At 62.9% G+C, this 56923-nt stretch carries 51 protein-coding genes and 3 pseudogenes (2 of these 54 only partly in view); 27 read left to right on the top strand and 27 right to left on the bottom strand.

Features of this window, described 5'->3' with window-relative positions; translation table 11 throughout:
- The 4 genes from B9A15_RS04265 to B9A15_RS04250 form a co-directional block, all read left to right on the top strand.
- Positions 1–11, top strand: partial view of a TRAP transporter small permease gene (locus tag B9A15_RS04265; protein WP_084408776.1) — the 3' portion only. Its footprint begins 505 nt before the window's first position; the window shows 11 of its 516 coding nt (coding positions 506–516); its start codon lies beyond the left edge, outside the window; its stop codon occupies positions 9–11.
- Positions 8–1300 (top strand): TRAP transporter large permease, encoded by a 1293-nt coding sequence (locus tag B9A15_RS04260; protein ID WP_084408775.1) that lies wholly within the window; start codon positions 8–10, stop codon positions 1298–1300. Before B9A15_RS04265 ends, B9A15_RS04260 begins: the two co-directional genes overlap by 4 nt.
- Positions 1301–1383: 83 nt before the next feature.
- The gene (gene araD / locus B9A15_RS04255) at positions 1384–3114 is read left to right on the top strand and encodes an L-arabinonate dehydratase (RefSeq protein ID WP_084408774.1); all 1731 of its coding nucleotides are present in this window, start codon (positions 1384–1386) and stop codon (positions 3112–3114) included.
- Positions 3115–3125: 11 nt separating this feature from the next.
- Entirely contained in the window at positions 3126–3938 is an 813-nt protein-coding gene (locus B9A15_RS04250) for an HpcH/HpaI aldolase family protein (protein WP_084408773.1), read from the top strand.
- Positions 3939–3992: 54 nt separating this feature from the next.
- Here B9A15_RS04250 and B9A15_RS04245 read toward each other — a convergent pair whose 3' ends face one another.
- From B9A15_RS04245 to B9A15_RS04235, 3 genes are all read right to left on the bottom strand, one after another.
- On the bottom strand, positions 3993–4976 hold the full coding sequence (locus tag B9A15_RS04245; RefSeq protein WP_084408840.1) for a LacI family DNA-binding transcriptional regulator: 984 nt from the start codon (positions 4974–4976) through the stop codon (positions 3993–3995).
- Between the two features lie 149 nt (positions 4977–5125).
- Positions 5126–6271, bottom strand: coding sequence for a mandelate racemase/muconate lactonizing enzyme family protein (locus B9A15_RS04240; protein WP_084408772.1), 1146 nt, complete (start codon positions 6269–6271; stop codon positions 5126–5128).
- A gap of 50 nt (positions 6272–6321) precedes the next feature.
- Positions 6322–7392, bottom strand: a complete 1071-nt coding sequence (locus B9A15_RS04235) for a LacI family DNA-binding transcriptional regulator (protein ID WP_084408771.1) — start codon at positions 7390–7392, stop codon at positions 6322–6324.
- A 229-nt stretch (positions 7393–7621) separates the two neighbouring features.
- Between B9A15_RS04235 and B9A15_RS04230 the strand changes: the two genes are divergently transcribed.
- The 10 genes and pseudogenes from B9A15_RS04230 to B9A15_RS23945 all read left to right on the top strand — a co-directional run bounded on the left by B9A15_RS04230 (position 7622) and on the right by B9A15_RS23945 (position 18502).
- A complete protein-coding gene (locus B9A15_RS04230; RefSeq protein WP_084408770.1) occupies positions 7622–8929 on the top strand; it encodes an ABC transporter substrate-binding protein in 1308 nt (435 codons plus the stop codon).
- Between the two features lie 124 nt (positions 8930–9053).
- Positions 9054–9791: an SDR family NAD(P)-dependent oxidoreductase gene (locus tag B9A15_RS04225; RefSeq protein WP_084408769.1), complete on the top strand. Its 738-nt coding sequence runs from the start codon at positions 9054–9056 to the stop codon at positions 9789–9791.
- 12 nt (positions 9792–9803) lie between these two features.
- A complete protein-coding gene (locus tag B9A15_RS04220) occupies positions 9804–10700 on the top strand; it encodes a carbohydrate ABC transporter permease (RefSeq protein ID WP_084408839.1) in 897 nt (298 codons plus the stop codon).
- Positions 10701–10720: 20 nt separating this feature from the next.
- Positions 10721–11548 (top strand): carbohydrate ABC transporter permease, encoded by an 828-nt coding sequence (locus tag B9A15_RS04215; RefSeq protein ID WP_084408768.1) that lies wholly within the window; start codon positions 10721–10723, stop codon positions 11546–11548.
- Between the two features lie 5 nt (positions 11549–11553).
- Positions 11554–12558 (top strand): alcohol dehydrogenase catalytic domain-containing protein, encoded by a 1005-nt coding sequence (locus B9A15_RS04210; RefSeq protein WP_244556783.1) that lies wholly within the window; start codon positions 11554–11556, stop codon positions 12556–12558.
- Positions 12558–13637: an ABC transporter ATP-binding protein gene (locus tag B9A15_RS04205; RefSeq protein WP_084408767.1), complete on the top strand. Its 1080-nt coding sequence runs from the start codon at positions 12558–12560 to the stop codon at positions 13635–13637. The genes B9A15_RS04210 and B9A15_RS04205 overlap by 1 nt, the downstream gene beginning before the upstream one ends.
- A gap of 153 nt (positions 13638–13790) precedes the next feature.
- A complete protein-coding gene (locus B9A15_RS04200; RefSeq protein ID WP_084408766.1) occupies positions 13791–15251 on the top strand; it encodes an NAD-dependent succinate-semialdehyde dehydrogenase in 1461 nt (486 codons plus the stop codon).
- Entirely contained in the window at positions 15248–16180 is a 933-nt protein-coding gene (locus B9A15_RS04195) for a PfkB family carbohydrate kinase (RefSeq protein ID WP_084408765.1), read from the top strand. The genes B9A15_RS04200 and B9A15_RS04195 overlap by 4 nt, the downstream gene beginning before the upstream one ends.
- On the top strand, positions 16177–17214 hold the full coding sequence (locus B9A15_RS04190; RefSeq protein WP_084408764.1) for a tagatose 1,6-diphosphate aldolase: 1038 nt from the start codon (positions 16177–16179) through the stop codon (positions 17212–17214). The genes B9A15_RS04195 and B9A15_RS04190 overlap by 4 nt, the downstream gene beginning before the upstream one ends.
- Positions 17215–17398: 184 nt before the next feature.
- Positions 17399–18502, top strand: a pseudogene (locus B9A15_RS23945) (IS3 family transposase).
- A 199-nt stretch (positions 18503–18701) separates the two neighbouring features.
- On the opposite strand, the gene B9A15_RS22430 reads toward B9A15_RS23945, so the two are convergent.
- Entirely contained in the window at positions 18702–18902 is a 201-nt protein-coding gene (locus tag B9A15_RS22430; RefSeq protein WP_139798191.1) for a hypothetical protein, read from the bottom strand.
- A 260-nt stretch (positions 18903–19162) separates the two neighbouring features.
- On the opposite strand from B9A15_RS22430, the gene B9A15_RS04165 reads away from it, so the two are divergent.
- Positions 19163–19345 carry a CsbD family protein gene (locus tag B9A15_RS04165; RefSeq protein ID WP_084408760.1) on the top strand — a complete coding sequence of 61 codons (183 nt, stop codon included), beginning with the start codon at positions 19163–19165 and terminating at the stop codon, positions 19343–19345.
- Positions 19346–19487: 142 nt separating this feature from the next.
- Here the strand turns inward: B9A15_RS04165 and B9A15_RS04160 are convergent.
- The 3 genes and pseudogenes from B9A15_RS04160 to B9A15_RS04150 all read right to left on the bottom strand — a co-directional run.
- Positions 19488–20347, bottom strand: a pseudogene (locus B9A15_RS04160) (molybdopterin cofactor-binding domain-containing protein); the annotation flags it as partial.
- Between the two features lie 22 nt (positions 20348–20369).
- Positions 20370–21367: pseudogene (locus B9A15_RS04155) on the bottom strand (FAD binding domain-containing protein).
- A 341-nt stretch (positions 21368–21708) separates the two neighbouring features.
- On the bottom strand, positions 21709–23622 hold the full coding sequence (locus B9A15_RS04150; protein ID WP_170923162.1) for a methyl-accepting chemotaxis protein: 1914 nt from the start codon (positions 23620–23622) through the stop codon (positions 21709–21711).
- 665 nt (positions 23623–24287) lie between these two features.
- On the opposite strand from B9A15_RS04150, the gene B9A15_RS04145 reads away from it, so the two are divergent.
- The 3 genes from B9A15_RS04145 to ilvD all read left to right on the top strand — a co-directional run bounded on the left by B9A15_RS04145 (position 24288) and on the right by ilvD (position 27900).
- Positions 24288–24941: an NUDIX domain-containing protein gene (locus tag B9A15_RS04145; protein ID WP_084408837.1), complete on the top strand. Its 654-nt coding sequence runs from the start codon at positions 24288–24290 to the stop codon at positions 24939–24941.
- Between the two features lie 62 nt (positions 24942–25003).
- Entirely contained in the window at positions 25004–25942 is a 939-nt protein-coding gene (locus B9A15_RS04140) for a 2-hydroxyacid dehydrogenase (protein ID WP_084408758.1), read from the top strand.
- A 122-nt stretch (positions 25943–26064) separates the two neighbouring features.
- Positions 26065–27900 carry a dihydroxy-acid dehydratase gene (gene ilvD / locus B9A15_RS04135; RefSeq protein ID WP_084408757.1) on the top strand — a complete coding sequence of 612 codons (1836 nt, stop codon included), beginning with the start codon at positions 26065–26067 and terminating at the stop codon, positions 27898–27900.
- A 601-nt stretch (positions 27901–28501) separates the two neighbouring features.
- Here the strand turns inward: ilvD and B9A15_RS04130 are convergent.
- A complete protein-coding gene (locus B9A15_RS04130; protein ID WP_084408756.1) occupies positions 28502–29392 on the bottom strand; it encodes a C40 family peptidase in 891 nt (296 codons plus the stop codon).
- A gap of 22 nt (positions 29393–29414) precedes the next feature.
- A complete protein-coding gene (locus tag B9A15_RS04125; RefSeq protein ID WP_084408755.1) occupies positions 29415–30824 on the bottom strand; it encodes a leucyl aminopeptidase family protein in 1410 nt (469 codons plus the stop codon).
- Between the two features lie 178 nt (positions 30825–31002).
- On the opposite strand from B9A15_RS04125, the gene B9A15_RS04120 reads away from it, so the two are divergent.
- Positions 31003–31809, top strand: a complete 807-nt coding sequence (locus B9A15_RS04120) for a tetratricopeptide repeat protein (protein ID WP_244556782.1) — start codon at positions 31003–31005, stop codon at positions 31807–31809.
- A gap of 26 nt (positions 31810–31835) precedes the next feature.
- Here the strand turns inward: B9A15_RS04120 and B9A15_RS04115 are convergent, their stop codons facing one another.
- Positions 31836–32741 (bottom strand): LysR substrate-binding domain-containing protein, encoded by a 906-nt coding sequence (locus B9A15_RS04115; RefSeq protein WP_084408753.1) that lies wholly within the window; start codon positions 32739–32741, stop codon positions 31836–31838.
- 130 nt (positions 32742–32871) lie between these two features.
- Between B9A15_RS04115 and B9A15_RS04110 the strand changes: the two genes are divergently transcribed.
- Positions 32872–33795: a DMT family transporter gene (locus B9A15_RS04110; RefSeq protein ID WP_170923161.1), complete on the top strand. Its 924-nt coding sequence runs from the start codon at positions 32872–32874 to the stop codon at positions 33793–33795.
- Here the strand turns inward: B9A15_RS04110 and B9A15_RS04105 are convergent.
- The 9 genes from B9A15_RS04105 to B9A15_RS04065 all read right to left on the bottom strand — a co-directional run bounded on the left by B9A15_RS04105 (position 33788) and on the right by B9A15_RS04065 (position 42968).
- Positions 33788–34777: a type II secretion system F family protein gene (locus B9A15_RS04105; protein ID WP_084408751.1), complete on the bottom strand. Its 990-nt coding sequence runs from the start codon at positions 34775–34777 to the stop codon at positions 33788–33790. The two genes, B9A15_RS04110 and B9A15_RS04105, sit on opposite strands and share 8 nt — an antisense overlap.
- A gap of 52 nt (positions 34778–34829) precedes the next feature.
- A complete protein-coding gene (locus tag B9A15_RS04100) occupies positions 34830–35837 on the bottom strand; it encodes a type II secretion system F family protein (protein WP_084408750.1) in 1008 nt (335 codons plus the stop codon).
- On the bottom strand, positions 35837–37330 hold the full coding sequence (locus B9A15_RS04095; RefSeq protein ID WP_084408749.1) for a TadA family conjugal transfer-associated ATPase: 1494 nt from the start codon (positions 37328–37330) through the stop codon (positions 35837–35839). Before B9A15_RS04095 ends, B9A15_RS04100 begins: the two co-directional genes overlap by 1 nt.
- A 204-nt stretch (positions 37331–37534) precedes the next feature.
- The gene (locus tag B9A15_RS04090; protein ID WP_084408748.1) at positions 37535–38809 is read right to left on the bottom strand and encodes an AAA family ATPase; all 1275 of its coding nucleotides are present in this window, start codon (positions 38807–38809) and stop codon (positions 37535–37537) included.
- On the bottom strand, positions 38803–39525 hold the full coding sequence (locus B9A15_RS04085; RefSeq protein ID WP_084408747.1) for a CpaD family pilus assembly protein: 723 nt from the start codon (positions 39523–39525) through the stop codon (positions 38803–38805). The genes B9A15_RS04090 and B9A15_RS04085 overlap by 7 nt, the downstream gene beginning before the upstream one ends.
- Positions 39526–39542: 17 nt before the next feature.
- The gene (locus B9A15_RS04080) at positions 39543–41114 is read right to left on the bottom strand and encodes a type II and III secretion system protein family protein (RefSeq protein ID WP_084408746.1); all 1572 of its coding nucleotides are present in this window, start codon (positions 41112–41114) and stop codon (positions 39543–39545) included.
- A gap of 41 nt (positions 41115–41155) precedes the next feature.
- Complete coding sequence (gene cpaB, locus B9A15_RS04075) at positions 41156–41974, bottom strand: Flp pilus assembly protein CpaB (protein ID WP_084408836.1); 819 nt, start codon at positions 41972–41974, stop codon at positions 41156–41158.
- A 147-nt stretch (positions 41975–42121) separates the two neighbouring features.
- Positions 42122–42640: an A24 family peptidase gene (locus B9A15_RS04070; protein WP_139798190.1), complete on the bottom strand. Its 519-nt coding sequence runs from the start codon at positions 42638–42640 to the stop codon at positions 42122–42124.
- A gap of 148 nt (positions 42641–42788) precedes the next feature.
- On the bottom strand, positions 42789–42968 hold the full coding sequence (locus B9A15_RS04065) for a Flp family type IVb pilin (protein WP_084408744.1): 180 nt from the start codon (positions 42966–42968) through the stop codon (positions 42789–42791).
- A 346-nt stretch (positions 42969–43314) separates the two neighbouring features.
- Here B9A15_RS04065 and B9A15_RS04060 point away from each other — a divergent pair, with 346 nt between their 5' ends.
- The 5 genes from B9A15_RS04060 (at position 43315) to B9A15_RS04040 (ending at position 47592) form a co-directional block, all read left to right on the top strand.
- The gene (locus B9A15_RS04060; RefSeq protein WP_084408743.1) at positions 43315–43779 is read left to right on the top strand and encodes a pilus assembly protein N-terminal domain-containing protein; all 465 of its coding nucleotides are present in this window, start codon (positions 43315–43317) and stop codon (positions 43777–43779) included.
- Positions 43780–43906: 127 nt separating this feature from the next.
- Entirely contained in the window at positions 43907–45118 is a 1212-nt protein-coding gene (locus B9A15_RS04055) for a phosphopentomutase (RefSeq protein ID WP_084408835.1), read from the top strand.
- Positions 45115–46164 (top strand): adenosine deaminase, encoded by a 1050-nt coding sequence (locus tag B9A15_RS04050; protein ID WP_084408742.1) that lies wholly within the window; start codon positions 45115–45117, stop codon positions 46162–46164. The genes B9A15_RS04055 and B9A15_RS04050 overlap by 4 nt, the downstream gene beginning before the upstream one ends.
- A gap of 42 nt (positions 46165–46206) precedes the next feature.
- On the top strand, positions 46207–46836 hold the full coding sequence (gene upp / locus B9A15_RS04045) for a uracil phosphoribosyltransferase (RefSeq protein ID WP_084408741.1): 630 nt from the start codon (positions 46207–46209) through the stop codon (positions 46834–46836).
- A 207-nt stretch (positions 46837–47043) separates the two neighbouring features.
- A complete protein-coding gene (locus B9A15_RS04040; protein WP_084408740.1) occupies positions 47044–47592 on the top strand; it encodes a retropepsin-like aspartic protease family protein in 549 nt (182 codons plus the stop codon).
- A 6-nt stretch (positions 47593–47598) separates the two neighbouring features.
- Here the strand turns inward: B9A15_RS04040 and deoA are convergent, their stop codons facing one another.
- The 8 genes from deoA to B9A15_RS04000 are packed head-to-tail and all read right to left on the bottom strand — an operon-like array spanning position 47599 to position 55553.
- On the bottom strand, positions 47599–48936 hold the full coding sequence (gene deoA, locus B9A15_RS04035) for a thymidine phosphorylase (protein ID WP_084408739.1): 1338 nt from the start codon (positions 48934–48936) through the stop codon (positions 47599–47601).
- Complete coding sequence (gene deoC, locus B9A15_RS04030; protein ID WP_084408738.1) at positions 48936–49727, bottom strand: deoxyribose-phosphate aldolase; 792 nt, start codon at positions 49725–49727, stop codon at positions 48936–48938. The genes deoA and deoC overlap by 1 nt, the downstream gene beginning before the upstream one ends.
- A complete protein-coding gene (locus B9A15_RS04025) occupies positions 49720–50526 on the bottom strand; it encodes a purine-nucleoside phosphorylase (RefSeq protein ID WP_084408737.1) in 807 nt (268 codons plus the stop codon). Before B9A15_RS04025 ends, deoC begins: the two co-directional genes overlap by 8 nt.
- Positions 50523–50918, bottom strand: a complete 396-nt coding sequence (locus B9A15_RS04020) for a cytidine deaminase (protein ID WP_084408736.1) — start codon at positions 50916–50918, stop codon at positions 50523–50525. Before B9A15_RS04020 ends, B9A15_RS04025 begins: the two co-directional genes overlap by 4 nt.
- 25 nt (positions 50919–50943) lie before the next feature.
- Positions 50944–51912: an ABC transporter permease gene (locus tag B9A15_RS04015; RefSeq protein WP_084408735.1), complete on the bottom strand. Its 969-nt coding sequence runs from the start codon at positions 51910–51912 to the stop codon at positions 50944–50946.
- A 2-nt stretch (positions 51913–51914) separates the two neighbouring features.
- Positions 51915–53054: an ABC transporter permease gene (locus tag B9A15_RS04010; protein ID WP_084408734.1), complete on the bottom strand. Its 1140-nt coding sequence runs from the start codon at positions 53052–53054 to the stop codon at positions 51915–51917.
- Positions 53051–53965 carry a GIY-YIG nuclease family protein gene (locus B9A15_RS04005; RefSeq protein WP_084408733.1) on the bottom strand — a complete coding sequence of 305 codons (915 nt, stop codon included), beginning with the start codon at positions 53963–53965 and terminating at the stop codon, positions 53051–53053. The genes B9A15_RS04010 and B9A15_RS04005 overlap by 4 nt, the downstream gene beginning before the upstream one ends.
- Before the next feature lie 55 nt (positions 53966–54020).
- Positions 54021–55553, bottom strand: a complete 1533-nt coding sequence (locus B9A15_RS04000) for an ABC transporter ATP-binding protein (protein ID WP_084408732.1) — start codon at positions 55551–55553, stop codon at positions 54021–54023.
- Positions 55554–55861: 308 nt separating this feature from the next.
- On the opposite strand from B9A15_RS04000, the gene B9A15_RS03995 reads away from it, so the two are divergent.
- Together B9A15_RS03995 and B9A15_RS03990 are read left to right on the top strand one after the other, a co-directional pair.
- Entirely contained in the window at positions 55862–56083 is a 222-nt protein-coding gene (locus tag B9A15_RS03995; RefSeq protein ID WP_084408731.1) for a SlyX family protein, read from the top strand.
- A 175-nt stretch (positions 56084–56258) separates the two neighbouring features.
- Positions 56259–56923 (top strand): IS5 family transposase gene (locus B9A15_RS03990; RefSeq protein ID WP_139798189.1). Its coding sequence is split into 2 segments (ribosomal slippage): positions 56259–56604 and positions 56604–56923, totalling 762 coding nucleotides (it continues 96 nt past the right edge of the window); the frame shifts between segments, so codons are not numbered across the junction.

Here is a 56923-nt window from a genome sequence, read left to right as displayed (position 1 = left end):
CGAACCCATGAGCTTCGACGGCTTCCTCCTCTCCCTCATCGCGATCAGTCTCGTCGTCATTCTCCTGGGCATGCCGGTCGCCTTCGCTCTCGGCGCATGTGCCGTGGCCTATCTGCTCTACGAAGGTTTTCCCCTCACCCAGGCGGCACAGGAACTCGCCTTCTCCATCGACAAGTTCTCGATGTTGGCCATTCCGCTCTTCATGCTGGCCGGCCAGTTGATGAACGCGGCAAAGATAACCGATCGCATCTTCGACTTCGCCATGGCTCTGGTCGGACGCATTCCCGGAGGTCTTGGCCATGTGAACGTCGTCTGCAGCCTCGTCTTCGCCGGCATGTCCGGCTCGGCACTCGCCGATGTCGCGAGCCTTGGCTCCATGCAGGTCAACGCCATGAAGAAACATGGCTATGATGAAAAATTCTCCGTCGGCATCACGCTTGCCTCCTCCGCTATCGGTCCGATCCTGCCGCCGAGCATTCCTCTCGTCATGTTCGGTATCATCGCGCAGGTCTCGATCACCCAGCTTTTTCTGGGCGGCGTCGTGCCTGCTTTCGTCATTGCCGTCTGCCTGATGGGCTATGTCTTCTTCGTGGGCTGTCGCCGCGGCTATGTGTCGACGGAGCGCGTCACTTCGAAAGCGCTCGCCATCGCCTTCCTGAAAGCCGCTCCGCCGATGCTCACCCCGGTCATCATCGTCGGCGGCATGACGCTCGGCATCTTCAGCCCGACGGAAGGAGCGACGGTCGCCGTGCTCTACGCCCTCGTCCTCGGCGGTCTCGTCTATCGCGACCTGACGATCCGGGCGATCGGCGAGACATTGGCGAGCGTCACCGCTGCCTCGACGAAGCTTCTCTTCATCATCGCCAACGCCGTCCTGTTCGGCTGGGTTCTGACGATCGGAAACGTCCCGCAGACCACGGCCGAGGCGATCGCGACGACCTTCGACTCGCCGGCGATGTTCATCCTTCTGACGCTGGTCGCGCTGCTCATCCTCGGCGCCATCATCGAGAATGCGATCCTGCTTCTGATCTTGGCGCCGATGCTGGTCCAGGTCGGCGGCGCCCAGTACGGGCTCGATCCGATCCATCTCGGTGTGGTGATGGTCTTCGCCATCATGATCGGCCAGTACACCCCGCCTCTCGGCCTGTCCTTGTTCCTCATGCGGGATCTCACCGGCATGTCGTTCAGGCGCGTCAGCCTCTCTGTCGCGCCTTTTCTCATACCGCTGATCGTGGCGCTGCTGATCATGGCCTATGTGCCAAGCATCGTGACGGCCCTGCCCCACGCGCTCGGCTACTGACCCGACGCGATGGCCCGGCTTTTCCGTCGCGGCGAAGGACGGGCAGGCAAGACCCCAACCGACCAGAAGAAGACGCATCTTCCATGACCCGATCGATATCTGAACTTCGAAGCCAGCGATGGTTCGCCTCCAGCGACATCCGGGGTTTTGCCCACCGCCAGCGTACCCAGCAAATGGGGCTCAGACGCGAGGAATTCATGGGCAAGCCGGTCATCGGCATCATCAACACATGGTCGGAAATGAGCCCCTGCCACGCCCATCTGCGCGATCGGGCGGAGGCGGTGAAACGCGGCGTCTGGCAGGCCGGCGGCTATCCGGTCGAACTGCCGGCGCTCTCCGTCGGCGAAGTGATGGTGAAACCCACCACCATGCTCTACCGCAATTTTCTCGCCATGGAGGTCGAGGAGCTCCTGCGCTGCCATCCGATCGACGGCTGCGTACTTCTTGGAGGATGCGACAAGTCAACGCCCGGCCTTCTGATGGGCGCGATCTCGATGGATTTGCCTGCGATCTTCTGCCCGGCTGGGCCGATGTCGAACGGCCAGTGGCGGGGCGCCAAGACCGGCGCCGGAACCCATACCAAGACCTATTTCGACAAGTTGCGGCGAGGCGAGATCACCGCCACGGACTGGGTTGACCTGGAGAGCCGGATGACCCGCTCGGCCGGAACCTGCAACACGATGGGCACGGCCTCGACGATGACGTCAATCATCGACGCCATGGGGCTCACTCTGACCGGGGCTTCTTCGATCCCTGCGGTCGATTCGGGACACCCGCGAATGGCCTCGCTCTGCGGGGAACGGATCGTCGAGATGGTGTTCGAAGATCTGAGGCCCTCCTCGATGCTGACACGCGAGAGCTTTCTCAACGGGCTTGCCGCCTACATGGCGCTCGGCGGCTCCACCAATGCGGCGATCCATCTCCTGGCGATGGCCGGACGCGCGGGGATTGCCCTCAAGCTGGAGGATATGGCGCAGATGTCGGCCAAGATCCCGGTCCTTGCCAACCTGTTCCCGTCCGGCACCTATCTGATGGAGGATTTCCATTTTGCCGGCGGTCTCCCCGCCCTTCTGAAAAAGCTTAGCGATCATCTCCACTTCGACGCGCGGACCGTCGAGAACCGCACGCTCGGCGAAGCGATCGCCGCTGGCGAATGCTGGAACGACGACGTCATTCGCGATCTCGACACGCCCGTCGTCCCTCTGTCCCAAGGCCGGACCTTGGCATTGTTGAAGGGCAATCTCGCCCCGAACGGCGCCGTGGTGAAATCCTCCGCAGCCGATCCGAAATTTCTCAAGCACGAAGGCCCGGCGCTTGTCTTCGACGATCCCGGAACGATGATGCGCGTTCTGGACGACCCGGATCTCGACATTACGCAGGATACGGTCCTCGTCTTGCGAAATGCCGGCCCAGTCGGCGCGCCAGGCATGCCCGAATGGGGCAATCTGCCAATTCCCAAAGCGCTCTTGAAACGCGGCGTGAAGGACATTGTGCGGATTTGCGACGGACGCATGAGCGGAACCCATTATGGCACCTGCGTCCTTCACGTCTCGCCCGAGGCGGCGGTCGGCGGACCGCTCGCGCTGCTGCGGACAGGCGATATCGTCGCGCTCGATATCGAGGCAGGACGCCTCGACATGCGCGTAGCCGAGGACGAGCTCGAGCGCAGGCGCGCAGAACTCGCTCCCCCGCGCCCACTCTATGAAAGCTCGTTCACCGCGCTCTACCAGCGCCATGTGAGCCAGGCCCATGAGGGCTGCGATTTCGATTTCCTGTCGGGCGTTCGAAACCTACCCGAACCCGCGATCTACTGAAGGCCACCGCAATGACACATGACATGACCAACCGCTTTCGCCGCATGCTCGCCGAGCGCCGGGAGATGCCGCCACTCGGCACATGGCTGATGTCTGCCGCACCCGGCCCGTCGGAGGCGATCGGCCATTGCGGCTTTGACTTCGTGGTCGTCGACATGGAGCATGTGCCGGTCGAGGTCGCCCAGCTCCCGGAGATTCTAAGGGCCGTCGGCTGTACGCCAGCCGAGCCAGTGGTGCGCTTGCCCTGGAACGACAAGGTGACGATCAAGAAGGCGCTCGACGCCGGGGCGCAGACGATCATGATCCCCTTTGTCGAGACCGCAGAAGAAGCCCGGGCGGCCGTGGCGGCGGCGAAATATCCGCCCGTCGGCATTCGCGGCGTCGCAGCTATCCACAGGGCGTCCCGCTATGGCGCGCAGCCCGAATATCTGAAACGTGCCAACGACGAGACGATGGTGATCGTCCAGCTCGAGACACCGGAAGCGGTCTCCCGGCTCAAGGAGATCGCCGCCGTCCCTGGTGTCGATGCAGTCTTCGTTGGACCGGGAGACCTCTCGGCCGCCATGGGCCATCTCGGCGACATCGGCCACGAGGCTGTGCAGGCGGCCCTTCAAGCGGCGGCGAAGGAAGCAAGAGAAGCCGGGACCTTCATCGGTATCGTCGGCCCCAATCCGGCGATGGTCAAACAGTTTCTAGACTACGGCTACAGCTTCTCCGCGATGGCCTCGGACATCGCCATGATGACGGGCCGGGCTCGCGATTGGCTGGGCGAATTGCGCGGAAAACCGGTCGAGGCGTCGAAGACGACCGTCTCCGCCTACTGAAGCTCCAGATCGCTCGCCGGTTACGGAAGGGGCGGTTCATAACCCCCTTCCCCGTTACGCGCTGCCGCGCTCGACGATCACGAAGCCGGTATTGATTGCCGGCCGGGCGGGACGCGCGTCCTCTTCCACCGCCGCGAGCACGAGGCGCGCGATCTCCTCGCCGATGACGTCCCCGAAAGGTCGTATCGTCGTCAGCGACGGATTGCTGAAGGCGCTGAATTCCAGATCGCCGAAGCCAACGACAGAGAGGCGTTCGGGAACGGCGATGCCCCGGCGCATGCACTCGAAGAGAAGGCCGAGGGCGAGCGTATCGTTCGAGGCGGCCACGCCATCGATCCGGGCATTGATGGACAGGGCCTTTGCCAGCAGCGCCGCGGCGGCCTCGGTGCTCGCCGGCTTGATATGCTGGACGATCTCCGCCGCGATGCCGGCCTCCCGAGCCTCTGCGGCGAACCCTTCCGCGCGCTGCATGGCACGCCTGTCATCCTGCATCCGGGCTCCGAGAAAGGCCAAATGGCGCCGTCCCTTCCGGATGAGATGCCGGGCCTGCGCCCGGCCCACCTCGGTATGGGAGAAGCCTACGGCCAGATCCACCGGATCGGCGCCGAGCTCCCACATTTCGACAACGGGGCAGTCGGCGGCATGCAGAAGGTCGCGGGTCGGACGTGCGTGATGAAGGCCGGTCAAAACGAGGGCCGAGGGGGACCAGGACAGATAGGCCCGCACAAGGGCGAGTTCGGTATCGTCATCATAGTCGGTGTTGCCGAACATGACCTGGAACCCATCGTCTGAGAGCACTCCTTGCATTGCCGACACCGTCTGGGCGAAAAAGGCGTTGCGCATGGACGGAACGACGACCCCGACCACACGCGAGCGTGCCGCCGCAAGCCCCCCAGCCATCAGGTTAGGCACGTAACCAAGTCGTTCGATCGCATCATGGATCGCCACGCCCGCGCGCTTGGATACCGCTCCCGGTCTTCGGAGATAAAGCGAGACAGTCGAGGGCGAGACATTCGCCGCCGCTGCGACATCGCTCATCTTGATGGTCTGTCTGGTCCGGCGCGAACGCCGCGTTACCGGCTCGTCCACGTCCGCTCCGCGTCCTTCAAAGGAGCCCCCCTCTTACCCTGGCGGGACGAAAATTCGAACCGGATTCTCGCAATGGGCCGCAGGATGCTCATCCGGCTTCAGTCGCCGACGGCAATTCGATAGCGAGCGAGCGCTTGGAGATCGGGCTCCACCCCGATGCCAGCCGCGGACGGCACCGCCATGTCGCCATTGGCAATGGCCGGGAAGCCGATGATCATGTCCTCGCGCAGCGGGTTCGGGTTGGCATCGACTTCCAACAGCCCGTCTCCGCCCACGGCCGCGAGCAGGTGCAGGGACGCGACGAGACCGATCCCGCCGCCAAGCCAATGGGGGCAATAGGTCACGCCGGCCTCTTCCGCCGCCCGCGCGATCGGCAAGGTCGCCGACAGGCCGCCCCATTTCCCGATATCCGGCTGAAGAAAGCCAAGCGTTCCGCTCTGGATGAACGCGGAGTAAGCGCCTTCCCCTCGCACATTCTCACCGGCCGCGAGCGGGATCGGCGAATCATTTGCCAGACGCCGCCATCCATCCAGCCCTATGTCGGCCCTGATCGGCTCTTCCAGCCATCGCGGTCGATGGACGGAGAGCGCCTTCGCCATCTCGATCGCCGTCTCCACATCCCAGGCTTGATTGGCGTCCACCATGATGTCGGCCTGCGTTCCAAAGGTGTCCCGCATCGCTTCGAGATTGCGCAGATCACGCTCCCGGCCGAAGCCAAGTTTGATCTTGAAGCGTCGATAGCCCGCCTCGTGCTTGACGGCGGCCAAACGCTCTGGCCCATCTGCATTGAGCCCGCTCGCATAGGCTTTGACGAACGCTTTCGGCACACCGCCGAGACACAGATGAAGCGGCTTACCGGCGCGCCGCGCCACCATGTCCCAAAGCGCCAGATCGATGCCAGCGATCGCCTGAGCGATCGGGCCCGGCTCGCCGCTCTGGATCGCAAGGATTTCTGTCGCCCGCGTCAGGTGCAAATAGGCTGCCTCTGCGCTCTCGAAGCGTTGGCCCTCGAGCAGGGGCGACAGCACAGAGTTGACGAGCCGCGCCCGGTGCTCGGCGCCCACAGCGGGGAAATTGCACCAGACTTCGCCCCATCCCTGTGCGCCACTCTTGTCACTCACGCGAATGAACACCGCCGGCCGATCGCGCATCACGCCGAAGGACGTGACGACAGGCGTTTCGATCGGCACACGGAACACGTGGGGTTCGACGCGCTCGATCTCGATACTCGTCTCGATCGTCATGACACTTCTCTTCACTCACTGTGTTGCATCGATAGGCGACCGAGACGGTTTCACCCGGTGCGAGGCGGAGCAGTCGATTCGCGGACGACGAGGGAAAAATCGATCTCACGATGAAGCAAGGCGGGCTCTCCGGCCAACGTATCGACGAGATATTCACCCGCCCGCAGCCAGATCTCGTCGGTGGGCATATGGATCGTCGTCAGGCTTGGGCTGAAATGGCGGCTCCATTCGAGATCGTCGAAGCCGACCACCGACACGTCGTCGGGAACGGCGAGCCCCATCTTCAAGGCCTCCATCATCACGCCATAGGCGATGACGTCATTGCCGCAGACGATCGCGGTGGGTTGATCGCGTTGCGACAGAAGCGTTCGCGCGGCCTGTCGCGCGTCGTCGAGGTTGTAGTTCACCTGAAGCATCCAGGCTTCCGGTGGCGTTGCGTCATGAAGCGCAAGCTCTTCCAACACGCCGCGAAGACGGGCTTGGGCACGATCGTTGTTGCGCTGCATGGCTGCGACGATGCCAACGCGCCGATGACCGAGATCCATCAGATGTCGTGTGATCCGCCGTCCGGCCGCAGCGTTGTCGACCCCGATCGAGGCGTAAGGCTTCGTCGGATCATAGACACCGACGTTCACATAGGGAATCGACTGGCCCTGCAAGAGGCGCCGCAGGTCGGGGTGGCGCTTGTCGCCACGCAGGATGAGCCCATCGATCCCCCGGCTGACCAGATTGCGGGCCTGCTTCAACTCGACATCGAGATCGTATTCGTTGGTCGCGAGAAGGAGGAGATAGTCCTTCGTCGCGAGATGAGATTGGAGCGCCTGGAGCCCCTGCGCGAACATGGCGTTATCGACAGTCGGAACGATGGCGCCGATCGTGCGGGTGCGACGGGAGGATAGCGCTCGTGCGGACGCGTCCGGGATGTAACCGATCTCCTCGATGATCGTGCTGATCTTGGCCCTGAGTTCTGGACTGACCGAGGCCGGATTGTTGAGAGATCTCGAAACGGTCGCCGTCGATACGCCAGCCGCCTTGGCGACTGCTCGTATCCCGACAGCGCGTGCACGACCGCTAGCGCTCTCCGCCCTGCGATCGAGTGGTTTCGAGTGAATCGGTTTCATTCTGCGGTCGACCGGCCTTTCGAATAGTTCCTACTGATGCCAATCGATAGCTCTGCCTCCGGACGCATGCAACGGTTGCATGCGAACAGGAACCTCGGTCGCGATCCAGTTTGGCAAAGCGATGTGATTGACAGGGCATCGATCGAACGCGTATGTAACCGGTTACAAGAACATTCGCGACAAGCGGAGCAGTGACGCTCAAAAACGAGCCGAACAGGGAGGATCAATCATGAAAAGCAAGCTTAGTCACACCAGCGCGCTGACGGCGGCAATCGTCATCGGGGCTGGCGCCATTCCGGCCTCGGCCCAGGACTTCGACTGGAAGGCCCATGAAGGCGACACGGTCACCTTTCTCGCCAACAACAATCCAATCGCGAACGCGATCCTGAAATATACCGACGACTTTGAAGCGAAAACGGGCATCACACTGAAGGTGGATTCCTATCAGGAACAGCAGATGCGTCAGCGCCTGCTGACGGTGCTGAACGCCCGCTCCGACGAGGTCGACGTCTTCATGACCCTGCCCTCCCGCGAAGGACGCCAGTTCGCCGCCGCCGGCTGGTACGCGGACCTTACTCCTTTCACACAGGACTCGGTTGCGCCCAAATACCAGTATGACGATCTCGGCAAGGCGCTGGTCGACGCCGCGACCTTCGACGGTACGTTGACAGGCATCCCCCTCAATATCGAAGGGCCGGTCCTTTATTATCGCACCGATCTCTTCCAATCCTGCGATATCCAACCGCCATCCAGCATCGCGGACATCGAGGCGGCGGCCGAGGCTCTGAAGGGCTGCGAAGCGGCATCCGGCATCACGCCCTTCGCCTCGCGTGGCCTCAAGCCGGCTCTGCCCTATACGTTCAGCAACTTCCTGCACAATATGGGCGGGGAGTACATGGCGGACGGCAAGTCCAACCTCTGCTCGGTAGAGGGCAAGGTGGCGCTCGAATCCTACGCCTCGCTTCTTAGGGACTACGGCCCTCCCGGCGTCGTCAATTACAGCTTCTATCAGCTCACCTCGCTCTATCGCGAAGGTCGCTCGGCGATGTCCTTCCAGTCCTCCAACGAGTTTCCCTCCGTCATGGAGGGGGGCGCACGGCTGAAGGACACGGCTATCATTCCGCTGCCGGCCGGCGATGGCGGATCACATCCGACCGCCATCGGCTGGGCCCTCGCCGTTTCACAGTTCAGCGAAAATCCTGACGCAGCGTGGTATTTCATCCAGTGGGCGACAAGCCCGCAGATGCAGGCCAAACTGGCATTGGAAGGCATTGCACCGCCCCGCGCTTCGGCCTCAGACGACGAAGCCTATAAGGCGTGGCTCGCCGAGGAGCCGCTTCGCCAGGAATGGCAGAAGGCACTCGACGATCTGGCCAAGAACGGCACCTCCGAGGTTGGATATCCGATCGTGCAGAACCCGGAGTCGCGCGAATATATCGGCCAGGCCGTCGACGATATTCTCCTCGGCACAGCCACGGTCGAAGAGGCCTGCGCAACGGCCGACGAGCAACTGAACGCCCTGATCGAGCGCGAATAAGGCCGGCAGAAGCGGATCACGGCGCCCATCGCCGCGCGGCCGCTCCTTTACGTGCCATCCCGCTCAATGCCGTCCGCCACGCCTCCCGGCGGGCGGCTCCCCTCACGCTGTCCCGGCGAACCCCATGTCACATCCGCAATTCGCGTTGCCCCAAGGCTTTCAGGCCGTCATCATCGGCGGCCTCGGAGGCATCGGCGGGGCCATATCGACGCTCCTCCTCGATCTCGGCGCCCGCGTAACTGCCACAGGCGTCATGTCGGCCGAACTCGAGACGTCACCGCTCGCCGGACGTGACGGTTTCGAGGCGAGCGTCCTCGACGTCACCGACGATATCGCCATGGCTTCCCTGGCCGACCGGTTCGGGACGCTCGATCTGCTGGTCAATTGCGCCGGCATATTGAGGCGCGACGCCGAGCACGAGATGTCAGTCTTCCGGCAAGTCGTCGAGGTCAATCTGACCGGCACCTTCAGCGCCTGCTGCGCCTTCCGCAAAGCGTTGGCAGCCGCCAAAGGCTCGATCGTGAACATCGCATCGATGAACGCCTATTCCGGTCTTCCTCGCCTTCCTGCCTATTGCGCCAGCAAGGGCGGCGTCGTGATGCTGACCAAGAGCCTCGCTCTCGCCTATGCCGACGACGGTATCCGGGTGAACGCGGTCGCCCCCGGTTTCATCGAAACCGCGATCAATGCCGATGGCCGCAAGGACGCGGCCCACTACCAGAGGATCGCGGCACGCACCGCCTTCGGACGCTGGGGCCAGCCGGACGAGGTGGCCGGCGCGGTGGCTTTCCTCGCCATGCCCGCCGCCGGCTATGTGACCGGCAGCGTCTATGCCGTCGATGGCGGCTTTCTCGCAGGCTGAGGCTCCATGATCATGACCACTGCTTCCAATCCACGCTCGGCTTCCGGCGCGATCTCGCCGCGCCTGCAACTCGCCAGCCTTTCGGCGCCCTCGGTGATCTTTACCGTGGCGATGATCGCTTTTCCGTTCGGCTACACGATCTGGCTGAGCCTGCAGACCTTCACCGCCACCGGCATGACCCGATTTGCGGGGGCCGACAACTACGTGCGCATGATCAGTGACGAGCAGTTCTGGAATGGGCTGACCATCACCTTCTATCTCTATTTCCTCTCCCTTGTGCTCCAACTCGTCTTCGGCACGGTTCTCGCCCTCCTGATGTTCCGGGCCAAGAAGCTGCCGGGCATCGTGCGCTCGCTCTTCATTTCGCCTTTCATGATGCCGCCAGTCGTCGCCGGCATGATGTGGCTTGTGATCCTGGATCCCTCGCTCGGAGCGGCGAACTATATTCTGACGTCTTTCGGTCTTCCGCCGTCGAACTGGCTGGCATCGCCTGCCTTCGTCGTACCGACGCTGGCGCTCATCGACACCTGGCAGTGGAGCCCCTATGTCGCGCTGATCGTTCTCGGCGGTCTTCAGGCCCTGCCACCTAGTGTCTACGAGGCCGCGGAAATCGACGGCGCTTCGGGTTGGCAGGTGCTGTGGCGGATCACCCTGCCGCTTCTTCTGCCGACGCTCGCCACGGCGACGATCCTGAGAAGCGTCGATCTCCTGAGGTTCTTCGACCTTATCTACATCACCACCCAGGGCGGCCCCGCCAACGCATCGACCACCCTCAACATCTACGGCTTCCGCATGGGCTTCGAGTTCTTCCAACTCGGCTATGCGAGCTCGCTGATGGTGACGCTGTCGATCATTGTTCTGGGTGCCGTCATCGTCCTCAACCGCGTTCGCAACGCCGTTGCCTGGTAGGAAAAGGGAGGACCGAGACCTTGTCCGATGCCGCACCGAGCGACCGCTCGCTCCAGATTCTCAACACCGTGCTTCTCGTTCTCGCCGGTTGTGTGGTGATGGTACCGACCCTGTGGATGGTCGCCTCCTCCTTCAAGCAGTCCTTCGAGGTGACGGCTTACCCGCCGACGATCATCTTCACGCCGACGCTCGACAACTACGTCGCGCTCTCCGAGACGACGCCCTTCCTGCACTACGCTTTCAACTCCATGATCGTCACGATGGCCTCGACCGCCCTCGGGCTGATCCTCGGAGCGCCGGCCGCTTTCGTAGCGTCCTGGACCCGCATCACCTGGCCGGCGATCGTCACGCTCGTCGCCCGGATGGCGCCGGGCACGCTTTTCCTCCTGCCCTGGTATGTGATGTTCAGGCAGGTCGACATGATCGGCAGCTACTGGTCTCTCATCCTGACCCATGCGGTGATCACCATGCCGATCGTCATTTGGGTCCTGATCCCATTCTTCGACAACATTCCCCGAAGCGTCTACGAGGCCGCCCAGGTCGATGGCTGCTCCCCGGCCCGCGTTTTCTGGCGGATCGCCCTCCCCCTCGTCACCGCCGGACTGGCGGTCTCCGCCATCCTCGCTTTCGTCTTTTCCTGGAACTACTTCCTCTTCGCGCTCGTCCTGTCGAATTCCGACACCAAGACGCTGATCGCCGCCTCCTTCAACTTCATCGGCGAAGGCTCGACCAATTGGGGCGCCCTCATGGCCGCCGCAACGCTGATCGCCCTCCCGCCGCTCATCCTCGCCGTCATCGTCCAGCGCTGGCTCATTTCCGGCCTGACGCTCGGCGCCGTGAAAGGCTGACACCGATGTCCAACACCCATCCACCGATGCGCGCCGCCTGTTTTCACGGCTCCGACCGCATCACCATCGAAACGGCACCGCGTCCCGAGCCCAAGGCAGGCGAGGCCGTTCTGCGCGTCATGAGGACGGCGCTCTGCGGCTCGGACTTCAAGCTCTGGCACCAGGGGTCGGACCATATCGCAGGGCATGAGATCTTCGGCCGTGTCGACGAGCCGGGCCATGCGATGCAAGGAACGCGCTGCGCGGTCTACATTCCCGAGCATTGCGGCCATTGCGACGCCTGCGAGGCGGGCGACACCCAGATGTGCCTGACCGTCTCCTCGCTCATCGGATGGAACCGCGACGGTGGATATGCCGAATTCGTCCGCGTCCCCGACAACTGCCTTCTACCGGTGCCGGACGACATCGAGGACGATCTCGCTCCACTCCTTCTCGACACGATAGGGACATCCGCCCATGCGGTTCGCGAGGCCGGGCGCTTCGTCCCCGCCGAGGCGAAGAGGCCCGTTCTCGTGACGGGTGCGGGACCCGTCGGCCTGGGCGTCGTCATCGCCCTCAAGGCGCTCGGCTATGGCGAGGTCTTCGTTTCGGATCCGAATGGCGAGCGCGTCGCGATCGCTCGTTCCTTCGGCGCAAAAGACCATCCGGTCGGCAGTCGCGAGACGCGCTTTGCAGCCATTTTCGAATGTTCCGGGGCTCACGCCGCCCGCAACCTCGCCATCGAGCTCGTCCTGCCCAAGGGGGTCATCATCCTCGTCGGCGAAAACGCGGCCCCCTGGACGATCACCGAAGACAAGATTTTCCGGCGCAAGGATTTCGCCATGCTGCGGACCTTCTATTTCCCGAAGGGCGACCTCCAGCCCAATATCGAACTGCTGCGCGCCCACCGCGACGCCTATCGACGCCTTGTCGATGAGAGATTCCCGCTGGATACCTTGCCGGAGCGCTTCTCGCATTTTGCCCAAGGGCGATCGATCAAACCTGTCCTCGCTTTCGCAGGAGACGTCTGATGGCCTCGATCTCCATGCGCTCCCTGGTCAAGACCTATGGCGACTTCACCGTCATTCCGGGCCTCGACCTCGAAATCGCGGATCATGAATTCGTCGTCCTGGTCGGCCCCTCCGGCTGTGGCAAATCGACCCTCCTGCGGGTCCTTGCCGGTCTCGAGCGGATCAATGGCGGCGATCTGTATATCGGAGACGACCGGGTGAACGACGTACCGGCGGCCCGGCGCGACATCGCCATGGTCTTCCAGGACTATGCTCTCTACCCCCACATGACCGTGCGACAGAACATGGCCTTCGCGTTGGAAATGCGCGGCATGGACAAGGCGGAGATCGAGACCCGGGTGAAGCGCGCCGCAGGTCTGCTCCACATCGAAGATTTTCTCGACCGTCGTCCAAAGGCGTTGTCCGGCGGCCAGCGCCAGCGCGTGGCCATGGGTCGCGCCATCGTGCGCGATCCGAGGGTCTTCCTCTTCGACGAACCGCTTTCCAATCTCGATGCCAAGCTGCGCGCCCAGGTGCGCGCGGAGATCAAGGCGCTCTCCCAGCAGCTCCGCACCACGATGGTCTTCGTGACCCACGATCAGGTCGAAGCGATGACCATGGCGGATCGGATCGTCATCATGAAGTCCGGCATCATCCAGCAGGTCGGTAGTCCCGAAGACGTCTACGAGCGACCCGCCAATCTCTTCGTCGCCGGCTTCATCGGCTCTCCGGCCATGAACGTCCTGCCGGTCACCGTGGCTGGTGACAGGCTCGTGCTGAGCAACGCTCGCTCCGTCCAGATCGCAAGTCTCGGCAGTAAACGTCCGGCCGCGCTCATTGAGGGGGCAACAGTTGATCTCGGCATTCGGCCGGAGCATTTCGAGGTGGCGCCGGACGATCCGAATGCCATCGCCGTGACGGTCGATCTCGTCGAGCCGCTCGGCTCCGATACGCTAATTCACTTCAAGCTTGCCGAGATCAATGCGATCGCGAGGGTTTCGCCGGATCTGCGGCCGAAACCGGGCGACAGCCTATCTCTCTCGCCGGTCCCCGGCAAGATCCATCTCTTCGAGCGGGAGACCGGCGAAGTCATCCGCTAGCCGGCCGTACCACAGAAACGAACAGGCTATCGACCCGCCATCCGGCTTGATGCCGGTGAGTCGGCAGCCGCAGGGCGCGCAAGACGCCGTCAGGCCGCAGACGACGCTCGCGAGGCGCCACGGCCGCCCTATGCAAGACCCAAGGAGCTTCCCATGACGATTTCCGGCCTCAAGGATCAGAGCCTCTTCACCGCACGCTGCCTCGTCGGTGACACATGGATCGCGGCGGAGAAGGGAACCGGTATCGCGGTCACGGATCCGGCCGACGGCTCGCTCGTCGCCGAAGTGCCGAGCCTTTCCGTCGAGACCATTCGCGCGGCCATCGACAAGGCCGAGGTGGCCCAGGTCGAATGGGCCAGACGCACCGCGAAGGAACGCGCGTCGCTCATCCGGCGCTGGTACGAACTCATTCTCGAAAATGCCGACGACCTTGCCCGTATCCTCACCGCCGAACAGGGCAAGCCACTGGCGGAGGCCAAGGGCGAGATTGTCGCCAACGCGGCCTATCTCGAATGGTTCGCCGAAGAAGCCAAGCGCGTCTACGGCGACATCGTTCCGCCGCCGGGCGCCGACCGCCGCGTCCTCGTCATGAAGCAGCCGGTAGGGGTCTGCGCCGCGATCACGCCTTGGAATTTTCCAAACGGCATGATCACGAGAAAGGCCGGCCCCGCTCTCGCCGCCGGATGCACCATCATCGTCAAGCCGGCCTCGCAGACGCCGCTTTCGGCCCTGTCTCTCGGTGTGCTTGCAGAGCGCGCCGGAATTCCGGCCGGCGTCTTTCAGGTGGTGACCGGCAAGGCCAAGGACATCGGCACCGAATTCAGCCACAATCCGAAAGTCGCCAAGATCAGCTTTACCGGATCGACGGAAGTCGGACGCTGGCTGATGCGCGAGGGCGCTTCGACCATCAAGCGCCTGTCACTCGAACTCGGCGGCAATGCGCCCTTCATCGTTTTCGAGGATGCCGATCTCGATGCGGCCGTGGCCGGTACGATGATCGCGAAGTTCCGCAATTCCGGCCAGACCTGCGTCTGCGCCAATCGAATCTATGTCCATGAAAGCTTGGCAGACGCCTTCGCCGAAAAACTGGCGGAAGCGGCTCAAGCCCTCAAGGTGGGACGTGGCACCGAGGACGGCGTCACCCAGGGTCCGCTGATCGACGCGGCGGCCGTCGAAAAGATGGAGGAGCATCTCAAGGACGCGCTCGATCGCGGTGCGCGACTTGTCTCCGGCGGCTCGCGCCACGAACTCGGCGGCACCTTCTTCGAGCCGACCGTCATCACCGACGTCACCCAGGACATGCAACTCGCTCACGAAGAGACATTCGCCCCGCTCGCCCCGATCATCCCCTTCAGCGACGAGACGGACGTGATCGCCAAGGCGAACGACACCGAATTCGGTCTCGCCGCCTATTTCTACACGCGCGACCTCGCCCGCATGTTCCGCGTCGCAGAAGCGCTCGAAAGCGGCATCGTCGGCGTCAATTCCGGTCTTATCGCCAATGAGATGGCGCCATTCGGCGGTTTCAAGCAGTCCGGGCTCGGACGCGAAGGCTCGAAATACGGCATCGAGGAGTATCTCGAGACCAAATATATCTGCGTCGCGGGCCTATGAGCGAGGAAGCAACCTGCTTCGACCCACAAGGTCGGCGTGTCGTCTGTCTCGGTCTCGCGGCTTTCGACTATCTCTGGCAGGTGGTCGAATTGCCCGAAGGCACGAGCGCCAAGGTGCGGGCGCACGACTTCCTGACCCGGGGCGGCGGCATGGCAGCGACAGCGGCCGTGGCGGTCGCCCGGCTTGGCGGCGAGGCCGCCTTCTGGGGCCGGGCCGGCCAGGACCGCGAAGGCGAAGAGATGAAGGCAGAACTCGCCACAGAGCGCGTCGATGTCGACGCGTTTCGGCTTTTTGCCTGTGGCCGTTCATCGATTTCCGGTGTCTTCGTCGACCCGGCAGGCGAGCGACATATCGCCAATTTCCGCGGCGAGGCCCTGCCGGTCGAAGCCGATTGGTTGCCCCTCGCGGACCTGAAGAGAGCTGGCGCCCTCCTCGCCGATCCGCGTTGGCCGGAAGGGGCCGAAGCCGCCTTCAGAAGTGCGCGAGACAAAGGCGTTCCGACGGTCCTTGACGCCGACGTCGCCGATCGCGAGGTGTTCGAACGACTTCTCCCATTGACCGACCACGCGATCTTCTCCGAGCCCGCCCTCGCCGCCTTTGCCGGGCGGAACGAGGCCGATGCCCTGGCGGCCGTTGCCCGACATGGCTGCCGGATCGCGGCCGTCACCAAGGGCAGCGCTGGCGTCTCCTTTCTGGAGGCCGGCAATTTTTCCCATCTGCCGGCCTTTGACCTCGAGGTCGTCGACACGACCGGGGCGGGTGACGTCTTCCATGGCGCCTATGCGCTCGCCATCGCCGCCGGCCTTTCGATCCACTGCGCCATGGGCTTCGCGGCGGCCGCCGCCGCGCTCAAATGCACCCAGCCCGGCGGCCGGCAAGGCATTCCGACATTCGATGAAACGATGCATTTCTGGAGTTCGAACCAATGACCACGATCGGCAAGATCCGAGGACTGACGCGCCTGTGCGACGACGACGGACACTTCACCATGGTCGCGCTCGACCAGCGCCCCCCGCTGATTGCCGCGATCGCGAAGGCGAAAGGCATCGATGCCGCGAAGGTCGGCTTTGACGACATGCTTGCCGCAAAGCGCCTCCTGGTGAAGGGCCTCGCCCGTGACGCGAGTTCCATGCTGCTCGATCCCAATTTCGCCCTGCCCGCCGCCATAGACATCTTGCCGGCCAAGACCGGGCTGATCGTGACCCTGGAAGAGCACCGCTTCGAGGAGACGTCCGACGGCAGAAAATCCCGCTCGATCGACAACTGGACGGTGGAGAAGATCCGGCGCCTCGGCGGCGACGCGGTCAAAGTCCTCGCATGGTACCGCCCCGACGCCTCGCCGGAGGTGCTGGCTCATCAGAAGGCCTATGTGCGGACGGTCGGCGCCGAATGCCGCCGCCACGACATTCCCTATGTGCTGGAACTCCTGGTCTATCCCTTCCCGGAAAGCGCCAATCATACGACCGACTACGTGGAATCGGCCGACAAGCGGGCCGAACTCGTCATCGACAGCGTGAAGGAATTCGCCAAACCCGAATATGGCGTCGATCTCTTCAAACTGGAAACGCCGGTCCCCGGCGCGACCTTGCCAGAATTGGGCGACGACACCGCCTCGCGCGATGCAGCTTCGGCCTTTGCTGCGGTGGGCTCCATCTGCCGCGACGCCGGCATTCCGTGGGTCATGCTATCCGGTGGTGTTGCGCCAAGCCAGTTCGAACGGGTGCTCCGCTATTCCTATGCGGCCGGAGCGCAAGGCTTTCTCGCCGGTCGCACGATCTGGCTCGATGCTGTGGAGTCAAGCTTCCCAGACGAAGACGCAGTTCTGGCGTCGCTGGAGAGCGACGGGAAGCAGCGTCTTGCCTCTCTGACCGCGCTGACCCGAGAATCGGCAACGCCCTGGCGACCAGACTATGATTTCTCGGATATCGCCAGGGAAGGCGATCTCGCGACCATCTACGCCTGACATGCCTCGCATCAAAAAGCCGGCGGCGTCGCATGGGTGCCGTCGGGCAGCATTGACGTGCTACTGAATTTTCATCCAGCGGCGAGGAGAGCCTCTTCCGCTTCTGATCTGCACCCAAGAAACTGGACCGTTCTGAATTGGAGTTTTCCGCGATAGCATCCCTGGTCGGGAGGAGCGGAGAGCGATGAATGCATCGAAGTTTTCGGACGCGCAGAAGGCGTTCATTTTGAAGCAGGGAGCTGACGGCATGCCGGTGGCGGAGATCTGTCGGCGAGCTGGGACCAGTCAGGCGACCTACTTCAACTGCAAAAAAGAAGTACGATGGTCTGCTGCCGACGGAGATGAAGCGGCTGAAGCAGCTCGAGGATGAGAACGGCAAGCTGCGCAAGTTGGTCGCGGACCTGTCGCTGGACAAGGAGATGCTTCAGGACGTCATCCGCGGAACTCTTTAAGGCCTGGTCGCAAACGCGAGCTGGTGACGGAGACGTGCAGGTAATGGGGTGTATCGATCAGGCACGCCTGCCGGGTTCTGGAACTCGACACCTCGACCTGCCACTACAGATCTCGTTGCCCGACCAGGCCGGCTTGGCAGCTCGGATCAAAGACATCTGTATGACCCGCGTCCGGTATGGCTGCCGACGGGTCCATGTACTGCTCCAGCGAGAGGGCTGGACCGGCAACATCAAGCGAACCTACCGGATCTACAGGGATCTCGGTCTGCAACTGAGGAACAAGACACCGAAACGGCGGGTGAAGGCGAAGCTGCGTGGGTGACCGGCGGCAAGCGATCGCTCCGAACGAGGTCTGGGCCATGAACTTCGTCCACGATCAGCTTGCGACGGGCAGGAAGATCAGGGTGCTGACAATCGTCGACACGTTCTCCCGTTAGGTGCCGGCCCTTGACCCGCAGTTTAGCTACCGCGCCGAGGACGTTGTAAAAACGCTTGAGCAGATCTGTCCCGTCGTCGGTTATCCCAAGACGATCCGCGTCGATCAGGGTACCGAGTTCGTGTCCCGGGACCTCGAACTGTGGGCCTACACGAAGGGCGTGACGCTCGACTTCTCACGGCGGGGCAAGCCGACGGACAATGCCTTCATCGAAGCCTTCAACGGCCGTTTCCGGGCGGAATGCCTCAACCAGCACTGGTTGCTGACACTTGCCGACGCTACGGAAAAGTTGGAGGATTGGCGCAGATACTACAACGAGGAGCGTCCACATGGGGCGATCGGGAACAAGGTCCCGATCTCGTTCATCAATCCCGACGGTGCCACCGGCCCGCCGTCGTGACGAAGCTGGGAAACTCCAGCTTCCAGCGATCCAGAGAATGGGTGCGGATCACGATCATTGGCACTTGGCATCAATGAGCGATTTCGACAAAATCCATTTAGGTAGATTGCCATGGGCTGAGCGGGTGTTACATTCGTCGTAGAGAGTCGCAGTCGACGACAAATTATTTCAATAGCTTAGCGCCAACTGAGCTTGCAGGTCAGAATCCTGCCGCCCCAGCCAATCTGACACATTCAGAGCTCATCTTGAAAATCAGCGCGTAGCTAGAACGGTCTCCTTCTGAGCCCTCTTGATGTTCGTCGGTTTCTTTTGGCGAAGCGATCGAATGATACTGACCGGACGATTGAACCGGCCCTGCTTGTCGCTTCTCATTGGCTCTGGCGCTCGTCTCGTCTGTCATGGCTCCTCCTCAACGGAGCCACTCAAGCCCATACTCTTGTGTCAGGAAACTCTGCTCTGGGAAAAGCGCCGCCAAAAGATTAGTGCGGTCGTTGCATTCGAAACCCTCTTCGTAAGAGGCATCTTTTCCATAACCGTCTATGCGCAAACGAGTTTTGAGCACGAATTTCGGGTTCGAGACCGCCAGCCGAAGGAACGTCGTCCGGTTCGCATCGTTGTCCTTCACAACGCCTGATGAACGGGCAGGAAGGAGATTTCATCATGGTCGACAAGCACGAAGCCAAAGGCGCGGTGAAAGAAGCCGCCGGCAATGCTCGCGAGGCTGCAGGCGACGCCATCGACAACCGCGAGATGGAAGCCAAGGGCAAGGCTCAGGCGAGCGAAGGCAAGACCGAGAAGAATGCCGGCAAAGTGAAGGATGCCGTCAAGGATCAGACCTCCTGACGTGAAGGACCGCACAAATGGACGGATACGTATAGCGAAAGGCCCGTCGGCTTCGGCGGGCTTTTTTTGTTTTCGGCCCTTACTTCTATGATTGACGACTGCCTGGAGCGAACGGTCTTTCTCGGCTGAAATGAGCTACTCCGGTCATGTCCTGATCGCGGTCGGGGCGGATCTTGACCGCCCGACCGGTCTTCCTCGCCGCCAGCGCGGCGACAGCGCAGAAGAGGTTCATCTGGCTTTCCTTGCCGCCGAACCCGCCGCCCATGCGCCTGACATTCACCGTCACGGCATTGGAGGGAACGCCCAGCACATGGGCCACCATATGCTGGGCCTCGGACGGATGCTGGGTCGAGCAGTGGACGACCACGTCGTCATCCTCGCCGGGGATCGCGAAGGCGATCTGGCCCTCGAGATACATGTGGTCCTGCCCGCCGATGGTGATGGTGCCATCGATGAGGCGCGGCGCGGCGCGGCGGCAAAGGCGGGGTCCACATCGCCGCGTTCGAGCTTCAGCGGCGGCGCCACATAGGGATAGCCGGCCTCGCGCGCCGCGCGCGGATCGAGGGCGAAGGGCAGCTCCTCGCAATCGACCTTGGCCAGAACAGCCGCCCAGCGCGCTGCGTCCCGGGTTTCGGCGATCACCGCAAAGAGCGGCTGGCCGTGAAACTGGATTTCTTCAGTCGGAAAGACCGGCTCGTCATGCTTGCCTGTCGGGCTGATGTCGTTGGTTCCGGGAATGTCGTCGACGGTCAGGACGTCGACGACGCCGGGCGCGGCCCTCACGGCGGACAGGTCGAGACCGCGAATACGGGCATGGGCGACCTGCGACAGGCCGAGATAGGCGTGGAGCGTACCCTCCGGCTGGGCGATGTCGTCGGTGTAGTCCGCCCGGCCGGTGACATGCTTGGCGGCGCTGTCATGGATGCGGTCGCGATAGACGGTGCCGGAAATCGTCGCGTGGTCTCCGTCCAGGATGGCCGATAGGGTTGCGCTGTCTTTCATGAGCTTCTCCTCCCTTGCTCGCTCAGGCCACGGCCAGTCGAACCGGCTCGCCGCCGGCATCGTCCTGTTCGAGGAAAAAGCGAAGCAGAAGATTTTGGGCGGTCAGCATCCGGTAGTCGACCGAGGCGCGCCAATCGCTGAGCGGCGTGAAATTCTGCGGCAAGAGCGCTGCGGCAGCGGTGAAGGCCCCTTCACACCAGGGCTGGCCGATCAGCGCCTCTTCTGCCGCCAAGGCCGCTTCGGCGTGCCGGCCATGCCGCCAAAGGCGATGCAGCAGGCCGAAATGACGCCGTTCGCGACCGTGCCGCTAATCCCGGCCGGAAGGGACGAAATATCCTCGTCGCGGCGTTTGGAGATCTTGTAGGCGGCATCGCGCTGGCCTTGGCTGGGAAGCGAAACCGCGATCTCCTCCACGAATTCGCCGGGCGTGCGATCCTGCCGGCCATAGGCGATGAAGAAGTCTTCGAGCGGAATAGCCCGGCGCGTCGCGCCGTGGCGCAAGGTGATCTCGGCGCCAAGCGCTATCAGAACTGGCGGCGTGTCGCCGATCGGAGAGCCATTGGCGATGTTGCCGCCGATCGTGCCCATATTACGCACCTGCCAGCCGGCGATCCGGTTCCAATAGGCTCTCAGATGGGGAAAGTGCTTGGCGAGATGGCCGGTGAAGATGGCAGGCGCGATCGGCCGCAGGGATTTCGTGACCCAAAATCCCACATCGGTCGCGCCGGCGACGATGGTGGCATTCCAATTTTCGGCGAGGCAGGCGGCGAAATCGTCGAGATCGGCAGGCAGGATGCTCTGATTGCCGGCCGGCCCGGTGACGATGCGATCCGTGCTCTCGAGAGCCTTGAGGCGCGCGGTGATCGCCTCGCGCTCGCGATGGATCGGATCGGCGGCGGGCGAGCCATAGCGGCTGACGGCGACCGCCGCGCGGATGATCGGCGCATATCCGGTGCAGCGGCAGAGATTGCCCTGGAGCGCGGTCTCGACCTCGACCTCCGTCGGCTCCGGAACCGCCATCCACAAGGCATAGAGCGACATCACGATGCCCGGCGTGCAGAAGCCGCATTGGGAGCCGGGCGGTTCTGAGACCCGCGGGCCTTCGAACCTATCGCTTGCAAAGGGCCGCGTCTCGCCCGAGGGCGTCTGCGCAAATGACTGGTCGAGACGCCCGCCGTTTATTTTCAACGCGTTTCGAACGCCCGCCCAATGGCTGGCGCATTCTGAACGACTCGCGGCCTCTGATCACCCTTGTCATCGACACCCGACATCGCGGATCTTGAGGAGGCAAGAGCGAATGGCGACCAATCGGAATCGGCATTCGCTCTCAACCCGATGATCGCAGTTCGCGAGAGACTCGCTCAGAACTCTTCCCAGCTGTCCTGCAGCATTTTCAGTGCAGCGTTGCCCTGAGTCTGTGGCGTCGCCTTTGGCCTCGACTCGTCCCGCGCTCCGATTTGGACCGGGGCGAACGCCGGTTTGGCGCGTGCGGTGGGTCTTGCAGCCGTCGCCGAATTAGAATGGCTTATGGCGCGTGAGGTTCGGGCGCCGCCCTTGGACGCGGAGCTGCGCGTCGAGAAGGATGCGACCAGTTGGCCGAGCGACTCGGTCTCGCTTGTCAGAGTGCCCGTGGCGGCCGTCGCCTGCTCGACCATCGCGGCGTTCTGCTGGGTCGACTTATCCATCTGGTCTGCGGCGCTCGACACTTCGCGCAGGCTCGTCGACTGCTCTTGGGCGCTGTCCGCGATCTCGGAGATTACCTTGGCCATATCGCCCACTTCGGCGACGATCGCCTCGAGCGATCTGCCCGAGGTGGTGACGAGATCGACGCCGACAGTCACCTGTTCGCGCGAGGTGGAGATCAATTCCTTGATCTCCTTGGCCGCGGTGGCGGAACGTTGAGCGAGTTCGCGCACCTCCTGGGCAACCACTGCGAAACCCTTGCCGGCCTCGCCGGCGCGGGCCGCCTCGACACCCGCATTGAGAGCCAAGAGATTGGTCTGGAAGGCGATCTCATCGATGACACCGATAATGTCGTTGATCCTCTGCGAGGAGCCTTCGATCTCTTCCATCGCGGAGATGGCGTTTCCGACGATGGTGCCGCCGTCCTCGGCCTTTTTGAGGGCAGAGAGCGCCTTGCGCCGGGCATCGGACGAGCCTTCGGCGGTTCTTGCGATCGCCTGGCTGACATCATTGAGAGCGGCGACGGTCTCTTCGACGCTCGCGGCCTGTTGTTCGGTTCGCTGGGAGAGGTCACGCGCGGCGGCATCGATTTCGCTGAGGCCGGAGCGGATCGATCCGACCGCACCGACCACGCCGTCGATCGCATCTTCCAGGTGGCTGACGCTGTCGTTGAACTTGGCTCGGATCGCGACGAATTCCGGCGCGACTTGCCGATCGATGCGCACCGTCAGATCGCCGGCCGCCAGCCTTTCGAAGCCGGCGTCGACGGCGGTAACGAATGCCCGAAGGTCCTCCGCTTTGGCATTCTCAAGATCGGCATGGCGCTGACGGATCTCATCGCTCTCGCGCCGGGTCTTTTCTTCGGCGCTTGCCAGTTCGTTGCGCTCGATCAACGACTTCTTGAACGTCTCGACGGCACCCGCCATGGCGCCGATCTCGTCCTTGCGCTCGAGACCCACGGTCTCCACGCTCGTGTCGCCGGCCGCCAGCTGGCGCATGAGGGCGGTCATCGTCGAAACGGGGCGGCCGATCATCCTATGCAGCCCATAGCCGAAGGCGATCGCGGCTGCGACGAGAAGAACCATGCCAATGCCGACAGTCCAGCGAGACGTCGCGATGGCTTGCGTTTCATCGCGTGATGCCGCTTCGACATTGGCGAAGGCGGAATCGCGAGCGCCGTCGAGCGTCTCCTCGATCGGTTCGATAAACGTGTCGGCTTTTCCCGATTTGAAGATTTGGAGCGCCTCCGGATAGGTCGCGTCCGAACGGGCGAAAGCGATGACAGGATCGGCGATCTCGCTCTGCCAGGCGTTCATGTCGAGGGCGGCCTTGTCGAGCGCCGTCAAAAGGTCCGGCCTGCCGGCCACCAAGCCGCGAAGCTCGCCCAGAGCCTTTTCAAAGCTCTGGTAATGTTCCTTGACGCGCTGCGCGAAATACGGATCGCGCGTAATCATGAAACCGCGAAGGGAATTTTCCTGGCGCGCGAGCGTGAAACGCGCGGTCACCGCGGCCTCAGAGACGGCGATCTGCTCGTCCTTGAAATGGGCCCGGTTGGCGATATCAGACACTGTCCATGTGAGGATTCCTCCCATGCATACGGCCATGAGCGTCACGATCGAGAAAGCGACTCCAATCTTCTTCCCGACAGATAGATCCCGGATCCTTGGCAAGATTCATCCTCCAAAACGTATGCCCTATTTATTCTCTCATGGCACGATTATGTTGCCCCGACATTAATTCCGCTTGTGCTTCCAAGAGCTTGCATGTTCGGCGAAAGGCTTCGACCAGAGCGTGCTGATTGTATTGAAATGAGATAGAACGGGCGCCGAATTAAAGGTCTTGCGCATAGCGATCATAATCGGAGATTGGCCCCTGACCGCTAATGGACGGAGAGACGAGCGGACGCTCCTCTGTCTCCGTCGCGGCTGTCTCTATCGGTGCTTTGGACGGGGGTTCGGCGCATGTCCCCTCGCAGGGATAGCCGCGGCGCGGCTCCCTTCTCCAAAACAACGCATGCTGCGGCCTCAAAGCCGCGATGTCGTTCCAACGATCAGAAGAACCGACTAGATTGTTTAAGCCTCCCGCCGCTTCGCGCACCTATCCCTGCCGAAACCGCCATTGATCTCGCTGCATGTTTGCGTAAGCATCGCATCGCCGAAAACTGCCAATGGCGAATGTCCACCCCAGCCGCGAACGCATTCCATTAAGGCGTCGAACGTCACGCCCCCGCAAGTCGCGTCGCAGAATGAATGAAACCATGACCCGCCATTCCTATCGCGATCAGCTTGCAGACCAGCCCCTCGATTGTGCGATCGAGGCCGATGAGGTTCTGTTCGACGGCTTCCGCGCGCTGCGCAAGGTGACGCTCAGCCATGGGCGGCTGGACGAGGGCGGGACGATCGGCCCCGTTTCGCGCGAGTTTCTCGCCACGGGCGAGGTGGCGATCATCATCCCCTATGACCCGGACCTCGATGCGATCGTCACCATTCGCCAGTTTCGGATCGGCTCGGCACTGGTCCTCGACAAGGCGGCGGCGTTGGAGCTCCCCGCAGGCCTCGTCGATCCCGGCGAGGAAGTGGAGACCGCGGCAGCCCGCGAACTCGAAGAGGAAACCGGTCTCAAGGCGCGAGCGATCGAGCGCTGCTATGCCTTTCTCACCTCACCCGGCCTGACCACGGAACATGCGACCGTCTATTTGGCGATCGTCGATGCTTCGCAGCTGGGTGAAAAGGCCGGCAAGGAAGAGGAGGACGAGGATATTCGACCGGTCCTCGCCCCCGTTGACGAGCTCGTCACGGCCGTCGACGAAGGCTGGGTGGAGAACGGCTTTCTCATCGGCTGCACCCACTGGTTCGCCCGCAAGGGCCGCGCCAAGGCCCATGCGCTTCTCAACACATTGAGTGTCGACTGACGGCGAAATGGCGCCATGCCCAAGGCTTGGCAGGCGTCGCGGCGAGGGTTAAGCACGAGACCATGACAGTTCTTCTCTCCGTCACCGGCTTCGACCCCGATCGCTGGCTCGAAGCGCTTCGCAAGGCCGATCCCGCGCGCAATTTCGTGCGAGATGCCAGCCCAGGGGACGAGGATGTGCGCTATGCTGTCGTGTGGAAGCATCCGCACGGGCTGCTCGACACCTATCCGAACTTGCAAGCGATCCTATCGCTCGGCGCCGGTGTCGACCATATTCTCACCGATCAGCGTCTGCCGGACGTGCCGATCGCGCGGATCGTCGCCGACGATCTGACGGCGCGCATGAGCGAATATGTGCTCTGGCGGGTTCTCGATCATCATCGCCGGGGTTTTGCCTATCGCGCGCAACAAGCACGCTCCCAATGGAACGAGCGGCTGCAGCCGGCAGCGGGCGAGATCACCGTCGGCATCATGGGTCTTGGCGAGCTTGGCCGAGATGCCGCGTCGAAGCTCCGCAATCTCGGCTTCAAGGTCACCGGCTGGAGCCGCGCACCAAAATCCGTCGAAGGTGTCGAGAGCTTTGCCGGAGAGAATGGGCTCGGCCCGTTCCTTCAAAGCGCGGACATTCTGGTCGTGCTCTTGCCCCTGACCCGGGACACGCGCGGCATCGTCAACGGTAAGCTCCTATCCCAATTGAAGCGGGAGACGCCGCTCGGCGGCCCGGTTCTCATCAATGCGGGGCGCGGCGGACTGCAGGTCGAGGTGGATATTCTCGCCGCCCTCGACGATGGAACGCTGATGGAAGCCTCGCTCGATGTCTTCGAGATCGAGCCCCTGCCCGCTGCCTCGAAGCTCTGGTCCCATCCCCGTGTCTTCGTCACGCCCCACGCCGCAGCATCATCGGAGCCGACGGCCCTCGCCCCAGTCATAACAAGGCAGATCGCCGCCCATGAACGCGGCGAGGCACTGGAGAACGTGGTCGATCGAGCCGCGGGTTATTGAGCCGCCCTGCTTAGGCTCGACTCGGCCCCAAAGAGCGCCTATAGCGAACCGTACCGTTCGGTACGGCCCATTTGCGAAGCGGCAGATGAAGGCCGCCACGAGACGCCATCAGGAGGACTGACATGCCCGCTTATCGTTCCCGCACCTCGACCCATGGCCGCAACATGGCCGGCGCGCGTGGTCTTTGGCGCGCGACGGGCATGAAGGACGGCGATTTCGGCAAGCCGATCATCGCGGTCGTCAACTCCTTTACCCAGTTCGTGCCCGGCCATGTGCATCTGAAGGATCTCGGCCAACTGGTCGCCCGCGAGATCGAGGCGGCGGGCGGCGTCGCCAAGGAATTCAATACGATCGCGGTCGATGATGGCATCGCCATGGGCCATGACGGGATGCTCTATTCGCTCCCCTCGCGCGAGCTGATCGCCGACTCCGTCGAATATATGGTCAATGCCCATTGCGCCGATGCAATGGTCTGCATCTCCAATTGCGACAAGATCACGCCGGGCATGCTGATGGCCTCGATGCGCCTCAACATTCCCGTCGTCTTCGTCTCGGGCGGGCCGATGGAGGCCGGCAAGGTCGTTCTGTCCAACGGCGAGAAGAAGGCGCTCGACCTCGTCGACGCCATGGTCGCGGCGGCCGACGACCGGGTCTCCGACGAAGATGTCCAGACCATCGAGCGCTCTGCCTGCCCGACCTGCGGCTCCTGCTCCGGCATGTTCACGGCCAACTCCATGAACTGCCTGACCGAAGCCCTCGGCCTCTCCTTGCCGGGCAACGGCTCGACGCTCGCAACCCACGCCGATCGCCGCCGCCTCTTCGTCGAAGCCGGCCATCTCGTGGTCGATCTCGCCCGCCGCTATTACGAGCAGGATGACGAGAGCGTGCTGCCGCGCGCCATTGCGAGCTTCAAGGCTTTCGAAAACGCGATGACGCTCGACATCGCCATGGGCGGCTCGACCAATACGGTGCTCCATCTCCTCGCCGCCGCCCAGGAGGGCGAGGTCGATTTCACCATGGCCGACATCGATCGCCTGTCGCGCCGGGTGCCAGTGCTCTGCAAGGTCGCGCCGGCCGTCGCCAATGTTCACATGGAAGACGTTCATCGCGCCGGCGGCATCATGGCGATCCTCGGCGAGCTCAATCGCGCCGGTCTCATCGATGCCTCCTGCGGCTGCGTCCATGCCGAAAGCATGGAGGCTGCGCTGGGCCAGTGGGACGTGACGCAGACCTCAAGCCGTTCGGTGCACGACTTCTATCGCGCCGCGCCCGGCGGCGTGCCGACGCAAGTCGCCTTCAGCCAGGAGCGTCGCTGGGACGATCTCGACCTCGACCGCGAAAAAGGCGCGATCCGCAGCGCCGATCACGCCTTTTCGAAGGATGGCGGCCTTGCGGTGCTTTACGGCAATCTCGCCGAGGATGGCTGCATCGTGAAGACGGCTGGCGTCGATGACTCGATCCTCAAATTCTCAGGGCCCGCCCGGATCTTCGAAAGCCAGGACGCGGCGGTCAAAAGCATCCTCTCCAACGAGGTGAAGCCCGGCGACATCGTGCTGATCCGCTATGAGGGCCCGCGCGGCGGACCCGGCATGCAGGAAATGCTCTATCCGACGAGCTATCTGAAGTCGAAGGGCCTCGGCAAGGCCTGTGCCCTCGTCACCGACGGGCGGTTCTCGGGCGGCTCTTCGGGCCTCTCCATCGGCCATGTATCACCGGAAGCGGCGGAAGGCGGCACGATCGGTCTCGTTCAGGAAGGCGACCGGATCGAGATCGACATCCCGAACCGCTCGATCCATCTCGCCGTCGACGACGCCGAGATCGCCAAGCGCCGCGAAGAGCAGGACGAAAAGGGCTGGAAGCCGGCCGAGCCTCGCAAGCGCAAGGTGACCGCCGCCCTCAAGGCCTATGCCGCCCTGACGACAAGCGCCGCCAAGGGCGCGGTTCGCAAGGTGGATTGACGGGGGCGTTGTACTGCCGCTGGGCCCGATGCACGACAGTCTCTTCGAACGGCCTCTGGCGAGTACTCGGCGCTTGCAAATCGGGCGTTCACTTGCATCGCGCTCGTCATGCTCGGGCCCCGTCCCGAGCATCCAGTGCACCAGTGAAGCCTCTCTATTTTCAGACGTTTCTGGATTCTCGGGACGGAGCCCGAGAATGACGATGCGTCGAAGGAATCGGCTTCTCAATCAGGTCGCAGGCTCGGCTTCTAAGCGTAGCGTCGTGCACCCTGACCGCTGGACGAATGGATGGACTTATCTGATTAATTCATTCGTCCAGCGGCATTAGATGTGCAGGGACAACGCCAATTGGAGCGCTTGGACACATGACGGTGAGTAGCATCATTTTGATGGCGATGGCGCCTCTCGGTGCATTGTGCCTCCTCATCTTCGTTCACCTCAACGCGAAACGGCACCCTGCGCGCCGAATTTCACAGCAAAACCAGAATGCCTTTCGCGAACGCTAATTGATTGCCCTCCCACTTGGGAGATGTTTCAGTCGAAGCAGCTGAGTTGAGGCGCCGAACGGCGACGTTTCATAGTCCCCTCGATCCTTCTTCGCTCAACTGAGCATTGGCAAACGCCGCACGGCGCTCACCATCGCGCCCTTATCGGAAAAGCGTTCGATCGTCTCGGCAAGGGGCTCGATCGCGGTCATCATATGGAAGGCGTTGGCATGAAGGAGCCGGCGCCCGTCCAGCATCAGGCCCACATGGCCCGGCCAGAAAACGAGGTCGCCCCGCTGAAGGGCCTCGATCCCGGCGAGCCGCGTGCCGAGGCTGCGCGCCTGATCGCCGGAATCGCGCGGCGCCTCGAGCCCCGCCATCTGGCAGGCGAGTTGGACGAGACCGGAGCAATCGATGCCGAGGACGCTCTTGCCGCCCCAGAGATAGGGCGTTCCGACGAAACGCTCGGCGACAGCGACCGGGTCGCCCATATGCTCGTCCGGCGGTCCGAGATGCTGGGCGACGACGGCACCGCCAGGCACGAGAACATAGGCGGCGTTGTGGTCCGCGCCTTCCCCGGTCTTCGAGACGAGCGCGCCCATCGGTAGTCCCATGACCGGCGGCGTCTTGATATCGGGCTTGGGAAAAAGAAAAGTTCGCGGCACTGTCACCCGCAGGGCAGCGGACGCGCGTTCGGCGTCGGGCTCGGCAAGGGCAATCGCCTCCCCCGGCGCATAGCCCACATAACCGTCCGTTTCGAGCTGGACCCAGGACCAGACGCCGTCTTCGGTCTGAAGCGTCTCGAAGACGCGAAGGCGCTCCCCCATCAAAGCCTCGGTGTCCAGCGCGGCGCGGGACGAAGGCGAGCGGCGTAAGGGCGCCAAAGGCGCGACGACGACGCCGCTCTTGCCCTCCACGAAGCGTTCGGCCGTGATCTGCCCCTCCAGGCGAATATCGGCGAGGTCCTCGCGATAGGCATTGAGGCGCGGATTGAGGCGATCTGTCATGAGGTCCTGGCTTGTTTTGCGATCACTTCGCGGGATAGCGCGTGGAAAAATGCTCGAAGAGGGTGCGGATCGCCATCGCCTCGCCGCCGACCGGGCCGATGGGCGAGGCCTTGGGACGCCAGCCATAGATGTCGAAATGGCCCCAGCTCTTCGCCTTCTCCACGAAGCCCTGAAGGAAGAGCGCGGCCGTGATCGCGCCGCCGAAACCGCCTGTGCTGACATTGTTGGTGTCGGCGACCTTCGAGGCGAGATCGGCATTGTAGGGTTTCCAGAGCGGCAGGCGCCAAATGGGATCGGCGACCTTCGATCCAGTCTCGGCAAGCCCGCTCGCCAAAGCCTCGTCGTCGGTGAAGAAGGCCGGCAGATCGGGCCCGAGCGCCACGCGCGCGGCGCCGGTCAGCGTCGCCATGTCGATCATCAGCTCCGGCGCTTCCTCGTCGCCGAGGGCCAGAGCGTCGGCCAGAACGAGGCGCCCCTCCGCATCCGTGTTGCCGATCTCGACCGTCTTGCCCTTGCGGCTCGTCAGGATATCGCTCGGGCGGAAGGCGTTGGCGGAGATCGAATTCTCGACCGCCGGAATGAGGACTCTCAGACGGATCGGAAGCTTGGCGTCCATGATCATGGAGGCAAGGCCCAGGACATTCCCCGCCCCGCCCATGTCCTTCTTCATCAGAAGCATGTTGGAGGACGGCTTGATGTCGAGCCCGCCGGTGTCGAAACACACGCCCTTGCCGACGAGGGTGATCTTCGGCGCGTCCTCCGCCCCCCAGGCGAGATCGACGAGGCGCGGTGCCGAGGCGCTGGCGCGCCCGACCGCGTGGATCATCGGAAAGTTCTTCTCCAGAAGCGCATCCCCGACGATGGCGGAGACCGAGGCGCCATGGCTTTCGCCGAGCGTACGAATGGCGGCTTCGAGCTCGACCGGCCCCATGTCATTGACGGGCGTGTTGATGAGATCGCGGGCGAGCGTCACGCCCCTCTCGACCGTCTCGACCCGTGCGAGATCGAGCCCATCGCCGAGATGCACGCGTCGGCTCGCCTCGTCGCCGTCCGATCCGTTCGGCGTCTTGTAACGCGAGAAGCGGTAACCACCGAGCTTGAGAGCGAGGCCGCAGAGGCTCGGATCGAGATCGCTCATCCCCTCCAAATGCCAGTCGCCGGCCGGGAGCTTGCGGGCAAGGCTTCCTGCGAGCAACGCGGCGCGTGATGCAGACCCCGCATCGCTTTCATCCATCTTGCCGAGGCCGAGAAGCACCTTAGCGACGCCTCCATCGGAGCCGGGAACAAGACAGACCTCGCCGGCCCCGCCATCGAAGCCGCTTGCTTTCGCCCAGGCGGCGACCGCCTCCCCCTGCTCTTTCGCCTCGCCGGGCCTCAAACCAAGGATCGGGCGGGACGTGTCGGATCGGGCGGGGAGGAAATCGAGGGTCATCGGGTCTCCATTCGGCGGGTTAAGACGACGGGAACAGCGAAAGCCCCCGTTAACGGTCCATTAGGGTTAACAGAATATTGTGGGTCCCGAATGACCGCCGGCCCACAGTCCGGCGAAAACCATCCAGGGTCTCGGACGGGAGCGACTCATGCGCAGCCGGAAGTCTAGTTCGTTTTCGATGTCGAAAAAGGGCCTGACGATCGCAAGTCTCGCCGCGCTCCTGGCCATGAGCGCTTGCGCCAATGTCAGCCGGGAGACGACCGGCTCGATTTCCAAGCCCTCCCAGACGAGCACCTATGGCGCGCCGTCCAAGCCCGTCTCGCAAATGTCGTCCAGCGATCTGCGCGGCGCGCTCGCCGCCTATGGCCAGCGTTACGAGGCCAATCCGAAGGACAAGACCGTCGGTCTTTCCTATGCCGCCGCGCTTCAGATGGCGGGCCGCAACGAACAGTCCCTTGCCGTGATGCGCCAGGTCGCCATCGCCCATCCGAAGGATCGCGACGTCCTGTCGGCCTATGGCAAGGCACTGGCCGCGGCCGGCGACCTCACCAAGGCCCTGGAGACCGTGCGCCGGGCCCAGACCCCGGACTATCCGGACTGGCGGCTGTTCTCGGCCGAAGGGGCGATCCTCGACCAGCTCGGGCGCCAGGACGATGCCCGCGTTCTCTATCGCAAAGCACTCGATCTTCAGCCGAACGAGCCGGCGGTCCTGTCCAATCTCGGCATGTCCTATCTCCTGGCCAACGATCTGCCGTCGGCCGAACGCTACCTGAAACAGGCGATCGGCCAACCGGGCGCCGACAGCCGCGTGCGCCAAAATCTCGCTTTGGTCGTCGGCCTTCAGGGCCGCTTCGAGGAAGCCGAAAAGATCGCATCGGCCGAGCTCTCGCCCTCCGAGGCGCAAGCCAATGTCACCTTCCTGCGCCAGATGCTGTCCCAGCAGAACACTTGGTCGAAGCTGGAGAAGGAAGGCAAGGCCGGCTGAGACACGAGGCGCCGAACGGCCTCTTCTCAAGCCAGTTCCTGTGCAAGCCAAGCAAGCACCGCCGCCACTTCGCGTCGGTGCTCAACGGCGTGGTCGCAGAGATAGACCGCGATCTCCGCCGGCCGGATCACGCTCTCCCGACAGGGGCGCAGAAGCGTTCCGTCAGCCAGCATGGACGCGACCGTCCGCCGCCATCCCAGCGCAATCCCCTGCCCCGAAACGGCGGCCTGAAGGACCAGCGGATAGCTGTCGAAGCTTCGGCCCTTTGAGCCGACACGGACCATCGATCCGCTCTGACGCAGAAAGTCGTCCCAATCCATCCAGTCCTGCGGCTCGACGCGATGGGCGAGCAGCCGCTCGTCTCGAAGCGCGCTCAAAGGCAACGGGCATTTCATCGCTTCAGCATAGGACGGACTGCAAACCGGAAACACCTCGTCGCTCGCCGTGAAGACCAGCGGATAAGAGCCATGCCGCCGTCCAGCCGTCTGGATGGCGATGTCGAAATCGGCCGCCGCTTCCCCGATCGCCTCAATCGAGCCCGAAACGCGGACCTCCACATCCGGGTGAAGGCGATGGAAGGACGACAGGCGCGGCATCAGCCAATAAAAGGCTTCGCAGAGTTGGCAGCGCAGCACCACTTCGCCCGGTCTGCGCCGCGCCTTCAGCCGCTGCGTCTCCATGGCGATCTCGCTCAAGGCATCGCTGACGATCCGCCCGAAGCGGCGTCCGGCCTCGGTGGGAAAGACGCCCCGATTGCGCCGCTCGAAAAGCGTAACTCCCAATTCGGCTTCGAGAAACCGGATTTGCTTGCTGATCGCTCCCTGGGTCAGGCCGAGCTCCTCGGCCGCCAGGGTGAAGCTCTCCAACCGGCAAGACGCTTCGAAGGGAAGAAGGGTCGCCAAAGGCGGCAGGGTGCGACGGCTCGAATGCATGACGTCCATTCATGAAACAATGGCCGAGAAGTCGTTTGTGGAGCGGCCGATATTCCGCAAGCATTACCGGATGGCATCCATATCGACCAGTCCCGCGCCTCGCTCCGCTGCAGGCCTGCCCACAGGATCCGTGAAAGGCATTCTGTCGATCCTTTGCGCGGTGTTTCTCCTGTCTCTCTCCGATGCCCTCGTGAAACTCGTCAGTGATCGCGTCGGCCTCTTTCAAATTCTCTTCCTGCGTTCCTCCTTCGCGATGGGTGCTCTCGTCGCGTTCGCAGTGTTGAGCGGCCGCCTTGCGGAGTTGTCGATCCGGGCGAAACGATGGGTCGGGTTGAGGAGCCTGTGCCTCTGCGCCATGTGGGTGGCCTATTACGCCGCCCTCCCCGCGCTTGATCTGCCGATCGCAGCGGCCGCCTACTACACCGCGCCGATCTGGATGGCGCTTGGCGGATGGCTGTGTCTGAGCCAACGTCTGAATGGCGCGACCTGGATCGCGCTCGGTGTCGGCTTTTGCGGCGCTTGCCTCGCCTTGAAACCCATGCCGGGCATGGTCTCGCCCTCGATCGTTCTGCCGATCCTTGCGGCCATCGCCTACGCAGCCGCCGGGCTCATCACCCACCAACGCTGCGCGGCCGAAAGGCCGCTCGCCATGGCGTTTCACCTCAATGCGAGCCTTGCCATCGTCGGGGGCCTCGGCCTCGCGCTCACGAGCGTCTTCTCGTCGAAAATTTCGGCGGAGCCTGTCCACCAGTTCCTGAGAACGCCGTGGCAGTCGCTCGACGCGATGCTCCTTGCGACCATGGCAGGGCTCGGCCTCCTCATTGCCGCGATCACCATTCTCGTCGCGCGAGCCTATCAGTCGCCTCGACCGGCTCTGATCGGGGTCTTCGACAATGCCTATCTCGGCTTTGCCGGGCTCTGGTCCTTCGTCCTCTTCGGTGTCGTTCCGGACGGCCCCGGTCTCGTCGGCATCGTCCTGATCGCCTGCGCCGGAGCCGGCGCGGCCCTGTCGATGCGCAGGCAAAAACCGGACCCGAAACGTGCAATCACATGACGCCGAAAATATTGATGATGGCAGGGCCGAGAATGACGGCAAAGAGCACCGGCAGAAAGAAGACGATCATCGGCACTGTCAGTTTGGGCGGCAGGGACGCTGCCTTCTTCTCCGCCGCATTCATGCGCATATCGCGATTTTCCTGCGCCATGGTGCGCAGGGCGCTACCGAGCGGCGTACCGTAACGCTCGGCCTGGATCAGCGCGGTCGTGACCGCCTTGACGCCTTCGAGCCCGGTGCGCTGCGCAAGATTGTCGTAGGCCGCCTTACGATCGGGGAGATAGGAGAGTTCGGCGCAGGTCAGAACCAGCTCTTCGGCCAGCGGAATCGACTGCACCCCGATCTCCTCGGACACACGACGGAAGGCGGCCTCGACGGAGTTGCCGGCCTCAACACAGATCAGCATCAGATCGAGTGCGTCCGGCCAAGCGAGCTGGACCGATTTCTGGCGCTTCTGCGCCGCGTTGTTGACCACCATGACCGGCAGATAGAAGCCGAGATAAGCAACACCGGCAACGATCAAAAGCTTCACTGAGAAGATCTGATTCTCAAGAACGCCGAGGCCATAGATGTAAAAACAGGCAATCGTCAGGAAAGCCAAAGCGAGCGACGCGCGGGCAAAGAGGAAGAGCGTCAGATGGCGCGAATTGCGATATCCGGCGATCTTCAACTTCGCGGTGGTCTTCTCGTCCACAAGCGCCTTGCGAAGGTTGAGAGCATCCACGACCTTGGCGGCGAAGCCGTACTCTTCCACATTTCGTAGGCTCGCGCGTCCGCCTTTGTCCTCGCGCGACAGACGCGCGCGTTCACGGGCCCGGATCTCCTCACGCTCGAGCGCGACAGCCTTCATCCGGGTCTTCAGTGTGTTCTTCTTCATCCCCGGCAAGAGAACCGCGAGCATGCTGGCAAAGACCGCCGCACCGAGAAGGATGGCGAAAGCAGCTTCCGGCGCGATGCCGACGGCGCGAAACATGGCTTCCATGGGAAAGCTCCCGATCGTCTGGCCGGACGCCGTAAGCGGCGGCGAACCGTCATCAGATTTCGAATTGGATCATATTCTTCATGACGAAGATGCCGATGGACATCCAAACGGCGCAGCCGATCAGAATGAAATTTCCGACCGTCGTCTGAAATAGTATTCCGATGTAATCCGGCGCCGTCATGTAGACGAGACTGGCAACAGCAATCGGCAGAGCGCCGATGATCGTCCCGGACGCCTTGGCTTCGGATGAAACGGCCTGAACCTTCTGGCGCATCTTCTTGCGCTCTCTGAGAACGCGCGACAGATTGCCGAGCGCCTCCGAGAGATTGCCGCCGGCCTGGGCCTGGATGGCGATGACGATCGCGAAGAAGTTCGTCTCGGGCAGCGGCACCGACCGATAGAGACGTTCGCAAGCCTCGCCCAGGCCGACGCCCATTTGCTGGGCCTCGACCACATGGCGGAATTCGCTGGCGACAGGCTCCGGCACTTCCGCGGCCACGGTGCGCAGTGTATCGCCCAAGGGCAGACCGGCCTTGATACCACGGACGATCAGGTCGATCGCGTTCGGGAAATGCTCGATAAATCGTTCAAGACGCTTCTTGCGCATGCGCGCTAGAGCGAATCGCGGCAAGCCCGCGCCGCAGACGATCCCGAGCATAAGGGCGACGATGGGTCCCTGCCCCAGGCCCAAAGCTATGATCGCCGCGAACAGGCCGATGCCAACCGACAGCAGGACGAACATACGCGCGGAGATGGTCAAGCCGCTTTGCGCGAGCGTCTGGCTAAGGCTCGGCTTCGTCCGGTTGCGATCATGCGCCTTGGCCCGCGTTTCCATCTCGCGCAGCGAATTTTCGAGGTTCTTACGCCGTTTGGATTGTTCCTGCACCCGGCTGCGCGCGGCTGCGACATTCGCTTTCGCCTTTTCGTCTCGGGCCAGCGCGGTCTTGCGCGCGGCGACCTTCTTCGAGGCTGCGAGCTTCGGCTGAAGCAGAGCAAAGGCGACGCCGCCGGCGGCGGCGGTCGAGAGAAGGACGAAGAGGAGAACCCCGAGCGGACTCATCAATAGCCCTCCTGCTCGCTTTGGAGGTTGCTGCGGTCGAGCGCGGCGGCCAGGCGGCGATCCTCGCCATAATAGCGCGCGCGATCCCAGAAATGCGGGCGTCCGACACCGGTGGAGCGATGCCGACCGATAAGCCGGCCGGCCGCGTCTTCGCCGACGATGTCGTAGACGAAAAGATCCTGGGTGATGATGACGTCGCCTTCCATCCCCACCACCTCGGTGATGTGGGTGATGCGGCGGGAGCCATCTCTCAGGCGCGCGGCCTGGACGATGACGTCCACCGACCCGCAGATGATCTCCTTCACAGTGCGCGAGGGCAGAGAATAGCCGCCCATGGCGATCATCGACTCCATACGGTTGAGGCATTCGCGCGGGCTGTTGGCGTGGATCGTGCCCATCGACCCATCATGGCCGGTGTTCATCGCCTGTAGGAGATCGAACACCTCCGGTCCGCGCACCTCGCCGACGATGATGCGCTCGGGCCGCATACGCAGGCAGTTCTTGACGAGATCGCGCATCGTGATCTCGCCCTCGCCCTCGATATTGGGCGGTCGGGTTTCCAGCCGCACCACATGGGGCTGCTGCAGCTGGAGCTCGGCGGAGTCCTCGCAGGTGATGATGCGTTCGTCGAGATCGATATAGCGCGTCAGACAATTGAGAAGGGTCGTCTTACCCGAGCCCGTGCCGCCCGAGACGACGATATTGCAGCGAACGCGCCCGATGATTTGCAGAATCTCGGCCCCGTCCGGGGTGATCGTCCCGTAATTGACCAATTGGTCGAGAGTCAGCTTGTCCTTCTTGAACTTTCGGATCGTCAGGGCCGGCCCATCGATCGAAAGCGGCGGCGCGATGACGTTGACGCGCGAACCGTCGGGAAGACGCGCGTCGCAGATGGGCGATGTCTCGTCGACGCGGCGTCCGACCTGGCTGACGATGCGCTGGCAGATATTGAGAAGCTGCTGATTGTCGCGGAAGCGAATTCCAGCCTCATGCACCTTGCCGGCGACTTCGATGAAGGTCTGGCGCGCTCCATTGACCATGATGTCGGCGATTTCGTCGCGCGCCAGAAGCGGCTCCAACGGGCCATAGCCGAGAACATCGTTGCAGATGTCGGAGAGGAGATCCTCCTGTTCCGCGATCGTCATCGCATAGTTCTTGATCGCGATGATGTCGTTGACGATGTCGCGGATTTCCTCGCGCGCGGCATCGGCTTCCATGCCGGCGAGCTGCGAAAGGTCGATCGTGTCGATCAGGGCTGCGAAGACCTGCGACTTACGCTGATAGAACGCGTCGTCGCGCTTGGCCGAGCGATTGTTGCCGGCGCCCTCCGACGCGGCGGGGGCCGACACCGAGCTCTGCGTGGGCCGAACGCTTGGCGGCGCGGCGGGCTCGCGCGAGGTCGCGGGCTGAACCGGCGCAGGCTTGGGGACCGGCCGCTCCTTGAGGTCGGTGCTGCCCGCGGACGGCGTCTGGCTTGAGCGTTTACCGAACATCGAATGCTAGTCTCCGAGAAAGGACGATCCGTGGCTTCAAGCCGCCGCACCATCCGGTCTTGTCGTTCCTCTCATCTCTCCGCGCGAGCGAAGAATGCGTCCTGCGACATCCGGCCGATCGCCTCGCGATGACGGATGCCGACGGCGCCCCGAGCGCCGCACTGGCACGTCTGCGGCCCAGGCCGTGACCGGCCCTTAGCCGGATCAGGCCGCCGATTTCTTCAAGAGGCGGTCGAAGAGGCCGACTTTCTTCGCTTTCTTGATCGTCTCGCGACCGGTGACGATGTGGGCGAGCTGGTCGAAGGTCGCCGCAATCGGGCTTTTGGCGTTCAGCTGCCGGATCATCAGACCGGCATTGGCCGCCTCGCCGAAGAGTTGCGGATCGAAGGGAATTTCGGCCGCCGGCGTTAGGCCCAGCGGATCGCAGAATTCGTCGAGGGCGATCTCGGGCCGTTTGGGGATGCCGATCTGATTGAGCACGAGATGCGGCTTGACATCGTTCGGCCGCAGCTTGGCCAGCGTATCGACCAGATTTTTGGCATTGCGCAGATTGGCAAGGTCGAGGCTCGCCGCCATGACCACGAGATCGGCTTGGGCGAGCATGGCCCGCGTCCAGTCCGTCCACTGATGCGGCAGGTCGAGGATGACGAAGGGCGCCGTCTTCTGGGCCGTCTCGACGAGAACGCGAAAATCGTTCGCGTCGAGATCATAGACCTGATCGAGCGTCGAGGGCGCGGACAGTAGCGAGAGATGGTCGCCGCAACTCGACAGCAGGCGATCGAGAAGCGTCTCGTCCATTTCGCCGGAGGAGCGAAGGGCTTCGTACATGCCCTGGGCTGGGTCGCGGTCGAAATCGATATTGGCCGTCCCGAACGCCAGATCGCAGTCGCAGAGGATCACCTCGCTTTGAAACAGATCAGCGATCGCCCAGCCGACATTGTGGGCGATGGTCGAGGCGCCGACGCCGCCCTTGGCGCCGAGTACGGCGATGCTGCGGCCGAGAGGCTCAGAATCGGGTGCGACGAAGATGTCGGAAATCGTCGTCAGGACATCGGCGAGCGAAATCGGCGCGACGAGATACTCCGAAACGCCGCACCGCATCAATTCGCGATAGAGCTGAACGTCGTTATAATGGCCGATCACGACCACTTTCGTTCCGGGGTCACAAACATCCGCCAGCTTGTCGAGCGCCTGGATCAGCTCCATCGGCGGCAGGCGCATCTCCAAAATCACAAGATTGGGCGTTGGAGCGCTGGAGAAATGCTCGAGCGCGGCGCGATAATCACCGGTATTGACCTTGAAACTGGTCTTGGCGAGACGGCGATCCTTCATCGCAGCCTGCATCGGCGTGGTCACACCCTCGCTTTCGCAGAAAGCCTGGATGGAGACGCGGGGGATGGGGCGGACATTGTCCACCACTTCGGGAATGTTGCCCTGCGCTCCTGCGTCGTGAGCGGGCTCGTGGGGAATGTTTACCATGAGTAATCGCTGCTCATCTTGGGTTCGCTCGCGCCGGTCTTCTCACCCTTGCGATATTTTTCGATAATGGTGGAACGGCGCTGGGAATCGACCGGTCCCATGCCGCGCGGCGACAGAAGATCGCGCGGATCGGCAATCTGGGCGGCCAGGTTCTGCTGCGTAGCACAACCGAAATTGTGATAGTTTTTGTTCTCTGCCGTGTCGGTCAGGTCGTCCGGCCAGGACCCGCAAGGCGTGGTCTTCGCGACAAGAGTGGAGAAGCTGAGGCGGATCGGCGTCGGGCGAAGGGCATCGTGCGCGGCATAGCTTTCGACAACGATCCGATGGGGTTCGACATAGGAACGGGAGAGAAGTGAACGGATCTCGGGAAGCAGGCGTCCGGCGGCGACTGAATTCCGCGCGCCGTACGGGATCAAAACGCGCATTGAATCGGCCCCCGAGGTGAGGAACCGGTTGGCGAAGTCCTGAACCCGGCTCACATCCGAATGGGGTAGATTGCTGTCGGATGCCACGACCGTAATGTCGATCGCCTGTTCGGCCTCCGAGACGACGATCGGATGCCGGGTGCGATAGTCGTCGGGGATCGAGCCAACTTCGATATGATGGACGTTGCCGCAGGCCGAGAGGACGCCGGTCAGCATCGCCATGGCGGCGAGCCTGATCGGAAGCGCGGGAACGGCCAGACGGCGGGGGGCGACTGCCGGAGACGGGCTCATCGTTCGGTGCTCCTCGATCACTTGTAGATGTAGCCGACGACGCCGTGATAGCGGCCGGGCGGCAGGGCGGTCTCGGTGCGGCCGTAGACACGGTTGATGCGACCGAGGAAATTGGACGAGCCATCGGAGGCGAAGGCGAGACCGTCGTCGGGACGGGCGAGCGCCTCGCGACCGACGGGGCGCACCAGGTAAGGGGTCACGATGACGACGAGTTCGGTCTCGTAGCGCTGGAAGTCGCGCGAGCGGAACAGCGTGCCGAGGATCGGGAGTTTGGAGAGGCCGGGAAAGCCGGAAACGACCTGACGAACCTCGTCGCGCACCAGGCCGGCGATAACGAGCGAGCCGCCCGAAGGGAGCTCGACCGTGGTGTCGGCGAGACGTTTGCGAAGGCCGATGCGGTTAAAGCCCGCGCCGTATTTGTCGCCACTGAAGCTGAACGGGCTCTCGAAAGTGGGTTCCGAGACGCTGGTGCGCACTTTCAAGCTAATCCGTCCAGGCGAAAGGACCACCGGCGTGAAGTCGAGACCGATGCCGTATTCGATCTCCTTGGTATCGACCGTCGCATAACCTTCCTGCTGGATGTTTCCATCGTCATCCAGGACGGCAGGGGTGAAGCTGCGGCCGTTGGGAATAATGAATTCGCCGCCGACCTTGAAAGCGGCGCTCTCGCCAGAGATGGCGGTGAGGCTCGGCTCTGCGAGCATACGCATAACACCGGACTGTTCGAGAGCTGACAGTTCCGCCTGAAGATTGGTCTTGTCACCGATCGTTCCGGCCAGGTCGAACTGCGAGTTCGACAGCGCCTTTCCGAGACCAAACGGATTGTCCGACACGGCGCCGAAGCTCATCCCGTCGATGACGGTACCGATGGTCCCATTAAGCCCCAGCTGTTTGACGACGGAGCGCTGCACTTCGGCGACCGTCACCTTCAGCGTGACCTGGTCTTCGCCCTCTATCCTGAGGAGATTGACGATCTGGCTCTTGCGCCGATTCTCGCTCGCCATGGCGACATCGCCGCCCGATCCCTCGGTCATTCCGCCCGCCGTGGCCGTCTTGATATAATTGCTTGTCGTCGCCTCACCGCCCGTCACGAAGATTTCGGCGATCTGCTCCACCCTTGCGGCGTCGAGCGGGGTGCGGACCGTGCCAGTCAGAACGACGTTGTCGCTCATCATTTCGATCTTCACGTCGGAATCCGGCACATATTTACGGATCGAGGATTCGAGCCCGCCAATGTCGCGCTCGATCTTGATGTCGATCGACGCGATCTGGCGACCGGCCTGGTCGAAGACGATCACATTCGTCTGTCCGACCTGCTTGCCGAAGAGATAGATGTGGCGTTTGTCGCGGGTCACCGCATCGGCGATGGCGGGGTTCGCCACCAGGATGTCATGGGCGTCGGCCGAAAGAACCACGACCTTGGACATGTCGAGACCGAGATCGATGCGGGTATGCCCCATCCCGACATTGACGATGGTTCCGTTGGCCGCCGCTTCGGCTTCAGCCATATAGGGAACGACCGGATTGACGGGCGCCAAGAGCAGAGCCGAAGCGAGAAGGCTGGTCAGGACTGTCCGGGTGAGACGCATGGTCCGCTCCCTTCGAAAAGATGTTTGGATTGGCGCGCGCTTCATTGGGAGACCCTGACATCCTGGATTTTGCCGTAGCGGACGAGCCGAATGTCATTGTTCTTCGCCTTCTCCTCGGCGAGAAGGAAAGCGGCATAACCAGGCGTCCCGGGAACGGAGTCGGCAAGCGAACGCAAGGACAGAACGAAACGGTCGGCCATCTGCTGGGCGGCGGTCAGCGCCTCGGCCTGATCCGCGTCGACCTCCAGCGTGGCGGTGGAGCCGATGACGGTGCGCTGGCCGTCGGCCTCGTCGATCGTCTGATCGATCGCCAGAACCCGAAGGTTGCGTAAGACGGTCTCTGTGACGATCTGACCACCTGTCGTTCCGTCGTCCTTGCGACGGCTCATGATCACGTCGACATGGTCATTGGGCAGGATAAAGCCGCCAGCGGCCGTCGCCGCCGCGATCTGCACGGAGACGGCGCGCTTGCCCGACGGCAGCACTGCAGAGAGGAAGCCGCTCTCCGACTTGATCAGCTTGGCTTCGCGGATCGGTTCGCCGGCGAAATAGGCCTGGCGGGCAATGGAGCCCTTGAGCTCTTCAATCGCGTCCGGACGTTGAGACCGACGGATGAAACTGTCGCCAATGCCGTCCACGGGCCATTTCTGCCAAGAGAGCGCACTGTCGACGCCCATTCCCATCGGCAGATCGCGGGAGGCAACCAGAACGTCCGCCAGCTTGACCGGCGGCTCGGCCGGCGCAGCCGTGATGATGACCGGTTCCTGAGGCTCCGGCGTCGATAGATTGAGGGCGACGAAGCCCGCTCCGACCGCAGCGAGCGCGGCTGCCGCGATGACAATCAGTTGCGCTCGGTTCATCGACAACTCCCGCATCTGTGCCGCAGAGACGTGCGGCCTGTTCGCGTTCGTTATCGCCCAGAAATCGTCAACGTATGGTTAACCAAAAATGAAAGGCTCGATGAGTATCGCGCTTGAAGGATCGTTGAAGTCCAGCTTTGCTTAAGCCTACAGCCAGGCGAGAGCCGCCGTGAGCAGCGGGCCGTCGGAATAAACAACGAAACCAGCCGCTGCGATCGCGATGCCGTAGGGAACGCCGGTCTCCTTCTCAAGCAAGCGATCGGCCGCCGCAAAGCCGGTGACAGGCGCAAGCAAGGAGCGCGCGGACAAGAGGACGATAGCAAGTGCGCCGCCGAAGAGGGCGACAAGGACGCCGTAGGCAAGAATACCATCAGGCCCGATCCATAGGGCGGAAGCCGCCAGGAGCTTGGCGTCGCCCCCACCGATCAGATTAAGCGAAAACAAGGCGAAGCCAAGGACGAAGACGGCGAAGCCAACGCCCATATGGGCGGCGAAGTCAGAGAGCGGCAGGCCGAATTGCAGGGCGGCGAAGGGAAAGAGGATGGCGATCGCGGCGCAAAGCCTGTTCGAAATCGTCATCGTCATGAAGTCGGAAAGTCCGGCCAGGATGAGACAGGCGGGAAAGGCCATCAACAGGGCGTAAGTATAAGCTTGCGATAGGATCATGCCGGCAGACCTCGACCGCGGGCGCAAAGGACCGAACAACGCCCTGCTCTTAAAAGGACACCACCGCCCAGCGAAGCCGGCCGATGGTGTCGGTGTTCTGACAAAGAGACGCGGCAATCCGATATCGACGGATGATGCCGCGCATCAATTACTCCGGCTGAGCGCCCGAGATCGAGCTCTCGATCGTCTCGAACTGGCTCTTCATCGTGCCACCGAGCGTCGTCAAAGCGGTGATGCAGGCAACAGCCATCAGGCCGGCGATCAGAGCGTATTCGATGGCGGTGGCGCCGGACTCGTTCTTCAGGAAGCGTTTGAAATGCGTGGACATGAGACAGTCCCCTTTTTTTTCGGGTTCAAGACAGCACGTCCGTCGACTTTTTTCATCGATCGGATGAGCAGAGATTCCGGCATTCCTCTTTCCATTGCCTTAAAACGGACGATCAGGTGCGAGCAACCACGAAGCAACCGCAGTGATAGTTAACGACTTATTACCCGCCTTCTTTACGCAATCTTCACCATGACCGGCCCATCATGGGTCATCTTTCCAGCTCACTCGTGTCACAGCGCGATGGGCGATGGTCGGTGCAAGCCGATCCTTTTATGTCCGACACGCGTCGGCTCGGCGGGCAGGCCGCCCGTCCCGATCCGACGGTTCAAGGGAGCGGCCGCCGCCCATGCCTATCCGTCTGTCCCGACTCGTCCTTGCTGCCGCCCTTGTCGTCGGCGGAACCGCCAGCACCCTTGCCCAACCGGGCGGATCGCTGATCGAGGTCGCGATCGATCACGCCCGAGTTCTCCAGATCGATCGGACGGCAGGGACGGTGATCGTGGGCAATCCGGCCATCGTCGATATCGAAGTTCTCTCCGCTGACCGATTGGTGCTGACCGGCAAGTCCTATGGCATCACCAATATCGTCATTCTGGATCGAGAGGGCGAAGTTTTGATCGACGAGCAGGTCGCCGTTCAGACCTTTGAAGACAATACGCTGCGCGTCTATCGCCAAGCCCAGCGGCAAACCTTCGCCTGTGCACCCAAATGCGAGCCGACCGTGACGATCGGCGACAATCCCGAATATTTCTCAGCGGCGAGCGGGCAATATGAAGTCCGCCTCGGAATGGCTGAAGCGGCGGCCAAGTAGCTGGAACGGGTCCGTCTTCCGACCTAGATGGCAGACGTCGAGGCGACGGCGCTTGCCCGCTTCGAAGGATGTCAACGCTGCGTGGCCAGCCAAATCGCTGGGCCATCGCGATCGAGGGACGAAGATCATCGCCCGCGCAATAATCATGGTTCTCGATTCGGTCGGCATCGGCGGAGCGCCGGATGCGCAGGCCTTCGGTGACGAAGGGGCCAATACGCTTGGCCATATCGCAGCGGCTTGTGCTTCAGGTCACGGCGACAAGGAAGGGCTGCGAAAGGGACCGCTCACACTGCCCCATTTGACAGTGCTTGGGCTGAGCCGTCTCGCACCGGAACTCGGCGACAAGCCGGCTGACAGCACGCCCTCGTCACGCGGTCTCTATGGCCGCGCCTCGGAAGTCTCAAAAGGCAAGGACACGCCTTCCGGCCATTGGGAGATCGCGGGCGTTCCGGTGGCCTTCGAATGGGGCTATTTTCCGCAGACGATTCCGACCTTTCCCGCCTCTCTCATCCGCCAGATCATCGACGATAGCGAGATTCCCGGCATTCTGGGCGATAAACACGCCTCCGGTACGGAGATCATCGCGGAACTCGGCGAAGAGAGTGTGCGGACCGGAAAGCCGATCTTTTACACCTCCTCCGACAGCGTCTTGCAGATCGCCGCCCATGAAGAGCATTTCGGCCTTCAGCGATTGATGGCACTTTGCGAGGCCGCACGCCGCCATTGCGATCCTCTCAATATCGGCCGGGTCATCGCCCGACCTTTCGTCGGAGAGGATCCGGCAAGCTTCACGCGCACAGCGAACCGGCGCGACTTTTCCGTGCCGCCGCCAGAGCCGACGCTTCTCGACCGGGCCGAAGAGGCCGGACGCACGACTTTCGGCATCGGCAAGATCGCCGACATCTTCGCCCATCAGGGCATTTCGCGCATCAAGAAGGGGGCCGGGAACATGGCGCTCTTCGACGCGACGCTCGAAGCGTTCGCAGAAGCCCAGGACGGCGATCTGATCTTTGCCAATTTCATCGATTTCGACACGAATTTCGGCCACCGGCGAGATGTGCCGGGCTATGCGGCGGCGCTCGAAGCTTTCGATCGGCGCTTGCCGGAACTCGACGCGGCTCTGAGACCCGGCGACCTGGTCGTCATCACCGCCGATCATGGCTGCGATCCCACCTGGCGCGGCAGCGACCATACGCGCGAGCGGGTGCCCGTCCTGGCTTACGGGCCCGACATTCCGGCTCGCGATATTGGCACACTGAAAACCTTCGCCGATATCGGCGAGAGCGTCGCAGCCCATCTCGGCCTTCCCGCCGGACGCCATGGAACGAGCTTTCTGTGACGGTTCGCTCTAGCCATCCGCCGCTGGCCGAGCTTCATTGCCATATCGAAGGGGCGGCCGAACCCGCCCTCGCCTCTGAGATGGCCGAGCGATATGGCGTCGATCTGTCCGGCTATATCTCGGACAACGGTTACGTCTGGAGCGATTTCTCCTCGTTCCTTGAGGCCTATGACGCCGTTGCCGCCTGCTTTCGAACAGAAGACGACTACGCGCGCCTTGGCGAGACCTATCTGACCGCTCTTGCCAATGATGGCGCGATCTATGCGGAACTCTTCGTCTCGCCCGATCACGCTAGGTCGTCCGGCCTCGCGCCGGGCGCCTATATCGAGGGCCTGTCGCGCGGCATCGAACGGGCGCGCGTAACATGCGGGATCGAAGCGCGAATGATCGTCGTCGGTGTTCGCCATCTGGGCGCCGAGGCCGTTCGGGAAGCGGCCTGTTTTGCGGCGAGCCCGAGACATCGGACCATCGTCACCGGATTCGGCATGGCCGGCGACGAACGATTCGGCGCGATCGAGGATTATGCACCCGCCTTCGACATCGCCCGCGATGCGGGCCTCGGCCTCACGGTCCATTCCGGCGAGCTTTGCGGTCCCGATCAGGTGCGCCGAACGCTGACAGCGATTCGGCCGGACCGGCTCGGCCATGGTGTCAGGGCGAGCGAGGACCGAAGCCTCCTTGGCGAAATCGCCGAGGCCGGCATCGTCCTGGAAATCTGCCCCGGCTCCAATTTGGCTCTCGGGCTCTATCCGGACATGGCGCGCCATCCGCTGAAGGCCCTGGTCGAGGCCGGCGTGAAGGTGACGCTGAATTCCGACGATCCGCCGTTCTTTCATACCAGCCTTGCGGCCGAATATGAGCGGGCGGCGGAGATCGGTTTTGGCCAAGCCGAGCAACTCGCTTTTACCAGAACCGCCATTGAAGCGGCCTTTGTCGACGAGGCGACCCGAAAGCGCCTTCTCGACCGGCTGATGCTGCAAGCGATCGGGTGTGGGGCTGCGGCCAATCCGACCAATGGCCTTGGCGCGGACGACAGACAGGGCTAATCAGGCCCAAGTGACAAGACGGCTTGAGGCGAGCGAGGCGACATGGACGGCGTGACGGTCATCGACCACCCTTTGGTGCAGCACAAGCTGACCTTCATGCGCAAGAAGGAGACCTCGACGGCGGGCTTCCGGCGGCTCTTGCGCGAGATTTCGACGCTTCTCTGCTATGAGGTCACCCGCAATCTGGAAATGACGACCGAACGGATCGAGACGCCGATCCAGGGGATGGACGCGCCCATTCTGGAAGGCAAGAAGCTCGTCTTTGCCTCTATCCTCAGGGCCGGCAACGGCCTGTTGGAGGGCATGCTGGACCTCGTTCCGGCCGCGCGCGTCGCCCATGTGGGCCTTTACCGCGACCATGAGACGCTGCAGCCCGTTGAATATTACTTCAAGGCGCCGGAAGACCTGCGTGACCGGCTGGTGATCGTCGTCGACCCGATGCTGGCCACGGCCAATTCCGCCATCGCAGCCGTCCAGATGCTGAAGGACCGGGGCGCGGCCAATCTCCGCTTCCTCTGCCTTCTCGCGGCCCCTGAAGGTGTCGAGCGCTTCCGCGCCGCCCATCCCGACGTCCCCGTTTATACGGCGTCGATCGACAGCCATCTCAACGAAAAGGGCTATATCGTGCCCGGCCTCGGCGATGCGGGCGACCGGATGTACGGCACCAAATAGCCGTCGATCGACCGGGTCACGTGCGGAATTCGAGAATGCGGGAATGGTCGTGGCGACAGACCTCCCCCAAACCCCGTTGAAAGATCAAGCCTTCGCATTCATCCCTCAGATACCATCCAACGAGATCGGGTGATGCGCTTACGGAAGGATTAGGCAAGGACGCTACGCTCCTGCGCAAACCAACGCGCGAATGAAGTGTAGCTGCCGATGTCCCGCCTGATGGTCTTCGCCCTCCTCCTGTCGATCGGCTCGCTGGCCGTCCCCTCGGCCTTCGAGGCCTATCGCGACAAGTTTCTGGCCGCGCCGCCGGAGGCCGTGGACGCCGCACCGGCAGTCCAGACCGTCTCCGTAGCGCCGCCCGCCTCCACGCCATCGCTCTCTCAAGGGCAGTCGCTTCAACTCAATGCCGACATGGCCGGGCATTTCCGCACGGACGCTCGGATGAACGGAATGCGGGTCGAGGTGCTGGTGGATACCGGCGCGACCCTCATCGCGCTCGACGAAACGACGGCGCGTCGAATGGGCATCGTCCCGGCGCCGGCCGATTGGTCGATTGCGGTTCAGACGGCCAATGGTCTCGCCCATGCCGCCCGCGCCAAGATCCGGAGCGTCGAAATTGGACCGATCCGCGTGCGGGACGTGGATGCCCTGATTCTCAAGGACGGCTCACTCGCGACGACGCTGCTCGGCATGAGTTTTCTCAACGCCCTCGACCGTTTCTCCGTCGCGGATGGACGCCTGACGCTTGTCCAGTGACGAGCCTCACGGCCGGCCAGTCGTCGGCCCGATCCGCCCTTGAACTCGGCTGTCAGAGGCGGACCGCAACGCCCCGTCGCCAATCCGTGCCGCCGCCTGAAAAGCCCCTATCGCCCGATCTGCCGCCTCTTCGCTCGCGGCATGAACGAAGGCGAGCGGCTCGCCTAGCGTCAGCTGCGTACCGAGCCTTTGAATGCCGGAAAACCCCACACGCGGATCGATGCGATCCTCAGGCAGGCGGCGCCCACCCCCGAGACCGACAACAGCCATGCCGATGGCCCGGCCATCAAGCGCATCAAGTGTCCCGCCGGTCAAAGCGGGCACTTCGCGTGTGATCGGCGCGGGAGCGAGATATCGATCCACATGGCTGGAAAAATCGCTCGGCCCGCCCAGTCCGGCGATCATGGCCTCGAAAGCTTCGAGCGCAGACCCGCTTTCGATCGCCCGCCGCGCGGCGCCCTCCCCCTCTGCGGCGTTGTCCGCCAAACCGGATAGGACCAGCATCTCGGCGGCGAGCGCCAGAACGACCTCCTCAAGCGCCCCATCGCGTGGCTCACCGGCCAGAAACCGAACCGCCTGCCGAACCTCGATTGCGTTGCCCGCGCACGGCGCCAGTGGCTCGTCCATCCCGGTGATGAGGGCGGACGTCGTCAACCCAGCACCATTCGCCACTTCGACGAGCGCCGAAGCGAGCGCATCGGCGTCGTCCTTGTTCCGCATGAACGCCCCGGTCCCGACCTTCACGTCAAGAACGAGGCTTTGCAGGCCCGCTGCCAGCTTCTTCGACAGGATCGAGGCGACGATGAGCGGCTGGCTTTCGACCGTCGCGGTGACGTCGCGCACCCCATAGAAGCGCTTGTCGGCCGGCGCGAGATCGCCCGTCGGCCCGACGATTGCGCAGCCGACATCTTTGACGAGACGCCGCAAGCGCTCCGGCTCCGGCGTGATGTCATAGCCGGGAATGGATTCCAGCTTGTCGAGCGTGCCGCCCGTATGGCCGAGCCCGCGCCCGGAAATCATCGGCACCGCAGCCCCGCAAGCGGCGAGAATCGGGGCGAGCATCAGTGAAACATTGTCGCCGATGCCGCCCGTCGAGTGCTTGTCGACCACGGGCCGATCGAGCCCAGACCAATCGAGCACCGTGCCCGAATCGCGCATGGAAAGCGTCAGCGCAACGGTTTCCGTTCGGTCGAGGCCTTTGAAGATGACAGCCATGGCAAAGGCCGCGACCTGGGCATCCGACACCGACCCGTCCTGAAAGCCGGTGACGAAATCCCGGATCGCGCCCGAGTCGAGCGTCTCGCCGTCGCGTTTCGCCCGGATGATCTCGACCGGCAGACGCATCAATAGCCGCCCTTGCCGCTCTGGCGCTCCCGGCCTTCCGCGACCGCGAGAAGGTCCGCGAGAACGCCTGAGGCGCCTAAGCGAAAGCGCTCGGCCGTCGGATAGTCCGTTCCGCAGATCGTCTCGGCAAGCGTCATATAGGCGTCGGCATCCTCAAAGGTCTTGATGCCACCGGCCGGTTTGAACCCGACGCCGCGCCCGTCCCGGGCGATCGCTTCGAGAAGGATGCGCGCCGAAGCGGGCGTGGCATTGATCTCCACCTTGCCGGTCGACGTTTTCAGGAAGTCGGCGCCGCCCGACAATGCGGCGAGAGCGGCCCGCTCGATCGTCGCCTCGTCATAGAGCTTGCCGGTCTCCAGGATCGCCTTCAGCGGCCGGCCGCCGCAATGGGCTTTGATCGTGCGCACCTGCGCCTCGACGAAGCCTGGATCCTCGGCCACGCGCTCATAGGCGATGACAAGATCGATCTCGTCGGCTCCGTCGCCGATCGCCTGCCGGGTCTCGTCGAGCGTTGCCTCCACATCGTCGCCCCCATGCGGAAAATTGACCACCGTCGCGACACGGATATGGGGCGAGAGCTCACGGCGCGCGAAGGCGACAAAGCGTGGCCAGATGCAGATCGCAGCAACCGGACCGACAGGCGTTTCAGCCCGTTTGATCAAACCGGCGACATCCGCCTCGGAGCAATCGTCGTTGAGATTGGTGAGATCGAGGCGCGCGACAAGCTGCGTGGCTCGCTCGGCGTCGCCGGCAGCGCTCCGACCGGTTCCCTCTTGCGAGACCTCACTCATCGAATGCTCCCTTCTCGATCATTGCCGTCAGAATGCGGCCGAGGCGCTCCCCGCCGAGCGGCGCCATGCGCTTGGTCTCGTCATGGGAGAGTTGGTCGCCCGTCATGCCTGCCCCAAAATTGGTGATGACGGAGGCCGCGCCCACCTTGAGGCCGAAGAAACGGGCCAGGATCGTCTCCGGCACGGTCGACATGCCGACCGCGTCGGCGCCAAGAGTGCGCGCCATGCGGATCTCGGCCGGCGTTTCGAAGGACGGGCCGGAAAACCACATATAGACGCCCTCCGAGACCGTCTCGCCGATTTCTGCCGCCGTCTCCGTGAAGCGCTTTCGCAAGGCGGGATCGTAAGCGTCCGTCATGCCGACGAAGCGCTCGTCGCTCGCCTCGCCGATCAGCGGATTGGTGCCGGAAAAGGCGATGTGATCCGAAATCGGCATGACCGAGCCCGGCGGCATGTCCTCGCGCACCGAGCCAGCCGAATTGGTGAGGAAGAGGGTCGTGACGCCCACATCGCGCAAGGTCTCGATAACGGGGCGCATGACCGCCGCATCGCCCTTTTCGTAATAGTGAATGCGGCCGGAGACGACGAGAACGTCCCGGGCGCCCAACCGGCCGGCCACGATGGCACCCGCATGGCCGGACACGGCGCTTTGCGGAAAGCCGGGAAGTTCTGCGAAGGGGATGGTCACCCGATCCTCGACCGCTGTTGCCAAACCTCCGAGCCCCGATCCGAGGACGAGGGCGAGGCGCGGTTTGCGCGATCCGAGTTCCTCCGCCAGACGCGAAACCGCCGGGGTCAACCGATCACCTCGGTCTCGAAGGCGAAGGGCAGCAATTCGCCCATCGCGACGGTCTTCTTCACGCCGCCCTCGACGTCGCAGAGATGGATCTTGGTCTCGGCCGTCGCGAATTCGGCAATACGCTGGCGGCAGCCGCCACAGGGCGAACAGAGCGGCAGGCGCTCGGCGACGACGGCAAGCTCGGCGATCTTGCCCCCACCATCCATGACGAGATGGGAGATGGCGGTCGTCTCGGCGCACCAGCCTTCGGGGAAGCTCACCACCTCGATATTGCAGCCGGCGAAGATGCGCCCGTCGGTCGTGCGCAGCGCCGCACCCACCGGAAATTTCGAATAAGGCGCATGGGCCTTGCGCATCGCCATGCGTGCCTTGGCGAAGAGATCATCCGCCATGGGATCCTTTCGAGAACTTGGAGGCCTATCGTTCCTTCACATAGGGCACGCCGCCGGCTTTCGGAGGTGTCGCCCGACCGACGAAGCCGGCGAGAAGGATGACGGTCAGAACATAGGGAAGCGCCTGGATCGCTTGGCCGGGAATGGGCCCGATCAGCGGGAGTTCCACACTCTGCATGCGGAATGAGGCGGCGTCGAGGAAGCCGAAGAGCAGGCAGGCGAACATCACCGGCACCGGCTTCCAATTGGCGAAGATCAGGGCGGCGAGCGCGATATAGCCGCGCCCGGCCGTCATGTCGCGGGTGAAGCCTGCCGCCTGAGCGACCGAGAGATAGGTGCCGGCAAAGCCTGTGAGGACGCCGCAGATGATGACCGCGCGATAGCGCAGCCAGGTGACCGAAATGCCGGCGGTGTCGACGGCCGCCGGGTTTTCGCCGACCGCCCTCAGCCGCAAGCCGAACCGGGTGCGGAAGAGCACCCACCAAGTGAATGGCACGGTCAGGAAGGCGAGATAGACGAGGATCGATTGGCCGGAAATAACGCCCGAATAGATCGGCCCGAGAACCGGCACGTCCCGCACCGCATCGGCAAAGGGCAGATGAATGGGTGCGAAGCGGCTCGCGCCGAACAGGGTCGGCGTGCGTCCGCCTTGCGAGAACCAGGCTTGGCCGAGGATCATGGTGAGCCCGGCGGCGACGAAATTGATCGCGACGCCCGAGACGATCTGGTTGCCGCGATAGGTGATCGAGGCAAGGCCGTGGATCAGGGAAAAGACGACGGCCGCGAGAATGCCGGCCAGGAGGCCGAGCACGGCCGAGCCGGAGGTCGCCGCGAGCGCCGCCGAGGCGAAGGCGGCGATCAGCATCTTGCCTTCGAGCGAGATGTCGAAAATGCCGGAACGCTCGGAATAAAGCCCGGCGAGCGCGGCAAAGAGCAGCGGCGTCGAGACGCGAATGGTCGAGGCGGCGATATCGACGACGGTGTTGAGATCCATGGTCAGACGCCTCCCGTCCGGGCCGCGGAAGGGCCAGTCTCGCGCAGCCGAAAGCGCGCCCAGGCCATGCCGATCGCCGGCCGGAACATATTTTCGAGCGCGCCGGCAAAGAGGATGACGAGCCCCTGAATGATGACGATCATGTCGCGCGAGATGGCGGGCATGTCGAAGGCAAGCTCTGCCCCGCCCTGATAGAGCATGCCGAAGAGGATCGCGGCGGGGATGATGCCGGCCGGATGGCCGCGCCCCATCAGCGCGACGGCGATGCCGACGAAGCCGGCGCCTTGCGGAAAATCGTTGAAGAGGCGGTATTGATCGCCCATCACCGGATTGAGGGCCATCAGACCGGCAAGCCCGCCGGAGATCAGCATGGTGACGACGACGAGGCGCAGTTCGGACATGCCGGCATAGCGAGCCGCGCGGGGCGAATGGCCGAGGGTGCGGATCTCGTAGCCGAGCCGCGTGCGCCAGATCAAAAGCCAGACGCCGAGACAGGCGAGAAGCGCGACAAAGGCCGAGACATTGAGCGGCGCCCCGCCGAGATTGGCGCCGAAGAGCTCGAACAGCCCGCGCAGTTTGGGAAGCTGCCCGCCTTCGGCAAAGGTCGGCGTCTCCAGGGCGTTGGTGCCCGGCACCTTCAGCCAGTCATTGAGGAGATAGACCATCAGCGCGGCGGCGATGAAATTGAACATGATCGTCGTGATGACGATGTGGCTGCCCCGCTTGGCCTGGAGATAGGCCGGGATGAGGGCCCAAAGCGCCCCGAACGCAGCCGAGAGACAGACGGCAAGCGGCAGATTGAGCCACCAGGGCAGAATGCCGCCAAGCCCAAGTGCGATCGCCGTGACGCCCAGACCGCCCACATAGGCCTGGCCCTCGCCGCCGATATTGAACAGCCCGCCATGGAAGGCGACGGCGACGGCGAGCCCGGTGAAGACGAAGCTCGTCGCATAATAGAGCGTGAATCCGACGCCCTCCGCATAGCCGAAGGCCCCGTTGAGCATCAGTTCCGCCGCCCGGATCGGGCTCTCGCCGACGGCGAGCACGACAAGGCCGGCGACCAGAAAGGCGACCACGAGATTGATCAGCGGAATGACGCCGTAATCGATGATGGGCGGGAGTTTCGCGTATGGGCGGCTCATGGAGTGAGATCACCTTTTTCGGCTGCCACCGCTTCATACTCCTTCAAAGTCTGGCCAGTCGCCTCGACGATCCACGACGTCCTGCCATTATCGTTCCGACCATACAAAACTGCCGATGCCGCACTGGGACTTGAGAAGGCGTGGTTCTTCGTAAGAACCAACCAACCATCGCGCTCGACCAACGTACCGTTCTGAATTAGCGTTTCCCTGAGGTCGCCATATTGGTTCAGAGCGTATTCCGGATCGAGTTTTGCTTTCGATCCCGAGAGCACAACTGTCTCTCCGTTGATCTGTATCGCCTTCGCCTCCATTCCCATCTTACCTTTCCGGAGGTATAATTTAAGGCCTTCATCAATAGCACGACCTGACGATTTATTAGACGAAGTGGACAGAGCAGGTTTCAAAGTATCAAACCCAAGCACAGGCAGAACAATCTGAACCTGATCCAGAAAAAACTCCATATCTGAAATATCGGCTTCGGGAAGGCGACCACTTGGCGGTTCATTGGCATTCAAGACGCTTGACCGCCCGGCGCTTCTTGCAATTTCAGTCAATCGACTTTCGAGATATCGAGAATGCGCCTTTGTTAAATTGAAATCCTTGCTGACGATTACGCAAAACCGCTCAAAAAAATCCTTCCCATCGGCTTTTGCGTGTTGGTTTATCCGTTTGCCAACGTCGTCAGCCTCTCCAACATAAACGTCTCTCAAGGCGCCCACTTGGGTCACATCGCCGAAGAGAAAATAAACACCTGTCCTTCTCGCATCCTCTCGAGACATGACGTCGATTAAGCGATCGCGAGGAGCCGCAATCACAATTCCAGTCCAGTTGACTATCTCGGCCGTCACGATTCCTGACGCGGTCCCGTCCACGAGGTACAACCGAACCTGCCGCCCCCGAACCTGGCTCATCGCCAAACTTCCATAGTTTGGCATCTTAGGGTCTCAGCTCTACAGAGTCGTAGCCTCACTCCGCCGCCTCCCGCTCGTCGATCCCGGCCATCAACAGGCCAAGCTCGCCTTCGCTCGCATCCGGGCCGCGTTCGCCGACGATGCGGCCGGCGAACATGACGAGAATGCGGTCGGAGAGGGCGCGGATTTCGTCGAGCTCGACCGAGACGACGAGGATCGCCTTGCCGGCGTCGCGCATGGCGACGATGCGCTTATGGATGAATTCGATGGCGCCCACATCGACGCCGCGGGTGGGCTGGCCGATGATGAGAACGTCCGGGTCTCGCTCCATCTCGCGGGCGAGCACGATCTTCTGCTGGTTGCCGCCGGAAAAGTTGGCGGTCTTCAGCCGGCAATCGGCCGGGCGGATGTCGTAGGCTGCGATCTTTTCGCGTGCATCGGCGCGCATCGCGTCAAGGTCGAGAAGCGGACCCTTGGCGAAGGCCTTGTCGTCTTGATAGCCGAGGATCGCGTTCTCGTTTTGCTCGAAGGGCAGGACGAGGCCCATATGGTGGCGGTCCTCCGGCACATGGGCCATGCCCCTTCGGCGCATCTCGCGCGGATCGCCCGGCTTCGTCGGATCGAGGGCTTCGCCATTGAGGGTGATGCGGCCGGATACGGCTCTGCGAATGCCGGTAATCGCTTCGAGAAGCTGGGACTGGCCATTGCCGGCGACCCCCGCGATCCCGACGATCTCGCCGGCTCTCAGCTGAAGCGACACGTCGTTGACCATGGTGACGCCGCGCGAATCCTTGACGGTCAGATTGTCGACGGTGAGGCGCGTCTCGGCCGGCTTCGCCTCGCCTTTCTCAACGGTCAGGAGCACCCGCCGGCCGACCATCAGCTCGGCGAGTTCGGCTACAGAGGTCTCGGACGTCTTGCGGGTCGCCACCATCTCACCCTGGCGCATGACCGACACATGGTCGGTGATCGCCATCACCTCGCGCAGCTTATGGGTGATGAGGATGATCGTCTTGCCCTCTTCGCGCAGCTGGCGCAGCACATTGAAGAGATGATCGGCCTCGGCCGGGGTGAGGACACCCGTCGGCTCGTCGAGGATCAGGATGTCGGCGCCGCGATAGAGCGCCTTCAGGATTTCCACGCGTTGCTGCAGCCCGACCGGCAGGTCCTCGATCAAGGCGTCGGGGTCCACATCGAGGGCGTGCTCGCGTTCAAGCCGTTTCAATTCGGAACGGACCCGGGCAATGCCCGAATTGAGAAGACCGGACTGCTCGGCGCCGAGCATGACATTCTCGACCACGGTGAAATTGTCGACCAGCATGAAATGCTGATGCACCATGCCGATGCCGGCGGCGATCGCGGCATTGGGATCGGTGATCTCGACCCGGTTGCCACCGACGCGAATCTCGCCGGAATCGGCCTGATAGAAGCCGTAGATGATCGACATGAGCGTCGACTTGCCGGCGCCGTTCTCGCCGATGATGCCGTGGATCGTGCCTTTCTCGACGGTGAGGCTGATATCGCGATTGGCTCGAACCGCGCCGAAGCGCTTGTCGATCCCGATCAGTTCGATCGCCGGTTCCGCCATACCCACCCCATCGATCGGCCTCGCCACTTTGGGCGAATGCCATGCCTTGCAGCCAGTCTCCAGTCGTTGCGACAATCGTAGTGAGGGCGACGCGACAAGAGAAGAGGCGTGGCGCCGGATTTCACGGCCAATGCGAAGTCGTCCGACCGGAGCCCGCTCTTTTCGGGCCAATCCTCCCTTGATTCAGGCAAGGGATGGCTCTCACATGAGCACCGATCCAACGCCGCGGACGCATCGGCTTCAAGCCGGCCCGAAGAAACGGGCATGCGCGAGGCGGACTACAAGAGCGAACAGCGAGGGAGGCCCCTATGGCCGAAGCCGATTCGTCCGTCGAAAGCCGGCTCGACGATCTGGAAATCCTGACCGCCCATCAGGCGCAGACCATCGATGAGCTCTCGGAGGAATTGCGGAAAGCCTATGAGGCGATCCGGTCCATGCAGCTGAAGATGGAGCATTTCGCCGACCGCCTGGGCGCGGTGGAGGATGGCAGCGGCGGGCCGCCCGAAGCGACCAAACCGCCGCATTATTAAAGCGCCGGGCGAAAAGTGGATCCCGGTTTTTCGATAACCCGGTTCGTTATCAAAGAGTTATAGAACGGCGGGCGATCTTGATTTATCGCCCGACGCTCTAGGGCCTGTTGAGATTTGGGGGATTCCATCAAGGCCGTCGATTTGATTCAATCCTCGCCCGATTTGGATGGGAAGGATGAGGACAATTGCGAGATTGATGCTTCGGGACGATCAGTGGGCAAAGATGGAGCCGTATTGTCTGGGCAAGAGGAGTGATCCTGGTCGCAGCGGCGGCGACAATCGTCTGTTTGTCGAAGCCGTTCTGTGGAAGGCGCGCACGGGTAGCCAGTGGCGTGACTTGCCTCAAGAGTTCGGCGAATGGAACACAATCTACAAGCGCTTCAATTACTGGGCCAAGCGCGGTGTGTTCGAGAGGATGTTCGAGGCGGTGTCGGATGAGCCGGACATGGAATACGCCATGATCGACGCCACGATAGTCCCGGTCCATCGCCATGGACACGGCGCAAAAGGGGGACTCGAAATCAGGCCATCGGCGCCTCGAAGGGCGGCTGGACCACCAAGATCCTGGCATTGACCGACGCTTTGGGCAATTTCGTCCGCTTCGAACTCCTCCCCGGCAATCGCTACGACACGGTCGGCGTCAAGCCTTTGATCAAGGGAGTGAAATTCAAGGCTCTTCTAGCCGACAAGGCCTTCGACGCCAACTGGATCGTAGAGGAAATGGACGAGCGCGGCGCTGAGGTCGTCATCTCCCAGCGACCGAATCGAAAGCATCCGCGAAAGATCGACGACGAGATATACAAATGGCGTCATCTCATCGAGAACGCCTTCGCAAAGATC

The organism is Fulvimarina manganoxydans, assembly GCF_900176465.1.
Taxonomy (GTDB): Bacteria; Pseudomonadota; Alphaproteobacteria; order Rhizobiales; family Rhizobiaceae; genus Fulvimarina; species Fulvimarina manganoxydans.
The sequence above is the reverse complement of the archived record's forward strand: the minus strand, read 5'-3'. Positions and strand labels throughout refer to the sequence as shown.

What these genes read in the sequence shown, in the direction of transcription:
- B9A15_RS04230 (WP_084408770.1), top strand. Translation starts at nt 7,622, where the DNA reads ATGAAAAGCAAGCTTAGTCACACCAGCGCGCTGACGGCGGCAATCGTC.
- B9A15_RS04100 (WP_084408750.1), bottom strand. Translation starts at nt 35,837, where the DNA reads ATGAGTCCGCTCGGGGTTCTCCTCTTCGTCCTTCTCTCGACCGCCGCC.
- B9A15_RS04095 (WP_084408749.1), bottom strand. Translation starts at nt 37,330, where the DNA reads ATGTTCGGTAAACGCTCAAGCCAGACGCCGTCCGCGGGCAGCACCGAC.
- upp (WP_084408741.1), top strand. Translation starts at nt 46,207, where the DNA reads ATGGACGGCGTGACGGTCATCGACCACCCTTTGGTGCAGCACAAGCTG.
- B9A15_RS04190 (WP_084408764.1), top strand. Translation starts at nt 16,177, where the DNA reads ATGACCACGATCGGCAAGATCCGAGGACTGACGCGCCTGTGCGACGAC.
- B9A15_RS04000 (WP_084408732.1), bottom strand. Translation starts at nt 55,553, where the DNA reads ATGGCGGAACCGGCGATCGAACTGATCGGGATCGACAAGCGCTTCGGC.
- araD (WP_084408774.1), top strand. Translation starts at nt 1,384, where the DNA reads ATGACCCGATCGATATCTGAACTTCGAAGCCAGCGATGGTTCGCCTCC.
- B9A15_RS04250 (WP_084408773.1), top strand. Translation starts at nt 3,126, where the DNA reads ATGACACATGACATGACCAACCGCTTTCGCCGCATGCTCGCCGAGCGC.
- B9A15_RS03995 (WP_084408731.1), top strand. Translation starts at nt 55,862, where the DNA reads ATGGCCGAAGCCGATTCGTCCGTCGAAAGCCGGCTCGACGATCTGGAA.
- B9A15_RS04240 (WP_084408772.1), bottom strand. Translation starts at nt 6,271, where the DNA reads ATGACGATCGAGACGAGTATCGAGATCGAGCGCGTCGAACCCCACGTG.
- B9A15_RS04020 (WP_084408736.1), bottom strand. Translation starts at nt 50,918, where the DNA reads ATGGCGGATGATCTCTTCGCCAAGGCACGCATGGCGATGCGCAAGGCC.
- B9A15_RS04260 (WP_084408775.1), top strand. Translation starts at nt 8, where the DNA reads ATGAGCTTCGACGGCTTCCTCCTCTCCCTCATCGCGATCAGTCTCGTC.
- B9A15_RS04040 (WP_084408740.1), top strand. Translation starts at nt 47,044, where the DNA reads ATGTCCCGCCTGATGGTCTTCGCCCTCCTCCTGTCGATCGGCTCGCTG.
- B9A15_RS04245 (WP_084408840.1), bottom strand. Translation starts at nt 4,976, where the DNA reads ATGAGCGATGTCGCAGCGGCGGCGAATGTCTCGCCCTCGACTGTCTCG.
- B9A15_RS04085 (WP_084408747.1), bottom strand. Translation starts at nt 39,525, where the DNA reads ATGAGCCCGTCTCCGGCAGTCGCCCCCCGCCGTCTGGCCGTTCCCGCG.
- B9A15_RS04210 (WP_244556783.1), top strand. Translation starts at nt 11,554, where the DNA reads ATGTCCAACACCCATCCACCGATGCGCGCCGCCTGTTTTCACGGCTCC.
- B9A15_RS04145 (WP_084408837.1), top strand. Translation starts at nt 24,288, where the DNA reads ATGACCCGCCATTCCTATCGCGATCAGCTTGCAGACCAGCCCCTCGAT.
- B9A15_RS04005 (WP_084408733.1), bottom strand. Translation starts at nt 53,965, where the DNA reads ATGAGCCAGGTTCGGGGGCGGCAGGTTCGGTTGTACCTCGTGGACGGG.
- B9A15_RS04150 (WP_170923162.1), bottom strand. Translation starts at nt 23,622, where the DNA reads ATGGGAGGAATCCTCACATGGACAGTGTCTGATATCGCCAACCGGGCC.
- B9A15_RS04195 (WP_084408765.1), top strand. Translation starts at nt 15,248, where the DNA reads ATGAGCGAGGAAGCAACCTGCTTCGACCCACAAGGTCGGCGTGTCGTC.
- B9A15_RS04200 (WP_084408766.1), top strand. Translation starts at nt 13,791, where the DNA reads ATGACGATTTCCGGCCTCAAGGATCAGAGCCTCTTCACCGCACGCTGC.
- B9A15_RS22430 (WP_139798191.1), bottom strand. Translation starts at nt 18,902, where the DNA reads ATGACAGACGAGACGAGCGCCAGAGCCAATGAGAAGCGACAAGCAGGG.
- B9A15_RS04060 (WP_084408743.1), top strand. Translation starts at nt 43,315, where the DNA reads ATGCCTATCCGTCTGTCCCGACTCGTCCTTGCTGCCGCCCTTGTCGTC.
- B9A15_RS04165 (WP_084408760.1), top strand. Translation starts at nt 19,163, where the DNA reads ATGGTCGACAAGCACGAAGCCAAAGGCGCGGTGAAAGAAGCCGCCGGC.
- B9A15_RS04015 (WP_084408735.1), bottom strand. Translation starts at nt 51,912, where the DNA reads ATGGATCTCAACACCGTCGTCGATATCGCCGCCTCGACCATTCGCGTC.
- B9A15_RS04010 (WP_084408734.1), bottom strand. Translation starts at nt 53,054, where the DNA reads ATGAGCCGCCCATACGCGAAACTCCCGCCCATCATCGATTACGGCGTC.
- B9A15_RS04090 (WP_084408748.1), bottom strand. Translation starts at nt 38,809, where the DNA reads ATGGTAAACATTCCCCACGAGCCCGCTCACGACGCAGGAGCGCAGGGC.
- cpaB (WP_084408836.1), bottom strand. Translation starts at nt 41,974, where the DNA reads ATGAACCGAGCGCAACTGATTGTCATCGCGGCAGCCGCGCTCGCTGCG.
- B9A15_RS04235 (WP_084408771.1), bottom strand. Translation starts at nt 7,392, where the DNA reads ATGAAACCGATTCACTCGAAACCACTCGATCGCAGGGCGGAGAGCGCT.
- B9A15_RS04115 (WP_084408753.1), bottom strand. Translation starts at nt 32,741, where the DNA reads ATGCATTCGAGCCGTCGCACCCTGCCGCCTTTGGCGACCCTTCTTCCC.
- ilvD (WP_084408757.1), top strand. Translation starts at nt 26,065, where the DNA reads ATGCCCGCTTATCGTTCCCGCACCTCGACCCATGGCCGCAACATGGCC.
- B9A15_RS04120 (WP_244556782.1), top strand. Translation starts at nt 31,003, where the DNA reads ATGTCGAAAAAGGGCCTGACGATCGCAAGTCTCGCCGCGCTCCTGGCC.
- B9A15_RS04225 (WP_084408769.1), top strand. Translation starts at nt 9,054, where the DNA reads ATGTCACATCCGCAATTCGCGTTGCCCCAAGGCTTTCAGGCCGTCATC.
- B9A15_RS04220 (WP_084408839.1), top strand. Translation starts at nt 9,804, where the DNA reads ATGACCACTGCTTCCAATCCACGCTCGGCTTCCGGCGCGATCTCGCCG.
- B9A15_RS04065 (WP_084408744.1), bottom strand. Translation starts at nt 42,968, where the DNA reads ATGTCCACGCATTTCAAACGCTTCCTGAAGAACGAGTCCGGCGCCACC.
- B9A15_RS04140 (WP_084408758.1), top strand. Translation starts at nt 25,004, where the DNA reads ATGACAGTTCTTCTCTCCGTCACCGGCTTCGACCCCGATCGCTGGCTC.
- B9A15_RS04205 (WP_084408767.1), top strand. Translation starts at nt 12,558, where the DNA reads ATGGCCTCGATCTCCATGCGCTCCCTGGTCAAGACCTATGGCGACTTC.
- deoC (WP_084408738.1), bottom strand. Translation starts at nt 49,727, where the DNA reads ATGAGTGAGGTCTCGCAAGAGGGAACCGGTCGGAGCGCTGCCGGCGAC.
- B9A15_RS04130 (WP_084408756.1), bottom strand. Translation starts at nt 29,392, where the DNA reads ATGACAGATCGCCTCAATCCGCGCCTCAATGCCTATCGCGAGGACCTC.
- B9A15_RS04125 (WP_084408755.1), bottom strand. Translation starts at nt 30,824, where the DNA reads ATGACCCTCGATTTCCTCCCCGCCCGATCCGACACGTCCCGCCCGATC.
- B9A15_RS04080 (WP_084408746.1), bottom strand. Translation starts at nt 41,114, where the DNA reads ATGCGTCTCACCCGGACAGTCCTGACCAGCCTTCTCGCTTCGGCTCTG.
- B9A15_RS04070 (WP_139798190.1), bottom strand. Translation starts at nt 42,640, where the DNA reads ATGATCCTATCGCAAGCTTATACTTACGCCCTGTTGATGGCCTTTCCC.
- deoA (WP_084408739.1), bottom strand. Translation starts at nt 48,936, where the DNA reads ATGCGTCTGCCGGTCGAGATCATCCGGGCGAAACGCGACGGCGAGACG.
- B9A15_RS04105 (WP_084408751.1), bottom strand. Translation starts at nt 34,777, where the DNA reads ATGGAAGCCATGTTTCGCGCCGTCGGCATCGCGCCGGAAGCTGCTTTC.